The organism is Nocardia sp. CA-145437 (genome assembly GCF_050956485.1).
GTDB lineage: Bacteria > Actinomycetota > Actinomycetes > Mycobacteriales > Mycobacteriaceae > Nocardia.
Genome location: NZ_CP191204.1, coordinates 4,483,628 through 4,539,253 on the forward strand (window position 1 = coordinate 4,483,628; position 55,626 = coordinate 4,539,253).

Genomic DNA, 55,626 nt, shown 5'->3' on the forward strand with positions numbered 1-55,626 from the left:
TCTCGTTGTGGGGCTCGGGTTTCACCGCGTGCACGAAGTCGGGGAACTTGATGCCGTCCTGGATGAAGAAGACCGGGAAGTTATTGCCGACCAGATCGTAATTGCCCTCCGCGGTATAGAACTTCGTCGCGAAGCCGCGCACGTCGCGCACGGTGTCGGCGGATCCGCGCGATCCCGCGACCGTGGAGAACCGCACGAACACCGGCGTCTCCACGGCCGGATCGGTGAGGAACCGCGCCGTGGTGAACCGGCCCAGCCACCCGGTATGCGGCCGGAAGCGCCCGTAGGCCCCCGCACCGCGCGCGTGCACGACGCGTTCGGGAATCCGCTCGTGATCGAAGTGCGTGATCTTCTCGCGGGCGTGGAAGTCGGCCAGCAGGGCCGGGCCGCGATCGCCCACCTTCACCGTGTCGTCGGTGCCGTCCACCCGGACGCCCTGCTGCGTGGTCAGGTAGCCCCGGTCCCGCGCGACGCGATACGAATCCAGCTGGCGCTGCTTGTCGTTCCTCTCACTGTCCATGTGGCGACTCTCCTCCGCTCGATGGCCGGAAACCCGGATGTCTGCGTATCGCCCGCTTACCCGAGCCGGGCGCTTTCACACACCCGCCCGCGCCATGTCCGCGCCGGAGGCCGGTCAGACCTCGATGCGCTCGCCGAGGGTCACCGTGCGGTGGCGAGGCAGGCGGAAGTAGTCGGCCACGTCCGCGGAGAGGTGGCTGGTGGCGATGAACAGCCTGGTGCGCCAACGGGACATGGCGGGGTGGTCGGCGGCGCGTAGTTCGATCTCGGAGAGGAAGTAGGAGGCGTGGTCCAGGTCGAGTTCGCCTTCGGCCTCGTCGGTGTCGAGGGCGGCCAGGGCGGCGTGGACATCGGGGGTTTCCATATAGCCGACTCGGACGGTGACGTGGACGATGCCGTCGTCGCGGTAGCCGAGGTGGTCGACGCGGACGCGGTCGTCGGGTGCGATTCGGGGGACGGGTTCGGTTTCCACCGAAGCGATGACGGTGTGACGGTGGCGGACGCTGTTGTGTTCGACATTGGCGCGCAGGGCCAGCGGCACAGCGTCCTTGCCGCGGCTGAGGAAGACGGCGGTGCCGTCGACGATCGTCAACCGTGATGGGTCGTGCCACAGGTCGTCGACGAACTCGCGCAGGGAGCCTTCCAGGCGGTCGCGTTCGTCGGCCAGCACGCCGCGCCCGCGTTGGAAGGTCGTCATGACCACGAAGGCGGCCACGCCGATCAGCAGCGGCAGCCAGGCGCCGTGCAGGAGTTTGGTGAGGTTGGCGGCGACGAACAGCAGGTCCACCGTGAGCAAGGGCGTCCAGACCACCACGACGAGCCACAGCGGCAGTTGCCATTTCGCGTGGGCGAGGTAGCCGAGCAGCAGGGTGGTGATGGTGATCGTGCACGTGACCGCCATACCGAAGGCGAAGGCCAGGGCGGTCGAACTGCGGAAGGCCAGCACCAGGGTGAGCACCGCGACCAGCAGCAGCCAGTTGACCCACGGCACGTAGATCTGCCCGGGCGCCGAGGCCGAGGTGTGCGCGATGCGCAGTCTCGGCAGGTATCCGATCCGCGCGGCCTGGGACGCCACCGAATACGCGCCGGTGATCACCGCCTGCGACGCGATCACCGTCGCCGCGGTGGCGAGGGCGACCATGGGCAGCCGACCCCACTGCGGGACCAGCAGGAAGAACGGGCTCGCCACGTGGGCGCGGGTCCCGAGGATCAGGGCGGCCTGCCCGAAATAGCTGAGCACGCAGGCGGGCAGCACCAGCACAAGCCAAGCGGTGGTGATGGATCGGCGGCCGAAGTGCCCCAGATCCGCGTACAGCGCCTCCGCTCCGGTGACCGCCAGCACGATGGCGGCCAGCGCGAAGAACGCGACGGCGAAATGCCCGGCGAGGAAGCCGAGCGCGTAGCCCGGCCACAGCGCCTTCAGGATCGCCGGATGCCGGCAGATCCCGCCGATGCCGCACGCCGCGATCGCCAGGAACCAGATCACCATCACCGGCCCGAACAACCGGCCCACCGACTCGGTGCCGCGATGCTGAAAGATGAACAGCAGCACGATGATCAGCGCCGTGACCGGGACGACGGCCTTGGCCAGCGACGGTTCCACCACCTCGATCCCCTCCACCGCGGACAGCACCGAGATGGCGGGAGTGATCATGCTGTCGCCGAAGAACAGTGCCGCGCCGAAGATTCCGAGGGCCGCCAGTACCGCGGCGGGCCGGCGGCCGCGCGCGGCGAAGCGTCGCACCAGCGTGATCAGTGCCATGATCCCGCCCTCACCGTCGTTGTCGGCCCGCATGGCCAGCAGCACATAGGTGACGGTCACGATGATCAGCACCGACCAGAACACCAGCGACACGACCCCGTACACAGTGGCGGGTTCCACCGGCACGGGGTGCGGGTCCGAGGGATCGAACACGGTCCGCATCGTGTAGATCGGACTGGTCCCGATGTCGCCGAACACGACTCCCACCGCCCCGATCAGCAGACCCGGCCGGACCGCGTCCCGCAGCGAACCGCGTCCGCCCGACGCACCGGACTGCCCGGCCGACCCCGGGTCATCCGACACCGTCGAATCCTGGCGCTCGGACATCCCGTCACCCGGCCTGATCGTGGTCCGGATCGATCCCGATCGACAGGTTCGGTCCGCCGGTTCCGGGTACTGCGATCATGTCCCTACCCTCCTCGCCGAGTGCTGATGCCTTCGGCGTACCCGCTCAGAGAGCGGAGACACAGCATCGGAGCAGTGCCATGCCCAAGGAATGGACGAAGAAAGACGAACGTCAGTACGAGCACGTCCGCGACTCCGCCGAGGAGCGCGGCGAGAGCCCGGCCCGGGCTCGGGAGATCGGTGCCCGCACGGTCAACAAGAATCGTGCCCGGGCGGGCGAGACCAAGACCGCCAGCCGGACGTCCTTGCAGGGTAAGTCCCCGCAACAGCGTGGTGGTGAGCGTTCGGGCCGGCGCGGACCCAAGGGCCTGACCAAGGACCAGTTGTACAACGAGGCCAAGCAGCGAAACATCAAGGGCCGCTCGGGAATGTCGAAAGCGCAGCTCGCCCACGCTCTCGGCCGAGCCTGAACCGCCCCGGGCATCGGTTCGCCATGACTCCCCGGTCACGGCGGACCGTCGTCTGGTTCGAGATCCGCCCATTCCCGTTGCAGAGCCGGATGATTGGACGCTTCGAGCAGTAAGGCGTGGACGAACGCCTGCGGTAGATTGCCCCGTAACTGGCGTTGCGCGACATCGAATTCCTCGGCGAACAGGCCCGGTGTGCCGCAGGCGGCGCGGTTGCGTTCGAAGTAGCGGGCCGCGGTGACGGGCAGGGACAGATCGGCCGTCGCGATCGCCATCGCGAAGCCGCACAGCAGAAAGGCGCCCTCGTTGCCGCCGAGCGGGTTCTCGCCGTCGCGATACCGGTAAACGTAGTAGTCGCTGGACAATTCGCGCGCGATCGCGGACACCGTGGCCCGGACTCGCGGATCATCCAGCGGCACGGCGCCGCGGATGATCGGCAGGAGCAGCGCGGCATCCACTTCCGGATGCTGCGGCGACCGCTGCCAGCGGCCGGTGGGGTGCACACTCGTCTTCGCCACCCGCGAGACCAGCGCGTCCGCCAAGCCGGCGCAGATGGCGCTGTCGGCTCCGGTGTCCGGCAATCCGGCGACCGCCCGCAGCCCGGCGGCGCAGATCAGCCCCGAGTGCGCCCAGTGCTCGTCGTCGATCTCCCAGATCCCGGCGTCACGCCGATCATGATGTGCGGCAATGGCCTCCACCGCGACACCGACCGCTGACCGGCATTCGGCCGGCAGATGGTGGTGGCGGGCGGCGGCGGCGAACATCAGCAGCGCCTCACCGAAGATGTCGAGCTGGAACTGATCTCGCACGCGATTGCCGACGACCGCGGTGCCGCCGGGATAGCCGGGCAGGTCGACGTCCCGCTCACGCGGCACCGCCTCGCCTCGCAGGGTGTAGGCGGGCATCAACGACGGACCGTCGGCGAGCAGGCGTTCGGCGATGAAGCCGACCGCGGAATCGAGCAGGGGTAACGCGCCGGCCGCCGCGGCCGCGTGCCCGGCCAGGCACTGATCGCGGATCCAGACGTAGCGGTAGTCGTAGTTGGCTCCCTGTTCGTCCCGTTCGGGCAGCCCGGTGGTGGCCGCGGCGACCATGCCGCCGCTGGACCCGGTCATACCGCGCAGCACCGCGTACGCGTGGGACGCGTCGCGCGGCGCGGCATTCGCCCGCAGCCCGGGTACCTCCCGATTCCAGTTGAATTCCGTTGCCGTCCAGGAGAATTCTGGATCCGGCGGAGCATCGGGCAAACCGATGTCCGACAGTTCGAGGACCAGGTCCCGGTACTCGCCGGGTGGCACTCGCAGGAGCAGACGCCAACCCGGGCACTCCGGGTCTTCATCGAACACCGCGTCGGGCGCACCGCTCCACCGCAGCCGGAGTCGGCCGCACCGCGCCTCCCACGCACCCGCCGCGCGCCGGACATCGCGCAGCGGCGCCTTTCCGTAGTCGTGGACCGGGTTCAGTTCGACCAGGACCCGGGCTTCGTCGTGCAGCGCCCGCACCCGGCGCAGCACGACGACCCGATGCTCGTCTCCCGGAAAGGCCAGCGCGTCACGGCATTCGATCACCGTGGATCCGGTGACCCACCGGGAATTCCAGATCAGTGTCCGGGGGTCGTAGTAGCCGCCCCAGACGCAGCGCTCGTCGGGAGTCACCGAGTAGACGCTCGATCCCCCGATCAGCGTGTCGAAGACCGGCGCGCTGTCCCATTGCGGTGCGCACAGCCACGCGATGTCACCGCGCGGACCGATCAGCGCGCCCCGTTCGCCGTCGGCGACGAACGCGTACTCCCGCAATACGTGCGGCTGCTCGATCCGGGTCGGTTCCACTCGGTTCGATTACCACGCGGTCGCGGGAGTAACCGTCCGGTGACGACGCCCCTCCATGGGACGAAGGCACGGTCCCCGTTGAGCCGGACCCCTGCGATCGCGGGTTCAAGCGCTCCTGCCGCGATGCTCATGCCATGGATGCAATACCCAGATGGCCACGAAGAGGATGCCGGAAACAATTCCGGCGACGATTCCCGGCCAGGTACCGCCGACGGTGTCGAAAATGAGCACCGCCACCCCGGTCAACGCGACACCGAGCAAGCCCAGGCCCACGATCGCATAACGATGCGCGGCGGTCACCACATTCTCGAGCCGGTGCCGCCGGAACAGCATTCGATGCGCGGCGACCGGCGCGATCAGGCAGATGGTGGCGCCGATCGAGGCGGCCACCACCACGAGGTAGACCACCCGCATCACGCCGGACAGCATGGTGAATCGCGCCTGGAACGGCAGTGTCAGCAGGAAACCGGTCAGCAATTGCACGCCCGTCTGCACGACGCGCAATTCCTGCATCAGGCTGTTCCAATTGCGATCCAGCCGTTCGGTGGGGGTTTCGTGCCGGTCACTCATGGACTGGGTTGCGGCACATCGACATGGCAGTCGGCGATCTTCGGGTTCAGGCCGAGATAGTTGAGCGGACCCGCCACTATCGTGACCGCGATGGTTCCGGCGCTCGCGCAGTTGCTCGGCGCGCTGTCGTAATAGTGCCGTTGCCCGGCGGCCACGGCTCCGATGATCAGCCAGATCACGACCACCAGCAGCAACAGGCTGCTCGCGCCCGTGCGGCGGCGTCCACGCCACACCCGACGGTCATTCGTGAAAGTTCTCATTTCTCATCACCTTCTCCTGACGGGCGAATACCCCGACAATCGGCCGCCTAACGGGGCAATCGATGCCGTTCCGCGAGTGTGGGCGCACAGGGGAAATCCCCTGGCCTGTCGCGCTGCGAGCCAGGGGATTTCGGTGTGGTTACGTAGGAATCGGATCAGCGGTGCTGCTGCGCGCGCTGCCGCTGCTCCTCGGCCTCGGCCCGGGCGCGATCCTTCTCGGCCTGGGCCTCCCGCTTGGCGGCGTCGCGCTGGGCCTCGGCCTTGTCCTGCTGAGCCCGCCCCTCCTCGCGCAGCCCCTCATTGCCGAAGACCTTGCCCGCGGCTTCCTTGGCCGCGCCCTTGACACCCTCGACCACGCCTTCGGCGCCTTCCCGAGGACCGCTCTTCTCGTGCTCTGACATGGGATATACCTCCGTATATCGATTGCAGGGACATTCAGGACCTACCCGGGGCTTCGGACCCGAAACAGGTTGTCGGCCATTTTGTTTCGAGGCGGCGTCCCGCCGGTCAGTGCCGGGCCGGGCGCATCTCCTGGGCCTTGGTCTTCGCGCCCTGAACGATCAGGTGCCAGCCGCCGGGGTCGCCCCGCAGGATGGCTTCCGCGGTGGCCTTCAACTGCTCCCAGGTGGCGTGTGGGGGTATCGGCGGCACTTCCGGGTCGGTGCGGAAGTCGAGCAGCACCGGCCGGTCCGCGGACAATGCGGTGTCCCAGGCCGGGCCGACGTCCTCGGGACGGTCGACCGCGACGGCGGCCAAGCCCATGCAGCGGGCGACGTCCGCGTAGGAGATGTCCGGAAGTGTCTGCGATTCCTCGAATTTCGGTTCACCGCCCATGGCGCGCAGCTCCCAGGTGACCTGGTTGAGGTCGTTGTTGTGGAAGACGCACACGATCAGTCGCGGATCGGCCCAGCGATCCTGATACCGCTGGACGGTCATCAGTTCCGCGAGCCCGTTCATCTGCATCGCCCCATCACCGACCAGGGCGATGACCGGGCGATCAGGGCGGGCGAACTTGGCGCCGATCGCGTACGGCACCCCGGGCCCCATGGTCGCCAGCGTGCCCGACAGCGATCCGCGGATCTCACCGCGGAAGCGCAGGCAACGCGCGTACCAATTGGCCGCCGAACCGGAATCGGAGGTGAGGATGGCGTTCTCGGGCAGGCGCCGCGACAGCTCCCAGGCCACCCGCATCGGGTTGACCGGCTTCGCGTCGAGCATGGACTGGTTCTCGATCGTCTGCCACCAGCGGGCCACGCTCTCCTGGATGTCGATCGCCCAGGCCCGGTCCGGATTCGGCGCCAGCATCGGAATCAGTTCGGTCAGTGTGGCTTTCGCGTCGCCGACCAGGTTGACCTCGGTCGGATAGCGCATGCCGATCATGGTGCCGTCGATGTCGATCTGGACGGCGCGGGCCTGTCCGAAATCCGGAAGGAACTGGGTGTAGGGGAAATTCGAGCCCACGATCAGCAAGGTGTCGCAATCGCGCATCAGCTCATAGCTGGGCCGCGTGCCGAGCAGCCCGATCGAACCGGTCACGAACGGCAGCTCGTCGGAGAGCACGTCCTTGCCCAGCAGCGCCTTGGCCACGCCGGCGCCGGTCAGTTCGGCGATGCGGGTGAGTTCGGTCGCGCACCCGCGCGCGCCCTGTCCGGCCAGGATCGCGACTCTGGTTCCGGCATTGATGATTTCGGCCGCGCGCTCGATCTCCGCGCGAGGCGGAACCACCGTCGGCGCCGCCAGCGCGCCCGGGGAGCTGGAGGGCACCTGTTTGAATTCGTGCTCGGGCGCTTCGTATTTCTCCTCCTGCAGATCCGAGGGAATGATGACCGTGGTCGGCGCGCGCCGGGTGAGGGCGGTGCGGAAGGCGCGGTCCAGCGCGTTGGGCAGCTGGCTCGACACGTTCACCTCGACCAGATAGTCCGAGGCCACGTCCTTGAACAGGCTCTGCAGATCCACTTCCTGCTGGTAACTGCCGCCCATGGCGCTGCGCGCGGTCTGGCCGACGATCGCCACCACGGGCACATGGTCCAATTTCGCGTCGTACAGCCCGTTCAGCAGGTGGATCGCGCCGGGACCGGACGTCGCCGTGCACACCCCCACCGTGCCGCTGAACTTCGCGTACCCGGTCGCCTGGAAAGCGGCCATCTCCTCGTGCCGGGCCTGGATGAAGGCCGGGTCACCGTCGGCGCGACCGAAAGCCGCGATGAGGCCGTTGATGCCGTCGCCGGGATAGCCGAAAACCTGCTCGACACCCCATTCCCGCAACCGCTGCACGACGTGATCACTCACTTGCCGGGCCATGGTGTCTCCTGTCCCTGTGCCGGTTCTCCGCGAACAGCGCCCGAGTACCCGCGAACCCGCACCCCAATCGGCACGTGATCAGTCGGGCACAGCGGGTATTCGCGACAGCAGAACCGAAACCCGCAGGTGACCACCGGAGTGGAGGCACGCCGATGACGGCCGGATCCGATCGACAGCACCGAGCCCGACAACGCACCCGGCTGCCCCTGGAGGCGGTCGAAGCCGATCTGCGACGCGCCGTCGCCGGGGAGGTGCGCTTCGATCCGGGATCACGGGCGGCGTACTCCACCGACGCGTCCAACTACCGGGCGCTGCCGCTGGGCGTGGTCGTGCCCCGCACACCCGAGGATGCCGAAGCCGCGCTGGCGGTGTGCCGCGAACACGATATGCCCGTCCTGTCGCGGGGCGGCGGCACCAGTCTGGCGGGTCAATGCTGCAACGCGGCGGTCGTGCTGGATTGGAGCAAGTACTGCCACCGGGTCACCGAACTCGACGCGGAAGCGCGGACCGTGGTGGCCGAACCGGGCATCGCCCTCGACGCCCTGAACACCGAGCTGGGGCCCTATGACCTCATGGTGGGTCCGAAACCGGCGACCCACGTCAGCTGCACCATCGGCGGGATGATCGGCAACAACTCGTGCGGTTCCACCGCGCAGGCCTACGGGAAGATGGCCGATTCGGTGCGCAGGCTGGAAGTGCTCACCTATGACGGCACCCGCATGTGGGTCGGCCCCGGGATGGCCGGACTCACCGACCCGCTGCGCACCGGATTGCGCGATCTGACCGAACGCCACGCCGGCGACATCCGCCGCGCCTATCCGCGCATCCCCCGGCGGGTTTCGGGCTACAACCTCGACGCGCTGCTGCCGGAACACGGTTCCGATGCCGCCACACTGCTGGTGGGCAGTGAGAGCACCCTGGTGACAGTGCTGCGCGCCGAGCTCGACCTGGTCCCGGTCCCCGCCGCGACAGCGCTCGTGGTGCTGGGCTTCCCCGACGTGTTCGCCGCCGCCGACGCGGTGCCCGAGGTGCTGGAGCATCACCCGGCCGCACTGGAGGGATTGGACGAACGGCTCGTACGGCTCGAGCACAGCCGGCACCTCGCCGAGCAGGCGATCCGGCGGCTGCCGGACGGACACGCCTGGCTGATGGTGCAATTCGACGGCGACAGCCCCGACGAGGCCGACCGCGCGGCCCACCGGATGATCCGCGCGGTCACGCACCACGCCGGCGTGAGCGCCACCCTGGTCGACGAGCCCGAGCGGGAAGCCGAGCTGTGGGCGGCGCGCGAGGCCGGGCTCGGCGCCACCGCGTATCCGCCCGGCGGCCGTGAGACGCACGAGGGCTGGGAGGACGCGGCGGTGCCGCCCGAGCGGCTCGGCGATTATCTCCGCGACTTCGAGCGGCTGCTGAAGGTGTTCGACTACGAATCCAGCTCGCTCTACGGTCATTTCGGCCAGGGGTGCGTGCACACCCGCATCCCCTTCGATCTGCGCACCGCCGACGGCATCACCCGTTATCGCGAATTCGTCACGCGTAGCGCGCATCTGGTGACGGACTACGGCGGTTCGCTCTCGGGCGAGCACGGTGACGGGCAGTCACGCGCCGAACTGCTGCGCATCATGTTCGGCGACACCGTGGTCGAGGCGTTCGGCGAGCTGAAGCACCTGTTCGATCCATACAACCGGATGAACCCGGGAAAGATCGTCCAGCCACGACCGTTGGACGGCGATCTGCGCCAAGGCGTGAACTATCGGCCGTGGGAACCCGCGACGCACTTCGCCTTCCCCGACGATGGATTCCGATTCAGCCATGCCGCCAATCGCTGTGTCGGCGTGGGCAAATGCCGCGGCGAGAGCGGCGGCGTCATGTGCCCCAGCTACCGGGCCACCCGCGAGGAGCAGCATTCGACCCGCGGCCGGGCCCGTCTGCTGTTCGAGATGCTCGAGGGCGACGTCATCACCGAGGGCTGGCGCTCGACCGAGGTGCGCGACGCTCTCGATCTGTGCCTGGCCTGCAAGGGGTGTCGCAGCGACTGCCCGGTCGACGTGGACATGGCGACCTACAAGGCGGAGTTCCTGTCCCATCACTACCATCTCCGACCGCGTCCGATGGCCCACTACTCGATGGGATGGATTCCGCTGTGGGCCAGGCTGGCCGCGCCCGCCGCGCCGGTCGTCAACGCGCTGACCCACGCCCCCGGACTGCGTCGGGTGATCGCCCGCGTGGGCGGGGTGGATCCGCGACGGCAGCTCCCCCGCTTCGCCCGCACGCGGTTCACCGAGACGTTCACCGGCTCGGACGGTCTCGCCGCGGCTCCCCACGGCCGGGTGCTGCTGTGGCCGGACACCTTCACCAACAACTTCGAGCCCGGCATCGCGCAGGCCGCGGCGGAGGTGCTCGCCGCGGCGGGATTCCACGTCGAGATCCCGGACCGAACCGTGTGCTGCGGCCTGACCTGGATATCCACCGGCCAGCTGCCGACCGCCCGCCGCATTCTGCGGCGCACCCTGCGCATTCTGGAACCCGCACTGCGCGAGAGCGTTCCGGTCGTCGTACTCGAGCCCAGCTGCGCGGCGGTATTCCGTTCGGACCTGCCCGAGCTGCTGCACGGCGACGAGGACGCCCACCGCTTGGCCGGGCAGACCCGCACGCTGGCCGAACTGCTCGCCGAACGCGCCCCCGACTGGTCGCCCCCGCGGATCAGCGGTTCCGCCGTGGTGCAGCCGCACTGCCACCACCATGCGATTCTGCACTTCGACCGCGATCGGGAGCTGCTCACCGCCACCGGCGCCGAGGTCGATGTCCTCGATGCCGGATGCTGCGGTCTCGCAGGCAATTTCGGCTTCGAGCGGGGGCACTACGAAGTGTCCGTCGCCTGCGCCGAGGACGCGTTGCTGCCTGCCCTGCGGGCCCGTTCCGCCGATTCGCTCGTCGTCGCGGACGGGTTCAGTTGCCGTACGCAGATCCGCGATCTCCTGCCCGATGTGCGACCGCGACACGCGGCCGAGTTGCTCGCGGCCGCTATCCGCGTGTCGGAACGTGCTGCGCCGTAACGGATCTAGACTCCACCGGATCGACCGATCGAGAGCACCTTCCGCATCAGCCACGTCTGCGCGCTGCGCGGATGGGCGCGTTCGTCGAATTCGCCGTGTGCGCCGTAGTCGTGGCCGCCGGCCCGGTCCAATGGGGCACACAGATTGTCCGCCCGGTCCGCGGCCGGCGTATCGGTCTGCTGGCTGTCGAATCCGGTGCGGGCCAGATATCGGTCCAGCACCGTCGGAGCCAGCCGCTGGGCGACCAGCGTGCCCACCGCGGCGTGGTCGGCCACATCGACCGGAATCGCCAGGGCCCGCCCGCCCGCGTCGCGCACGTCCGCGGCGGCGGCGTCCAGACCGGCCTGCCCTCGCGCCAGCAGCGCGACCGACGCTCCTTGCGCGCCGAACCTGCGCGCGGCGGCCCGTCCGATTCCCGCACTGGCTCCGGTAACGACGACCACCTTCGGTTCCTTGTTCGCATGCGGCTTCATGTCGGGCGGATACCACCGCGCACCGCCCGCAACCGCCCCCACGCGACGGCCCCCGCGACCCGGTCCGGACGAACACGACGAGGCGGATAATGGGGTGATGGAGTCTTCGGCCGATCTTCCCGCGGAATCACTCGTCTGGGCTGCGGGGAAATATCCGGGCCCGCGGACGGGAAGCTTCCGTTTCTGGTTCGCCACCCGCCGCTGGGAATGGTCCCCTGAGCTGTACCGCATGCACGGCTACACGCCCGGCGAGGTCGAACCCACCACCGAACTCCTTCTCGCGCACAAACATCCCGACGATCGCGGCAAGGTCGCCGAGGCGATCACCCGCTCGGTCTCTTTGGGCGAGCCGTTCTCGAGCCGCCACCGGTTCATCGACACCCACGGGAACGAGCACCACGTGATGGTGGTCGCCGACCGCATCCTCGACGAAGGCCGCCCGGTCGGCACCTCGGGGTTCTACATCGACCTGGAGGGCACCCTGATCCACGCCCAGCACGAGGCCATCGAGCAGCAGATGCCCGGCGTGGTGGAGGCACGAGCCGTGATCGAGCAGGCCAAGGGCGTCCTCATGCGCATGTACCGCATCAACGACGAGCAGGCCTTCAAACTGCTGGTGTGGCGGTCCCAGGAGACCAACACCAAACTCCGCGCCCTGGCCGAACAGCTCCTGCGCGAACTGCCCAATATCCCGCCCGCGCAGCCCGGAACCGTGTCCGCGTTCGACCACATCCTGCTGACCGTGCACGAGCGCATCCCCGAGTGACCCCCGGCCTCGGGGTCGAATCGCGCTCACATCCCGTTGAATTCGACGATCGGCGGCGGATAGTCGGCGGCGAGGACGCCCGCCCGCCACGGGCGTTGGATCTCGGCGCCGGGCAGCTGGGCGAGTTCGGGCAGCCAGCGGCGGACGTAGTCGCCCTCGGGGTCGAATCGGTCGGCTTGGCGGAGGGGGTTGAGGACACGGCTGGAGCGGGTATCGGTGCCGGTGCCGGCCATCCACTGCCAGTTCAGCCGGTTGTTGGCGACGTCGCCGTCGACCAGCCAGCGTTCGAAGTGTTCGGCGCCGATGCGCCAGTCCACGCGGAGGGTCTTGACCAGGAAGCTGGCGGCGATCAATCGGGCCCGGCCCGGCATCCAGCCCTCGGCGAGCAGTTGCCGCATGCCCGCGTCGACCATGGGGTAGCCGGTCTGCCCGGCCTGCCAGGCCGCTACGCCACGCGGATCGGACCGCCAGGGCTCGGCCGGGGTGGTCTTGTAGTCAGCCACGGCGACGCGGGGTTCGTCGGCCAGGACCTGGTGGTAGAAGTCGCGCCAGGCGAGCTGACGGAGGAAGGCGAGGGCGCCCGGGTCGGCGGCGGGGGTGCGAGTCACGATCTCGGTGACGGACAGACAGCCGAAATGCAGGTAGGGAGACAGTCGCGAGGTGCCGTCGGCGGCGGGGATGTCCTTCTCGTCCTCGTAGCGGCGGACCGGGCCGGACAACCACTGCTCGAGCAGTTTTCGACCAGTCGTCTCGCCACCGACCGCCAGCTGCGGCGACCCGGGACCCGCGTCGAGATCGGCCGCGCCGGGGATCGCCTCGCTCTCCACCTCCGGGACCGTCACGGTGACCGGCGGCGGCACCGGGCGACGCACCGGCGTCTCCAGCCAACGGTTGAAATACGGCGTGAAGATCGCGTAATGCCCGCGCCCGGTATCCGGCCGGATCGCACCGGGATCCACGGCGGTGATCGAGCTGCCGTGCACTCGCAGCTCACCTCTGGCCGACGAAAGCTGTTCCCGCAGCGCGTCTTCCCGCCTCCGGCTGTACGGGGTGCCGTCCGCCGCGAGATGCACCGTGTCCGCCCCGACCTCGCGCGCGGCCCGTACCACCTCATCGACCACCCGTCCGTGCCGCACCACCAGCCGCCCGCCCCGCGCGCCCAGCTCGTCGTCGAGCTCGCTCAGCGCCGAGCACAGGAATCGCAGCCGGTTCGCCGCGTCCCCGACCCGGGCCAGCAGGTCGGTGTCCAGAACGAACAAGGGAACCACCGACTTGTCCTCGCGACACGCGGCCGCCAGCGCCGGATTGTCGTGGACCCGCAGATCCCTGGTGAACAACACGATCGACGTCGTCATGCCCGCGCCCCGCCTCCTGATCGATGGTTGCCTGATCGAAGCGACAGTACGGTCCGGCGGCCCGGCGCGCCCGCCCCGCAACGCAGGGCCGGTCGACGCGGATCATGATCAGCGTGCAGAATCGGACATATGCCTCACTCAAATCCGATCAGTGCCTGGAAATCGCTCCGCGACGGCAACGACCGCTTCGTGTCCGGCAGCCAGGTCCACCCCTCGCAGGGCGCCGGTCACCGCGAAGAGCTGGTGGCAGGCCAGCACCCCACCGCCATCCTGTTCGGCTGTGGTGACTCCCGGGTGGCCGCCGAGATCATTTTCGACCAGGGCCTCGGCGACATGTTCGTGGTCCGGACCGCGGGCCACGTCATCGACTCCTCGGTGCTGGGTTCCATCGAGTACGGCGTGCAGGTCCTCAACGTGCCGCTGATCGTGGTGCTCGGCCACGACAGCTGCGGCGCGGTGAAGGCCACCCTCGACGCGCTGGACGGCGGCGCGGTGCCCGGCGGGTTCATCCGCAGCCTCGTCGAGCGTGTCACCCCGTCGATCCTGCTGGGCCGCCGCGAGGGCCTGAACACCGTCGACGAGCTCGAGGCCCGCCACGTCGCCGAGACCGCGCGGGTTCTCATGGAGCGCTCGCAGATTATCTCGCAGGCCGTCGACGCGGGCCGCCTGGCCATCGCCGGCGTCACGTACCAGCTCAGCGACGGCCGCGCCCACCTCAACCAGGTCATCGGCAATATCGGCGAACAGCCCTGAGTTCGGCCGTGCGGAAATCGACAATTCCGCATTGAAATACCAACGGGTCCTGAGGCTTTCGCCGTGATCGCCGCAGGAAACAGGCGGTGCTGTTCCGCATTCGATTTCCGGATTAGCACCGCCTGTTTCTGCGTACACTCTCCCGCGATAGCCGACACCTATACAGCAGGGCTCAACAATGACAAAGCTCGACTGGACCACCACCGTGACAACCGGCCCCGGCGGCATCCGCACCGAGGAAGCCGGAACCCTCGACGGTGAGATCACCCTCCGCACCTTCTGGTCCGACACCGACAATCTCGCACTGGTCACGGTGCAACACCATGAAATCCGCGAGTGGTACACGGTGGCGGGCGGCCCCGTCCCCGCCGACTCCAAGGAACTCGCCGAGGCCGTCCACCAAGCCGCCGTGGCCGCCGCCCGCGAGGGCGACGACGCCACCGCCGGGTAGTAATTCCCCAGAGCGCCCAATCCACCACGGTTTTCGCTCACGCATCAATTCCCGCGGCGCAGTCGACGGGTTCGGAGGCGAAGACCTGGTGGATCAAGGTGGAACAGGATTGATTCAGATACATTCGCGCACCTGATCATTCGGCGTGTGTCGATCTGTTCACCCGTGGAACATCCTGTAGCTCCGGAACATTGGGTTCGGCGCTACGAGGCGCCTCCAGGATATGCCGGTCCTGGCAGAGGCCAGGTCGGTGATGTTCCAGGAGGATTCGTGGTGACGATGCGCGACGCACGCCGGTATCTGCCCAATACAGCGGCCACCATGGCGTTGATCGCGCTCGCGGTCGGCGGGGTCGCGATCACGGCGGATTCGCCGCAGAACGACCGGGCGGGCACTGTCGTGGCGTCGTCGAAGGTCTCCGATACCTCCGCCGAGGCGGACCCGGCCACCGAGATCGGGCCGGTCACCGAGCTCGCGGACGTGACCGAGACGCCCCAGGACGGGACCGTGCCGGACGACATGCCGGTGGCGGACACCCCCGACAGCGGGGACGTGCCCGGGACCGAGACGCCGAGCCCCGACACCACCGACCCCGCTACCAGCACGCCGACCGACACTCCGACCACGAGTCCGTCGTCGGGTCCGACCATCAATGTGAATGTGAGTGCGAGCCTGGGCATTTCGGCGCAGGTCTCCCCGCCGACCGACGTCGTCACGACGCTGACGCCCGGCCTCACCACAGTGACCGCGAGCCCGTCGCCGACCACCACGACCACAGACCCCGCGTCGCCGGTCCCCGTCGCGGCAACGACAGCCACCACGACCGTGCCGGTCCCCGGCGCAGCGACGACCACCACGACCACCCCCATCCCTGCCACCGCAGCGACGACCACCACCGCGACTCCGGTCCCTGCTACCGCAACGACAACAACGACCCCGGTTCCTGCGACGACGACCACCGCGGTCCCGCCCACCCCGACACCCGCCAAGGGGACGACCACCCCGACCACGGTCCGTGCGACCACCCCGTCCGGCAAGCCGACGACACCGCGCCGCACCCCGACGTCGACCACGGTCACCAAAACGACCGCGCCCAAGCCGGTTCCGTCCTCGGCCCGCCCGACGGTCGCGCAACCGCCGACCACGACGCACCGGCCGACGCCGACGACCACCACGGTGGCTCCCACCGCGCCCAAGCCCGTCCCGGCCAAGTAGCGCCGATGGCGATGACAGCGCGTCCGGCGCTGCTGGTGGCCGCGGCCGCCGCGATCCTCGCGGGCTGCGGCGTCTCCGACGGAACTTCCGATCCACTGCCGCCGCGCGCGACCGAGTCGATCCCGGCGATCCGCCTCGACGCGGCCGAGTCTCCGCTCGACCAGCTCCGCGAGTGGGCGCGTGCGCGGTCCGAAACGAGCGGCATCCCGATGCGAGCCCTGCAGGCGTACGGCTATGCGACGGTGGCCATGTCGAAAGCCCAGCCCGGTTGCCATCTCGGCTGGGTGACGCTGGCCGGTATCGCCCGCGTGGAAAGCGATCACGCCCGTTTCGGCGGCGCGACCATCACCACCGATGGATCGGTGCGCCCCCCGATCCGAGGGATCGCGTTGGACGGCACCGGGGGTAATGCGCGGATCATCGACCCCCATGCCACCACCCGAGCCGGTCATACGGTGTACGCGCGCGCGATGGGCCCGTTCCAGTTCATCCCCGACACCTGGAAACGCTGGGGCGTCCACGCGGCCGTCGGCTACAACACCCTCGCCCCCACGCTGAAGGCCGCCAAACCGGCTGCCACCGGCGACCTTTCGGGCAGCCCGGACAATATCGACGACGCGGCCCTCGCGGCCGGTCGATACCTGTGCGCGACGGGAGGCGATCTGGCCACGGCACACGGCTGGCGGCAGGCCATCCTGGCATACAACCACTCCGCCGTGTACGTCGATCAAGTGCGCAGCGCCGCGCTCGGCTACCAGAAGTAGCCGAGCGAGCGGAACAGAACCGTCAGCCGGCCTTGGCGGTGGTAGTGGTCCGGCTGGACGAGGACGGGGTCGTCGTGGGCATGTCGATCACGTCCGGCAAGCGACCACCGCCGAGGACGGGTACCGCGCTGGTCGGGGACGGCGGGACCAGTGGGGTGCTGCGGTGATCGCCGCATCCCGTGATCGCCGCCGCCACCATCGCTATCGCGGCCACCGTGATCAAGTGCTTGGGCACGAGTCAACCTTTCGAAGAGGGACGACCAATTCTGATGCACCCGCCTCGAGAATGTGGCGCGAAAGATCAACTTAGGCACACAAAGTCGGCCCCGGTGGCACAACGACGCCCGAATAGTTCCGTGAGTCCAGTTCTCCGACAGCAAATTCCGTAGCGAATCAGCAGCGAACGCCAGAGATGGTGAACCGTTCGATGTCGGCGACGTGCCCCCCGGTTGCCGCCACGATGGTGAGCGTGGCCGGACAGGCATCCGAAACGGACACCGTGGCGCTCCAGGACGATTCGGTACCGCCCGCGGGAATCGGAGCGGATCGACCGACGGGCTGATCCCGATCCGAGCGCAGGATCCGGACCCGAATGCTCTCGTCCACACCGGTAATGGTGCCGCCGACGGCCACCGGCGACGAGACCGTGCCGCCGTAGCGCGGCGTGGTCAGCTGGAAGGTGGTGTCGTCGGTGCCGACGACCTCCCACGGCGCGGTGTCACCGTGCCCCATCCGGACCAGATGTACGACGGCCGCTACGACAGGCACGCCGTTCGGATTGTCGAAACCGACGCTGACCCGCGACTGGTCCCTGTCGGTGGCCACCTTCACGATCTTGTCCAAGCTCGAGAACCCGAGGTAGTGCTGGGTGAAGGACTGCGCGGTGGCGGCGGGATCGAGATGCCAGGGTTGATGCCCGGACCCGGCGTCCCGCTGCCAGGCCGCGGCTTCGGCGCTGTCGCGGAAAGGCCACAGCGGTTGGTACGGGAACTCCGCGGCCGCGGGTGTCGTCGTGGCGGCCGGCCCCGAGGTCCCCGGTGCGGAACTGCCCGGAGGGGCGGTCGTGGACGCACCGCCCGGCGCGGCCGTCGTGGTGACGGCGGGCCCACCGCCGCTGGAACAGGCCACCAGCCCGGCCGCCGCCGGGATCACGACCATCGCGAGGACGGTCCGGCGGCGCTGCCCCCGGGAAGTTTTCCTGGTCATGTCCGCACCGGCCTCCCGCCGACAATGGGCCCTTGGTCGGATTAGCCGACAATGGGCCCTTGGTCGGATTAGCCGACAATGGGCCCTTGGTCGGATTATCGGACGAATCACCCATGATCGCCATCATCTCCACGACCCTGTCCGGAACCGAATACATCGCGATTGTCCGGGTAAGCGAGCGGTATGGAACCCCTGAGCGTCCGATCCGGTATCGAGTCGGACGGTGCCCCGGTTCCTCCGGTGCGACCGCCGGAACCGGTCCCACCGTTGGAGCCGGGGGAACCCATCCCCGAGCCCGAGCCGCCGGCACCCCTGCCCACGCCCGGCCCGCCGATCCCCCGCCCACCTGATCCGCATCCACCGCCCGTGCCGCCGGCGCCGATTCCTGATCCGCTGCCGCCATTGGCACGTTTCGGTCCCGCGCATCGGGTTACTCGACCGACTGCCGGCAGTCCGTCCGGCGCTCACGACAGCGGAAGGAAGACCTTATGCTGATGCTCACCCCCACTGCCGTCGAGGCGGTACGCGGAATCACGTCCGGGGAAGGCGCCCCGCGCGACGCCGGACTGCGGATCACCACGCCGGATGACGCCGAAAGCTTCCAGCTCGCGGTCGCGGAGGGGCCGTCCGAGGACGACGAGGTATTGACCGCGGAGGGCGCGCGGGTCTACATGGACCGGCGGTCCGCGGAGTTCTTCGACGACAAGATCCTCGACGCGGGCATGGACGCCACGGGCAATGCCACCTTCGTCGTCGGACCCCAGGCCGCCAACCGCTGATCGATCGCCATGTCCGGCAATCTGGCGCGCACACTGATCGCCTCGCATCTGGTGTCGGGTGCGATGACGCCGGGCACCGAGATCGCGATTCGGATCGATCAGACGCTGACCCAGGACGCCACCGGCACCGTGGTGATGCAGGAGCTCGAGGCCTTGGCCCTCGATCGCTCACGCACCGAGGTGAGCGTCCAGTACGTCGACCACAATCTGTTGCAGACCGACGAGAGGAACGCCGAGGACCACGAGTATCTCCGCACGGCCGCCCAGCGCTTCGGCCTGTGGTTCTCCAAGGCGGGAAACGGCGTCTCCCACCCCACCCATATGCAGCGTTTCGGGGTCCCGGGCAAGACGCTCGCCGGATCCGATTCGCACACGCCGGCGGCGGGCTCGCTGGGCATGCTCGCCATCGGTGTGGGCGGATTGGAAGTGGCGCTGGCCATCTCGGGTCAGCCGCTGCACCTGCGGATGCCCAAGATCTGGGGCATTCGTCTCGAAGGCGAACTGCCGCAGTGGTGTTCGGCCAAGGACGTGATCCTGGAAATGCTGCGCCGCCACGGCGTCAGCGGCGGGATCGAGCGCATCATCGAATATCACGGGCCGGGCCTGGCGGGACTGTCCGCGATGGATCGGCATGTGATCGCGAACATGGGCGCCGAACTCGGCGCCACCACCACGGTTTTCCCGAGCGACGAGGCCGTCCACGCGTTCCTGCGCGCGGAGGGCCGCGAGGACGACTGGGTCGAGCTGGCCGCCGACGCCGACGCCGAGTACGACATCGAGGAGACCATCGACCTGTCCACGTTGGAACCCCTCATCGCGAAACCGTCGTCGCCGGGCGCGGTGGTACCGGTGCGCGAGGTGGCGGGCACCGAGATCGCGCAGGCGGTGATCGGGTCCAGCGCCAATCCCGGACTGCGCGATTTCGCCATGGCGGCGGCCATGGTGGCCGGACGGCAGACCGTTCCGCAGGTGAGTTTCGACGTGAACCCCACGTCGCGGGAGATCCTCACGGATCTGACCCGGATGGGTGCGGTCACCGACCTGGTCGAGGCGGGTGCGCGCATCCACCAGGCCGGGTGCCTGGGCTGCATCGGCATGGGCCAGGCCCCCGCCGTCGGCCGCAATTCGCTGCGGACCATGCCGCGCAACTTCCCGGGCCGCTCGGGCACCAGGGAGGACTCGGTCTGGCTGTGCTCGCCGGAGACGGCGGCCGCGTCCGCGCTGACCGGCGTGATCACCGATCCGCGGGAGTGGGCGCGCACGGTCGGCATGGACTACCCGAAACTCGAACTGCCCGTGCGGGCCTCGGTCAATACGGCGATGCTGGTTCCCCCGCTCGAGCCGGAGCGGGCACGGCTGGTGCGGCCGGTGAAGGGGCCCAATATCTCCAGCCTGCCCGAGCTGACGCCGCTGCCGGATCGGATCGTCGGGCCGGTGCTGTTGAAACTCGGCGACGATATCTCCACCGACGCGATCTCCCCCGCCGGAGCCCGCGCCCTGCCCTACCGATCCAATATCCCCAAGCTGGCGATGTTCGCCTTCACCCCGATCGACGAGACCTATCCCGAACGGGCGCAGCGGGTTTCCGATACCGGACACTTCGTCGTCGCGGGCGAGAACTACGGTCAGGGGTCCTCGCGCGAGCACGCGGCGATCACGCCCCGCTACCTCGGTCTGCGGGTGGTCATCGCCAAATCCTTCGCCCGCATCCATTGGCAGAACCTGGCCAACTTCGGCGTTCTGGCCCTCGAATTCGAGGACCCCGCCGACTACGACCGCACCGACCGCGATGACGTGCTGGCACTGCTCGATCCACACGCCATCGTCCGCGACACCACGCTCGAGGTGCTCGACATGAGCAAGGAATCCACTTTCACCGTGCGACACCGGCTTTCGCCACGTCAGGTGCGAGACGTCCTGGCCGGCGGCCTCATCCCCCGGCTGGTCGCGGGCGGCCTGGCGTTTGAGGACGAGGACGCCGGGAACAGCGACGACATCAGCGCCTGCTGAGACAGCCTTCCGGAAAGGAATCACCATGCTGCGACGTATTGCCCACCCCCTGCTGGCGACCGCTTTCGTCGCCGACGGAATCGACACGCTCACCCACCCCGATCCCCGGATCAAGACCGCGTCCGAGGCGGTGCGGCAGGGCGAGCAGCGGTTGCCGGCCAAGCTCGCGGCCTATCTGCCCGACGATCCGGCCACACTGGTCCGGATCAACGCGGCGGTCCGGGTCGGCGGCGGCGCACTGCTGGCCCTGGGCAAGTTGCCCCGGTTGTCCACCGCCGTGCTCGCCGCGACCGTGATCCCGTCGGCCCTGACCGAACCGGGGTTCTGGACCGAGGTGGACCCCGAACGGCGTTCGGCCCGACGCAACGCGCTGCTCAAGGACGTGAGCCTGCTCGGCGGGTTGCTCATCGCCTCGACCGACCGGCAGGGCAAGCCCTCACTCGGCTGGCGTGGCCGCCGGGCCCTGGCGAAGCTGCAGGCCGACGACTCCGCCACCACCAGGCTCGCCGACGCCGCGAAGGTCCACGGACCCGAACTCGCCGCGGCGGTCCGAACCCGCGGTGAACACCTGGCGGAGACCGCCCGCGAACGCGGTCCCGAACTGGCCGCCGCCCTGCACGACCGCGGCGAGCGACTGGCCGATATCGCCCAGCACCGCGGCGCACAGCTCGCGGACTCCGCTCGCGAACACGGACCCGAACTCGTTGCGGCACTGCACGACCGCGGCGAGCGACTGGCCGATGTCGTACAGCATCGCGGCGAGCGACTGGCCGAGGCGGCCCAGCAGCGCGGCGCTCAACTGACCGATTCGGCCAGGGAGCTCGGCGCACAATGGAGCGACGTCGCCGCCGACCGCGGCGGCCACCTTCTCGACACCGCCCGCGATCAGGGCGGTCACCTCGCCGCCAGAGCCAAGCGGCGCGGTGAGCGGCTCGCGGACGCGGCCCGCACCGCCGCCGACCGGGCACACTGACAGCGACCGGGCGCACTGAAAGGAACCCGCCGTCATGGCATCTCAGCATTCACCCGCCCGCTGGCTGGGCGTGGCCGTGACGGCGGCCGCGCTCGCCGTGGGCTGCTCGAACAGCACCGAGCCCGGCGTGCCGGGAACCGGTTCACCGCATCAGGACTCCGGGTCGCCGACCATCTCCGCCAACGCCGCCAAGCAGCTGTGCGACATGATCCGACCCGAGGTCGAGAAGTGGCGCGCGGAAGGCCCCACCGAGGCGCGGCTGAAATTCAATGCCACCGTGCAGGATTGGGCGTTGCGCAATAATGGCGTGAACATCGCCGTGATGCGCAATCGCTCGGTCATCGACCAGACCACCACCGCCGCGTGCCCGGATGTGCGGGACGCGGCGGTGCAGGCGATCCGGATGCCGGATCTGGCCTCGGGTCTGGCGGGATTCTGATCAGATGGCGAGCGCCTCGGCGTTAGATGGCGAGTGCCTCGGCGCGTAGCCGGCCGAGGGTCTTCGTCAGGATGCGCGACACCTGCATCTGCGAGACCCCCAGCCGTTGCGCGATCTGGTACTGGGTCATCGAGTCGAAGAAGCGCATGGTCAGCACTCGCCGCTCCCGCTCGGGCAGTTCCGCGATGAGCGGGCCGACGGCGAGGTACTGGTCGACGTATTCGTAACCGGTCTCCTCGGCCCCCAGCGCGTCCAGCATGGCCAGCGGAGTGTTCTCCCCGTCATCGGGGCAGGCGGCCTCCAGGGAGGAGCTCTGGTAGGCGTTGGCGGCCAGCAAGGCCTGGGTCAGTTCGGACTGGTCCACCTTCAGTTCGGCGGCCAGTTCGCGCGCCTTGGGCATGCGGCCCAGGCGCTGGGCGAGGGTTTCGACGGCGGCGCCCAGGCGGATCTGGGTCTCCTTGACCCGGCGCGGTACGCGCACGGCCCAGGTGCTGTCCCGGAAATAGCGTCTGACCTCACCCATGATGGTGGGCACCGCGAAGGACAGGAATCGCGACCCGCGCTCGACGTCGAACCGGTCGATGGATTGCACCAGTCCGAGCCGGGCCACCTGCACCAAATCCTCGAACGCCTCTCCGCGACCGGAGAACTTGCGCGCGATGTGGTCGGCCAGTGGCAGGCACCGATCGATCGCCTCTTCGCGCAATGCCTTTCGCTCGGGAGCATCGTTTTCCACGGCGACGGCAAGCTGTTTCAACAGTGGCTCGATATCGTCATAGCTGTCACCCGTCATCGGAATCACCCCGTATTCGGCTGAACTGCATAACAATGGTGTACCCAAACCTAGTGCCGGGGGAACATCTTTTCGCGGCATTCACCACAACCGCCCCCGATCGTCCAGGTCAGAGACGTATTGCCACAGAACGAATCTCGGAAACGGGCGCATTACGCCAGTTTTTCAGCACGTTTGACGGCCGGATCTCGGGGAACTGCGGGACTATCACAACCACCTCCGCAAAGGAATAACCATGATCATCCTGGGCCTCGTATTGCTGATCCTGGGAATTATCTTCGGACTCTCGATCCTCACCACCATCGGGATCATCCTGATAGTGGTCGGCGCGATCGCCTGGCTGCTCGGCGCGGCCGGACGCCCGATCGGCGGACGCGCCCATTACTGGTAATCCCTCGGTGAACTCCACTGCATCAGCATGCATTTCATCCGACACATCACCGTGAGCCCAGCGGATTCGTCCGCTGGGCCATTGTCGTACCCGATGACCGGCCTCGCGCGACGGTTCCAGCGCGTGGGCAGCGTCGACCGCGCCCTCACCGCCGCGGTCGCCCGCCTGCCCGCCTCACCGCTGGATTCGGGCCTGCTGCGGCTGACCCGCACCGCGGATTTCGGCGCCCTCTGGCTGGTCATCGCACTCGCGCTGGGAACCCGCGGCGGCGAGCACCGGCGGGCCGCGATCCGCGGCGTCGCCGCCCTCACCGCCACGGAGGCGATCGTGAACGGTGGTCTCAAGCCGATCATCGCGCGCCGCCGACCGGCCGCCGACCTGCTGCCGCCGCGTCGGCGATCGGTCCCGCGGCCCGCCTCGTCGTCGTTCCCTTCGGGCCACAGCGCCGCGGCAGCTGCCTTCGCCACGGCGGTCGCGGTCGAAAGTCCTCGAGCCGCAGCGGGTCTCATCCCGCTGGCGGGGCTCGTCGCCTACTCACGGGTGCACACCGGCGTGCACTGGGGCAGTGATGCGCTCGCGGGCGCGCTGATCGGTTCGGCCGTCGCCCTGGCCACCCGGCACTGGTGGCCGGCCCCGGTTCAGGCCATCGCCCGCGAGCGGCATCAGGGCACGCCCGCGCTGCCCGCCGGGGACGGCCTGCTGGTGCTGGTCAACCCGGTCGCGGGTGATCCTGCTGTCGATCCCTGCGAGGAGCTCGCGACACTGTTGCCGGCGGCCACCCTGGTCCGCATCGATCAGGGCGATGATCCCGCCCGGCGACTGGAACTGGCGTTCCGCGCCTGTACTCCGCGGCCGACGGCACTGGGTGTCGCGGGCGGTGACGGCACCCTCGCCGCGGCGGCCACGGTCGCCCTGCGGCGCGGTCTGCCACTGGCGGTGTTTCCGACGGGCACGCGCAATCATTTCGCCCGCGATCTGGGTGTCCGCGACACGGCCGAGGCGGCCGCGGCCGTCGAATCCGGCGATGCCGTCGACATCGATATCGCGCGCGTCCGCTTCGACGACGAGGACGGACAGCGCACCCGCCACGTGCTCAACGTCGCGAGTGTGGGCGCCTACCCGGAGATGGTGCGGCTGCGGCGGAAATGGCGGTCGCAATGGGGGCGGCGGCTCGCCTTCGCGGCCGCGTCGGTGGCCGCGGTACGCCGGGCCCGGCCCCTCACGGTGGAGGTCGACGGCGACCGCCGCCGGGTGTGGGTCCTGTTCTTCGGCAACGGTTCCTATCATCCGCGGCGTTCCACTCCGGCCGTTCGCGACCATCTCGCCGCGGGGCTGCTCGACATCCGATGGCTCCGTGCCGACCGGCCGTGGTCCCGTGTCCGGATCGTGCTGGCGGCCGGGCTCGCCGCCGTGGGACGCACCCGTCTCTACGGCGAATGCCGCCGCCCCGAGCTGACCGTCCGGCTCGCCTCGCGCGAACCCCTCGCCGCCGACGGCGAGGTGATCGGCACGGCCACCCGGATTCACATGACGGTGGCGCGGCGCCTCACGGTGTATCGCCTCATACCGTCTGCGCGCCCCGGAACCGGGTGAATTCCACGACCACCGGGTATCCGCGCTGCACGACATCGAATTCGTCGGTATCCACCGTGATCGAATCGGTCAGGGATTCCACGAAATGCCAGCCGAAACTGTGCTCGATCAGGCCGCCGCCGCTGTCGATCACCGATGTCACGCGAATCCGGACGCACAGTCGGTCGAACCGGAATTCGCAGTCCAGTACGGCCCCGGGCGCCGCGGCGCCGATCAGCGTGGTGGCCACCTGATCCAGTGCGACGCGCATATCGATAGCGACGTCGATGGTGAAATCGGCTGTGAGCAGGATGGTCTCGGCGATCGCGCGCAGCATTTCCAGGTGCCCGGCATCCGCGCGCACCCGCACGCCCACATCGCCCGACAACGGCGGTGATTCCCGGATCACACTGTCGGTGCGTATGCGCGCCTTGCCATCACCTTGTGGCGGTTCCAACATCACTCACCACCCATTCACCCCCCGTAGCGATCTTTCTCGCTGTCATCGTTCGCTTACCCGATGATGCCGGAGGGAAACCGCCAAGAGTCACAGGATGGACAAGAATATTCGAGCCGATCGTTCCCTGACGATCAGGATCGACGACGACGATCAGGATTGACGGCGCGGGAGCACCCGCGCCAGGAAGGCCTGGGCCTCGGGATCGCCGAGCTTCAGGATGGTGAAGTGGGTGGCCGGGGCCTGGAGCACGAGTTGACTGTCGGTACCGGCCGATTGGAGCTGCTGCTGCAACAGCACGGTGGTCGGGACCGGCTGCACGGTGTCGGATCCGCCCTGCAGCAGGACCACCGGAGCGCGATATCCCGCGGCGGGCACCGACAAGTAGTCGCGCAGCGCCGAAATCACCGGGTCGGGCAGGGATGTGGTGAACAGCTCGCCGACGGACCTGCCCGCGACGGCCGCTTCCAGCGCACTCACGCAATCGTTTCCGGCCCGGGCGATGGCGAGGACCTCGTGGCCGTGCGGCGACAGGTAGTCGGTGACGCCGAGATCGGGGCGGGCGTGGTCGAGGCCCGCGAGGATCATGACGAGCCGGGCGTGCAGGCCGTCGAGTCCGGGGAGCACGGGCACGCCCGGGCGGCTCAGCAGGGCGATGATGTCCTCGACATTGCTGGTCGGCGCGTAGGCGAGGGTGCCGCGCAGGTCGAGTTCCGGCGCGTAGCCCGTGGCCATCCCCGCCGCGGCGAGCACCGACTGCCCGCCGATGGAATGCCCGGCCAGCACGAAGGATTCGGAGAGCCCGGCGTCCACGGCGTGGCCCGCGCGCACGATGTCGAGGACCGCGTGGCCCGCCGCCCGCCCGGCCAGATATTCGTAGACGCCGTCCGCGCCCAGGCCGATGTAGTCGCTCGCGGCCACCACGTAGCCGTGCGCCAGATACGTTGACAGCTGCGGTGTCTCGTCGAATTTGTCCGCCATGCCGCCGTTGATGGTGGGCGCGCAGCCGACCGTCATGCCGCTGGTCCCGTGCGCCCACGACACCACCGGCCGGCCGCCCGCCGGGGTCGCGCCGTCGGGCACGTAGATCGTGCCGCCGCTCACCTCCGGCTCGCCGTTCTGGCCAGTCGTCCGGTACGTGATGCGATACCCGCTCGCCGCGCCGGGAATCAGCTCGCCGGCGTTCAGGGGCCGTGACGACACCACCGCGCCCGGCGCTGCTCCGGTATCCGGTTGCGCCACAGCCGAACCGGTCGCAGTGGCCGAGGACAGGGCAGCGATCGCCGCCAGGATCAGGTATCGCACGGGAAGCTCCTCCGGGACGAGTCGCCGACGCTCGCCGACGACTTTGCGAACACGTTCCGAAAGTAGCATCCGCAGGTCACGCTGTCGAGAGCGGAACAGGGCATGATGGCAGACATGCCCCGACCGACCGCCCCCTCCGGCCGCACCGGCCGCCCGCCCGTCACGTCCCGCACGGAGATCCTGACCGCGGCCCGCCGGTTGATCGACCGCGACGGCTGGGAGCGGCTCACCATTCGCGGCCTGGCCGCCGAGGCCGGAATCGGCGCGACCACGGTCTACCGTCACGTCCAGGACAAGGAGGACCTGCTGGTCATGCTGCTCAACCACTACGCCGACCAGACCGAACGCCCGGAGCTGCCCCCCGATCCACGCGACCGGATCGTCGCGGCCGCCACCGCCATGCACGACCTGCTGGCGAGCTGGCCCTGGGCCGCGGAAGTCCTCACCGTGGACGGTTTCGTCGGGCTGCTCGACGAATCCGCGCTGTGGACCGTCGAATCCATCCTCGCCGCCGCCGAATCCAGCGGCCGCACTCCCGAGCAGGCCGCCTACATCTTCCGCTCGATCTGGTACTACACCGTCGGCGAGATCCTGGTCCGCACCCACTCCCAGCGCCGCGGCAGTCCCGCCGCTTCCGGCCGAACCGCCTTCGGCGATCTCGACCCCGCCCGCGTTCCGCACCTGGCCGCGATCGGCGAACGCTGGCCCGCCCTCGCCGCCCGTGACACCTACGGCCAGGGCCTGCGAGCCTGCGTCGACGGCCTGCTGGCCCAGACCGGTCCCGCCGAATCGTGATGCCGCACGACCGGTTCCGGCCCCGATCCCCCGCCGCGGGTGACCGCTAGAGTGCGGGCATGCCGGAAAAGATCATCCGTAACACCTTCACCGTCCCCGCCTCTCCCGAGGCCGTCTACGACCACCTGATCCGGCCCGAGAACTACATCGGTCTCTCCCCGCTGGTCGTCGCCGTCGAGGACGTCCAGGAGGGTTCCTACCTCGCCGTCGAACGCTTCCGCTTCCTGGGCCTGAAGCACGACAACCGCATTCGCGTCGCCCTGCTCGGCACCCCCGGCAGCGCGGTCTGGGGCGAGGTCGACAGCCCCGGCGGCGTCCGCATGGGCTACCGCTTCGACCTCACCCCGACCGCCGAGGGCACCCGCGTCGACGACGAGCTGCGCCTGCGAACCCCGTTGGGCCTCATGGCCTTCGCCTCCGGCCAGGCCCGCAAGGTCCAGCTGGCCCGCGCGGGCATCCTCGCCGACCGCCTCTCGACCGTCTAGGGCTTGAAACCGACGCCGCCGGCGATGCAGTGGCGGACCGAGCTCAGCGGCGTGAGCTGCGGGCCGTCGGGCCACCATTCGTCGCACAGGACGAGGCCGGGTTCGATCATGGTGAGATTGCCGAACAGGGCCTGGATCTCGTCGCGGGTGCGGAAGCGGCCCGACCCCATGGGGCTGTGCACGAACTTCTCCTCCATCTTGCGCGCCAGGTCGCTGTATTCGGCTGTCTCCGGGTCGAGGAAGTGGGCGATGGCCACATACGATCCGGAGGGCAGCACGTCGAGGTAGCTGCGCATGACGGCGGCGACATCGTCGGCGGCGTAGTGATGGAGGGTGCCGATCTGGAACAGCGCGATCGGACGGCTGAAGTCCAGTTCCTCACGGACTTCGGGATGTTTGACCACCTCGAACGGCCGGAAGATGTCGGCCTCGACGATGGTGGTGCGCGGATTGCCCGCCAGCAGGGCGCGCGCGTGCGCCAGCACCATGGGGTCGTTGTCCACGTAGACCACCGAAGACCCCGGGTCCACGCGCTGCACGACCTGGTGGGTGTTCTCGGCGGTGGGCAGGCCCGAACCGAGGTCCAGATACTGGTCGATGCCCGCTTCCTTGGCCAGGAAGCGGCAGACGCGGATCAGGAAATCCCGGTTCGCCCAGGCCAATTCGGCGACCCCGGGCGCGACCGCGCGCACTTGGTCCAGGACCGCGCGGTCTACTTCGAAATTGTCCTTGCCGTTCAATGCGGCGTCGTAGACGCGGGCGATGCTGGCGCGCGTGGTGTCCACCCCAACCGGCGCCGCACTCGGGTAACTCTGCACTGACTCGGACATCTCACGCTCCCCTGACAATCGATTCGCTCCGGCCCCGGTCCACAGCAAGTCTGTCGCATACGCGATGATTTGGGACCGGATCGCCGGGTCCGCGCCGAATCGGTAGGGTGCGGCCGTGGATACAGCGGAATTCGTTCAGCGCGGCAGCACCATCGTGGACCGGTTGTCCACGACGCAGACCCCGCCGCCGTGGCAGCTGGTGGTGGGCACCGGCGTGGTGGCGCTGATACTGGTGGCCTTCCGCCCGACGTGGCGCATTCTGCGCAATGCGGTCACCATCGCCCACGAGGGCGGGCACGCGTTCACCGCACTGCTGACCGGCCGCCGCCTCAACGGCATCCGATTGCATTCCGACACTTCGGGACTCACCGTGTCGAGCGGCAAACCCTATGGGCTCGGCATGATCCTGACCATGGCGGCCGGGTATCCCGCGCCGGCACTGCTGGGGCTGGCCTACGCCGCGCTGCTGGGCGCGCACCGCATCACCCTGATGCTGTGGCTGACCATCGCGCTGCTGCTGGTGCTGCTGCTCAAGATCCGCAACTGGTACGGCCTGCTGTCGCTGCTGGTGACCGGCGGCGTGGTGTTCGCGGTGTCCTGGTTCGGCAGTGACACCACCCAGGCGGCGCTGGCGTACGCGGCGTCCTGGTTCCTGCTGCTGGCCGCGGTGCGCCCGGTGATCGAGTTGCAGCGCAATCGCGCGCACGAGCCGAACTCCGACGCCGACCAACTGGCTCACCTGACCAGGATCCCGGGCCTGCTGTGGGTGCTGGCCTTCGGCGCGATTGCGCTGTGCTCGCTGGTCCTCGGGGCGCGCCTGCTGCTGGCCGACGTGTCGGGGGTGTGTGTGCCGCCGCTCACGCACAGCACCTGCGCGGCGTCAACGGCCGGGTGAGCATTCTCCCACCTCAGGGCGAGAGTGGTATCGCTGCAAGGATTCTGACCAACGGGGACTACCATTCGGTTTGCACCGTCCGGGTGATCGGAAACACCGGATTTGCCCGGATTTCGGCCCGCTCGCACCACCGGCGGGCGTTCGACCGTTGCGGCTAGGAGGGTTTGGGGATGGACAGACCGGAGTGGGCACCGGAAGGCGTGGACATGAACCGGCCCAGCCCGGCGCGCATGTACGACGCGCTGCTGGGCGGCTCGCACAACTTCGAGGTCGATCGACAGGCCGCGGAGGCGGGTAAAGCGCTGGTCCCGGACCTGCCGCGACTGGCCTTGAGCAATCGGGCGTTCCTGCGCCGCGCGGTGCGGTTCCTGGTGGACCAGGGCGTGCGGCAGTTCCTCGACATCGGGTCGGGCATCCCGACCGCGGGCAATGTGCACGAGGTGGCGCAGGCGATCGACCCGGAGTGCCGGGTGCTCTACGCCGATATCGACCCCGTGGCCGTAGCGCACGCGCGCGCCATCCTGAAGGGCAATGACCGGACCGCCGCGATCGAGGCCGATCTGCGCGAGCCCGACGCGCTGCTGGCCCAGGCCCGCGCGACCGGCGTCATCGATTTCGACCAACCGGTCGGTGTCCTGCTTATCGCGGTCCTGCACCTGATGAGCGACGACTACACCCCCGTCGACAAGGTCGACGCCCTCTACGACGCGGTGCCGGCCGGTAGCTACCTGGCCCTGTCGCACCTCACCTCGGCCACTCGCCCCGACGACGCCGCCAAACTGGTGGAGAACTCGCGCGACGTCAGCAAGATCGGCCTGCAGTTCCGGACCCGCGAGCAAATCGCGGCCCTGTTCGGCAAGTGGGAGCCGATCGAGCCCGGTGTGGTGGAATTGCCGTTGTGGCGGCCGGAATCCGACCGTGACCAGCACGAGGCGCCGGGCCGGTCGCTCGGTCTGGCGGGTGTGGGCCACAAGGCCTGAGCAGGGGCACGAGGCAGGGGCAGGGGGTAGGCGGTGGGAGCACACGAGCTGGCGGTCCGATGGGCCGACGCTCTCGAGGGCGCGGTGGCGCCGACGATCACCCGGTCGCAGGTCGAGCAGTTGCTCGACGGTTTCGGCGACCGGCTGATCGCGGCGGTACGCGGCACCGAGGACATGTCGGTGGCCCGGGAGGCCGCCCGCGCCCTGGTGGGCGCCAACTATCGGGATCCATTGACCGTGCACCGGTCGGTCCTGGTGCTGTGCAAGGACCTGGTGACCGACGCCTGCCCGGACCCCGGCTGCGCGGACTACTGGCCGGTGCGCGATCGAGCGATCGAGCTGGCCGCCGAGTTCGCGGCCGAGTTCACCGCCGGACTACGCAGTGTGGCGTTGTCGGAACAGGAGACGACCCTCACCGCGGCGCTGACCGCCGCGCGCGAGGCCGACGCCCGCAGGCAGCTGTCCGAAGCCCGCTTCCAGGCCATCTTCGAGGGCGCGTCGGTCGGCATCGGCACGGTCGACATCACCACCGGGCAGGTGGTCGACGTCAACAACGCCATGGCCGAGACCCTGGGCGTCCCGGCCGGGCAGATGCCGGGCCGCTCGGTTTCCGACATACTGGGCCCGATCAATATCGGCGAGGCGTTCGGTCTGTTCCAGCGTTTACTGTCCGGCGAGATCGACCGCTTCCGCTTCGAGACCGAACACACCAAACCCGACGGTTCGCACACCATCATCGACCTGTCCATGACGGTGGTCCGCGACAGCGATGGCAAGCCGCGCTTCCTGGTCGGCGTCACCGTGGACGTCACCGACCGCAAGGAACTGGCCGACCGGCTCTGGTACGACGCCCACCACGACTCGCTGACCGGCCTGCCCAACCGGCTGTTGTTCTTCGACCGGCTCGCGGCCGCCACCGGCCAGGTGGGCGTCTGCTACCTGGACCTGGACGGCTTCAAGGAGGTCAACGACCGCCGCGGCCACACCGCGGGCGATCAGGTGCTGTGCGAGGTGGCCCAGCGGCTGCGCCAGGCCGTGCCGCCGCACGGGGTGGCGGCCCGGCTGGGCGGCGACGAGTTCATCGTGCTGGTCGAAAGCTGCTCGGGCCCGGAGGAATTGGACTCGGTGTCCGGGGACCTGCTGGCCGCGCTCGCCGACCCGTTCGATGTGGCGGGACTGTCGGTACGGGTGGGCGCGAGTATCGGAACCGCGCTGGTGGACACCGACTCCACCGCCATCGACGAACTCATGCACGCCGTGGACACCGCCATGTACCGCGACAAGGCGCTGCGACACGGGCGCTAGATCACGAACGGCACCAGGGCCTTTCGCTCGGCCGGGTAGTCGGAGAACTTCTCGCGGTACCAGGTGTGGGTGGCGAAGGCGCGCGGCACCAGGTTGCCGAAGGTGATCAGGAAGATGACCACGCCCGGCAGCGCCCAGGTGAGGATGGCGAATCCGGCCCAGGCGATGAGCTCGCCGAGATAGGTGGGGCTGGTGACGAATCGGAAGCCCAGACCGAACGGAATCTTGTACTCCGTTGCGCCCGGATTGTTCTTGTCGCGAAGATTCCGCACGATCCACTCGGAGCTGGTGAGCAGGGCGAAACCGCTGAGGTAGATGATCGATCCGATGATGAAGCGCGGGTCGGTCAGCCACCCGGTGCCGTACCGGCCGAAGTAGTCGTGGCTGAACAGCGCGCCGTTGAGGTAGCCGTGCATGGCGGTGACGAACATGCCCATGCCGAGCACCGAAATGTTGAAACTGCTGGTCTTGCCGGGCACTTGGCGAATCGACAGGGGGAAGAACCAGCCCCGGTTGGCGTAGTGGAGAATCCAGATGGCCGCCAGCACCAGGGAAGTCGGCTCGAAACGGTGCGGCCCGCTCAGGTACGCGACCGCGAAGACCACGGTGGCCGGAATCTCCATCAACCACCAGCCGAGTTTCGGGTTCAGGTTCAGTCCGAGCTTGGCGGTGGCGAACCGACCGTACGGGCTCTGCTGGAACAGGCCCCCGATCAGGACGAAGGCAGCGAAACCGAACGCGATCGTCAGCACGGTGTCGTAGACGGTATTGCCGGTGTACCAGTTCATTCGTGGCCCTTCAGGTGAAAAACTAGAACAGGTTCTACCACAGCCCGAGCTCGACCGGTACCCACCGGCGGGCACGGACGGTGCCCGGCGGGTAGGTTGGCTGGAACCCCGGAGGGAGGCAAGGTGGGTTCGCAGGGATGGGATGTGCTGATTCAGTGGATGCCGTATTTTCTCGAGGAGGACGAGGACGCGGACGAATCGGGACTCGGGTGGAATCCCCGTTTCATTCAGGTCCGTGACGAACTCACCGGCCGCCGAGCGCATTTCGCACAGCAGGGCACCGAGATCGAGGTGCTGGTCGCGGTCCCCGACGACGCCGACGACGCCGACCGGTTACTGCGCGTGATCGGCGAGCAGTCCGACGGCACCTGGGATCCGGTCCCGGTACCGTCCGAATCCGATGCCACCGCACCGGATCCGCAGTGGCGGGCCATGCAACGCGTGCACCAGCAGCCCCGCCTGGCGCGGGAGTGGAGCACCGGCTGGCAGCGCGGGGAATCGGTCGACCACCGCCGCGGCGTCGCCGAGTCCGTGGTCACCGTGCTGCGCGACGGGCTCGGGATGGACGGCGGCCGGCTGCGCTTCGCCACCTGGAGCATGGACGCGCCCGGCACCGGCAGCTACGGCCTGCCCGCCGACCGGCCCAGCGAACGCGGCAAGCCCGTGGTGTGCACGGACTGGGACGATTTCGAGGCACGGCTGGCCTGGGCGCTGACCACCCTGCCCTGGGACGGCGTCATCAACCTCAGCACCCCGCACCCCGGCCCGGACCCGTGCTTCGTCCAATTCCTGCACGGCAGGCAGCTTTTCAACGAGGCCAGCGGCTGGGACGTGGCCGGACTCGGGGCGAGCGAGTTCGACCGGCGCATGCGCGAGCTGGGCTGGAGTTTCGCCCCGCACAGCGTGCCGGGCGGGGCGGCGCTCATCTGGGAGGGGCCGCTGGCCAAAGCCGGATTCAATCCGAGCCTGTGCGGCGCGCCGCGGCGGACGGTGAAGACCTTCACCGAGGTGTTCACCGTCGGACATCCACAGGATCTGGTGTTCCGGGCCTTCCGCAACGGCCGCCGCCGGGATCCTGAATTGCGTTATCTGGATATCGAACTCGGGATTCCGCGCGACGTGCGGTGAACGGTCAGAGGCGGCTGAGGCGGATCGGCAGTCCGTCCGCGGGAGTGGGGCCGGTACTGGGCACGAGGGGCACCTCGTAGCCGTCCGGCACACTCCACCGGTAGTTCAGCAGCATGCGGTGCATGGTCGCCTTGACCGTCATGCTGCCGAAGTACTTGCCGATGCACTTGTGCGCGCCGCCGCCGAACGGCGGCCAGGCGAAGCGGTGCGACTTGTCCTCCGCGCGCCCGGGATCGAAGCGTTCGGGATCGAAGACGTCCGGATCGTGCCAGTACTCGGCATTGCGCATCATGGAGTACGGGCCGACCATGATCAGCGCGCCCTTGGGGATGAAGTATCCCGCGATCTCGGTGTCCTCCAGGGCTTCTCGCACCATCTGCCCGACCGGGGCGTACATGCGCAGGGTCTCGCGGAAGGCCATCTCCAGCGCGGGTAACCGGTCCAGGTCGGCATAGTCGAGCGTGGGCTTGCCCAACGCCCGCGATTCCTCGCGCAACCGTTCCTGCCACCGCGGGTTCCGGCCCAGCTCGTAGGCCAGCATCGAGATGGCCAGGGTGCTGGTGTCGTGGGCGGCCATCATCACGAAGATCATGTGGTCCACGATGTCGGCGTCGGAGAAGGATTCGCCGTCCTCGGTCTCGGCATGGCAGAGCACGCTGAACAGGTCCTCGCCGGCACCGGCCCGCTTGGCGGGCAGCTCACGCCGGAAGTAGTCCTCGAGCAGCTTGCGCCCGCGCAGGCCCCGGCTCCACACCCCGCCCGGCATGTTCGTGCGAATGATGGCCTGGCCACCGTGCACGGCGTCCTCGAAGGCACGGGAGAGCCGCGTGCCCTCGGGGCCGAGTTCCGCACCCGCGAAGACCACGGTCGCCTGTTCCAGCAACAGCCGCTTGACGTGGTCGTACAACCGGAAATCCGGTGCGGGCCGCCAGGAGTCGACGCCCCGCACGACGCGCGGGGTGGTGAGCCCGAGGTAGCCGATCAGACGCGGGCGGGTGAAGGCCTGCTGCAGGATGCGGCGGTGATAGGCGTGCTCCTCGAAGTCACGCAACAGGATTCCGCCGCGGAAGAACGGGCCGATCACGAATTCGTAGCCGCGTTGCGCGGACAGCACTCGCCTGCGGTCGAGCAGGACCTCCTCGGTGGCGGCCGGGCTGACGACGCCGACCACCTGCCGCCCGAACACGCCCATCCATTGCACCGGGCCGTACCGGCGCATGCGGTCCCGGCTGAAGTTCAGCGGATCGGCGAGGGTGCTGAGCAGATGGCCGATGCCGGGCGGACCGTAATCCCCCATCACCGGCTTCAGCCCACTGCCGGGCGGCGGGGGCGCGAGCGCCTGCGGCACGGTGGGGTACCGCTGCAGCAATCCGGCGGCCCGGCACTGTATTCGATGATTCACCACGGCTTTTCGTACAGCCATGCCTCCACGGTAGCGGAAACGTTAGTTTCCGTAAACGGTCGTTTCCCGATTTCTGTGCCAAGCTGACAAGGTGACGCGAGCTGCCAATGGGACCTATCGCGGCACCACCACCGACGAGCGGCGCGAACAGCGCCGGCGACGGCTGCTGGACGCGGCCCTCGACATCGTCGGCACGCAGGGGCTGGCCGCACTCACGGTGCGCGGGGTGTGCGAACAGGCGAAGGTGGGGCCGCGCTTCTTCTACGAATCCTTCACCGATCTCGACGCGCTGGCCACCGCACTGCTCGACGAGGTGCAGGGCGAGGCCCTGGAACAGGCGCGCACCGCCATGACCGACACCCCCGGCGACCCGGAGGCCAAACTGCGCGCCGGGGTGGCGGCGCTGATCGTCGGCGTCACCGACGACCCGCGCCGCGCCAATATCGCCTTCGCCCAGGCCTACGGGTCCGAACTGCTCATGCGCCGCCGCTTCGAAGGCATGCGGCAGGTGGCCGAGCTGCTCATCGAGCAGACCCGCGTGCTGCTCGACATTCCCGAAGGCGACGACACCGCACTGACCGCCCTGGCGCAGCTCATCACCGGTGGCGCGGCGGAGCTGATCCTGGTGTGGCTCGACGGCGGCCTGAAGGTCGAGCGACCGGTGCTGATCGGCATCGTCGCGGATTACGTTGTGGCCATGGTGGATCGGCTGCCCGGCATGCGGTCCCGCCTCCCCGAGACGTCAGCGCCGGACTGAGGGCCGCGCGATCAGTTGTCAGGTTCCGGAACGACCGATTCCGCTGTCCACTATCTCCTCGACCACGATCTTCGCCGTCTCCATGCAGGCGGTGATGCCGCCGTTGGCGTACTCCTTGACCGCGTCGCCGACATTCCAGAGATTGGCGATCGGGGTGTCGTGGGGTAGGTCGTATCCGGCGACGGCCCGCTGGGGCGGCCAGTCGTCGCGGGTGACGGCGATGGACAGGATGCGCGCCCGCTCGAAGCCCGGGATCTCCTCGCGCAGATCCTGGAGCACGAGCGCGGTCTCGGCCTCGGCGTCGAAGTTGCCGACCGAGGGTTTGGGCACGCCACCACCGACGTAGAGATGCCAGCCCTCGGGCGCCATCTCCGGGCAGGTGGCGGTGAAGTTGGCGACGTAGCACAGCCGCCGGGTGCGGGCGAAGCTGAGCAGCCCGGGCGCGTCGATCAGTGGTTCGCGGCTGGCGAAGTTGACCGAGATCATGGCGCAGGGCAGGTCGCGCTGGAGCACGCGGCCCACATAGTCCGACGGGAAGTGCTCCGGGCCGACCAGATCCATGGTGGCCGACGGCCCGATGTCACTGACCGCGAAAGCGCAAGCGATGTCCGAGATCTCGCCGTCGTGGCTGATCCGCGCCCCGGTGATCCGATCGCCCTCGACGTGCAGTTGCCGCACCTCGCTGCCGAGCCGGACCTCTCCCCCATTGCGCTCCACCACCTCGGCGAGGGCCTTCCAGAGACCGATGGTGCCCTGGGGACAGAAGCCGAACTTCTTGAACGCCGCCTTCCGCGTGAAGTAGGTGAGGAACACCCGCGCGGGCAGCTCCTCGGAGCCGACCGCGAAGATGGACCCGCACATATTGCGGAAGATTCCTTGCACCGCATCGTTTTTGGTGTAGCGGCGCACCCAGTCGGCGGTGGACAGCTCCCGGTCCGGCGACTCCCCCTCCGCGCGGGCGGACCCGCCGAGCAGCTGGGCGCCGTGCCGGGTGAGCTGGGAGATGAGCAGTCCCCAGCCGCCGCTGGAGACGTCCACGTCGCGGCCGTTGATCCGGTACAGGATCGGCGGATCCGCCGGGCGCACTTCGAATTTCGCCCCGACCTCCTCGAAGGTCTGTTCGGTGATGCCGCCGAGTTCGATGACGACAGCGCCGGTGTTGATGGTGAATCCGTCGAGCTCGGCGGTGGAAGCCCGCCCGCCGACTCGGTCGAGACGTTCGGCCACCAGGGTTCGATAGCCCCGGTGCGAGAGCCGGGCGGCCGCGCACAGCCCGCCCGCTCCGGCTCCGACAACCAGTGCGTCCCACGCGTTCTCGCTCATGGCGAGGCTCCTCAGAGCAGGCTCAGCCCGCTGGGTTCACCCCGGGCTGAGCGTCGGACATATCAGTAATACGGCTCCAATTCTCCCGCACCTGATCCACGCTCGGGACCTCACTGAAGAACACGGGCTTGTTCGCGAACAACTGGGCGCGTTGCACCGAGCCGCCGCCGACCACCAGCACCATGCCGGAGTCGGTGCAGTCCTCGCCCATCAGGTGCGCGACGATCGGGGCGACCTGGGCGGGCGGCAGCTTCTCGAGCATGGCCTCCGAGGCGATGTCGGCGGTCATGCGGGTGGCGGCCATGGGCGCCACGGCATTGACGGTGATGTCGTACTTGCGGCCCTCGATGGCGAGGGTGTTCATCATGCCGACCAGGCCCATCTTGGCGGCGCCGTAGTTGGCCTGACCGAAGTTTCCGTACAGGCCGGAGGTGGAGGTGGCCATGACGACGCGGCCGAAGCCCTGTTCGCGGAAGTGCGGCCAGGCGGCGTGGGTGACATAGAAGGACCCGAACAGGTGCACGCGCTGCACGGCTTCGAAGGCCTCGGGGGTCATCTTCACGAAGCTCATGTCGCGCAGGATGCCCGCGTTGTTCACGATGCCGTGCACCGCGCCGAAGGTGTCGATCGCGGTCTGCACCAGCGCCTTCGCGCCCTCTTCGGTGGCGACGCTGTCGTAGTTGGCGACCGCGGTGCCGCCGGCGGCGCGGATCTCCTCGACCACGGCGTCGGCCATATTGTGCCCGGATCCCGAGCCGTCGCGCGCGCCGCCGAGGTCGTTGACCACGACCTGAGCGCCCTCGCGGGCGAGCAGCAGCGCGTACTCGCGACCCAGACCGCCACCGGCTCCGGTGACAATGATGACGCGATCGGTTACACCAGGCATGAATTCTCCTTGCCGTATCTAATAGCTTTTCAGAAGTTAGCAGCAGGGATGCGCCGTCCCTGTGCTACCCGCCACACTCGTCGGGCAACTGGACAATCGATAAGTTGGAGTGGTGATGCCGCACCTGTACCGCCTCCATCCCGAACTCGAGGCGACCCTGCCGCACCTGGGACTCGGCACGGCCCCGACCCCGGTCCGGCGACTGGACGCCCTCGACACCGCCTGTTCCGGCGGCGCGGAGATCTGGCTCAAGGACGACAGCGTGTTCGGCGACGGCGGCTGGGGCGGCAACAAGGTCCGCAAACTGGAATGGCTGCTGCCCGACGCGCTGAGGCAGCGCCGCACCACCATCGTCACCGTGGGCGGACTGGGCACCAACTGGGGGCTGGCCACCGCGCTCTACGGACGCGAGCACGGGCTGAAAACCGTTCTGGCACTGATCGATCAGCCCGAGGACGACCATGTGCGCGCCCAGCTGGCGCGGCTGCGGGCCTCGGGAGCGGAGCTGCACTTCACCCACTCCAAGGTGCGGACCATCCTGAGCGCGCCGTATCTGCTGGCCCGGAATTTCACCGGGATCCGGCCGCCGTATTTCCTTCCGGCGGGCGGGTCGTCGGCGGTGGGCGCGCTCGGATACGTCGAGGCGGCACTGGAATTGGCCGAGCAGGTGCGAGCCGGGGAACTGCCCGAACCGAGTCACATCGTGATCCCGGTCGGTTCGGGTGGGACGGCGGCGGGGCTGTCGCTGGGACTGCGGCTGGCGGGGCTGAAGACCCATGTGGTGGGTGTGGTCGTCAACGACACACTGCGGCTCGACGAGCCGACGCTCACCGCGCTGGCCGGACGATGCGCGAAGCTGCTGCGCTCCCGCGGCGCGCGCATCCCCGAGAACATCTCCCCCGCAGGCAATCTGGATATCGTCACCGAGTATCTGGGCCCCGGTTACGGCTATCCGATGCCGGAAGCCGCTACCGCGCAGGCGCTCTCGGCCGATCGGGAGCACATGACGCTCGAGCCGGTCTACACCGCCAAGGCCATGGCCGCACTGCTGGACATGAACGCGCACGGCCGGTTCGGCGACGGTCCGGTGGTGTATCTCAACACCAACGGACCGCGCTGACACCGTATTTCGCGTCCGTCATGCGGTGGCCAGCTTGGCGGCCAGGAAGTCCTCCCAGGTGCGCTGCCCCACGGCGTGCCCGGGGGTCAGGTTCGCACCCGTCGCGTACACCCGGGCCGCCTTGCCGGGGGCCTTCACGGTGAACACCGGGCGGCGACGGCCGGTCGCCGCCAGGTAGCTGCGCTCGAGTTCCTTCATGGTGTAGATGCGCGGGCCGCCGATCTCGGCGACCAGTCCGGCGGGCTCGCCCTGCACCAGTTCCACCAATCGCGCTGCCACCTCACCGGTTTCGATGGGCTGGAAGCGGAAGTCGAACGCGGGCACCACCGGCATCTTGCCCATGGCCGACACCATGGTGAAGAGCAGGTCGTGGAACTGGGTGGCGCGCAGCGTGGTCCACGGCAGGCCCGAGTTCTCCACCACCAGTTCGGCGTCGCGCTTCGAGGCCATGTAGCCCATCACCTGCCGGTCGATGGCGCTCTCCACGGGGACCCGCTCCGCGCCCACCACCGAGATGTAGACCAGGTGCGGGAACGCCCCCGCGGCATTGATGGCGTCGACCAGGACGCGGGCCTTGTCGCCGTCGCCCTTGGTGGTGCCCGCCAGGTGCAACACGGTGTCCACGCCCGCGACCGCCTCGGCGATGCCCGCGCCGGTCTCCAGGTCGCCGGCCACGAACTCGATACCGTCCTTCGCCTCGCGCGCGCTGCGGCTGAGCACCCGCACGCCCAGCCCGGCCTGCCGCAGCAGCGGAGTGACCAGGCTGCCCAGGGTGCCCGTGCCGCCGGTGACCAGAACCGTCTTCGCCATGATGACCATCTCCTTCGTCTCGTGCCGCCGCTGTGGTGGCGTCCTGCCTTGATGACGACGCGGGGCCCGCGGGTGTGACACGACGTGACCGGCGGCACAACGCGGGCGGGTCGTAGGCTGACGCCATGCCCGATTCCGGTTCCCCGCAGCGGTTCGAGCGACTGCTGGAGCTGGTCTCCGGCCGCCGTGTCGCGGTGCTGACCGGCGCGGGCATCTCCACCGACAGCGGCATCCCCGATTACCGCAGCCCCGGCGCGCCGCCGCGGACCCCGATGACCTATCAGCAGTTCGTCGGCGATCCGGTGTTCCGCCAACGGTATTGGGCCCGCAACCACGTCGGCTGGCGGCGCATGGACGCGGCCAGGCCGAACCCCTCGCATCACGCGCTGGCACGCCTCGAACGCGCGGGCATCGTGACCGGGCTGCTCACTCAGAACGTGGATCTGCTGCACACCAAGGCGGGGCAGCGCCGGGTGATCGACCTGCACGGCGTCTACGCCCGCGTCCGGTGTCTTTCCTGCCAGGCCCTGACCTCCCGCATGACCCTGGCCGACCGACTCGAGGCCGCCAATCCCGGCTTCGCCGAATCGGTTCCGCTCGACGGTCTCGAGGTCGCCCCCGATGCCGACGCCGTGGTGGCCGATACCGCGTCCTTCCGCATGGTCGACTGCCTGACCTGCGGCGGGCTCCTCAAGCCCGACATCGTCTACTTCGGCGAATCCGTGCCCAAGCCGCGCGTGGCCGCCTCGTTCGAGTTGGTGGACGACGCCGATGCCCTGCTGGTCGTCGGCTCCTCGCTCACGGTCATGTCGGGCCTGCGGTTCGCCCGCCGCGCCGCCAAGTCCGGTCGCCCGGTCATCATCCTCAATCGCGGCCGCACCCGCGCCGACGATCTAGCGGCCCTGACCCTGGACACCGGTTGCGCCCCGGTTCTGAGCGCCCTCGCCGACGCACTCGCGCCGGACCGAATCGTTCACCGTCGAGAAGCATTCGCACAGCACTGACCGTCCGCATCGATGGTGGCGCAGCCGATAGAAGGCGACGCACAGCGCATGTCGCGGCAACCGTCCTCGCTGCCGGTCGGCGCTCGAGCAGGGCTCGGTGCTGAGCTAGTTCCGCACCTCGAGCCGTCGCACCAGGCTGACCAAGGCCGCCCGCAGTGCGTCCGGGTCATCGGTGTCCGGGCCCAGGATCATGCGGACCACCTGCGGGGCCGCGAACCACCAGGCGGCCAGGGCCGCGACCGCGTACAGCAGGTAGCCGGGGGCCACCTCGTCGGCGAGGGTCCCGTCCTGCTGGGCGCCGGCCAGCGCGGCCACCTTCTCCGCGTAGTGGGAGGCCCGCGCCGATTCGGCGGGCAGGCGGCCCTCCTGCGGCTGCAAGCCCTCCCAGTACATGAGTCGCAGGAACTGCGGGTGGGTGTGGTGGAAGTCGAACACGTGGCCGGCGTACTCGGCCAGGTCCCCGGCCGTGTCGGCGGTCAGCGGGCTGGCCGCGGCGAGTTGCTCGAGCTGATCGGTGAGGACCGCTTCGAACAGGCCCCGTTTGTCGCCGAAGTACTGGTAGATGCGTTCCTTGTTGATGCCCGCGCGGGTCGCGATGGCATTGACCCGGGCGCCGTCGGGTCCGCGTTCGGCGAACTCGTGGACGGCCGCCTCGAGCAGCAGTCGTCTGGTTCTCTCGGTATCCCACGCCATGGGGTCCATCCAACCATCTCCAACCGGACGGTTGCGGTTGGGCTCACGGCTGTGGCAAACTCCAACCATTCAGTTGCAACCGTTTGGTTGCGGATGGTCGAGGCGAAGCAGGAGGTGGCGTCGTGCCCGAGTTGCGCTCACGCACGGTCACACACGGTCGGAACATGGCGGGGGCCCGCGCGCTCATGCGGGCCAGCGGAGTCCCGTCGGCCGATATCGGCCGCAAGCCGGTGATCGCGATCGCGAACAGCTTCACCGAGTTCGTGCCCGGCCACACCCATCTCCAGCCGGTCGGGCGGATGGTGTCCGAGGCGGTGCGCGCCGCGGGCGGCATCCCACGCGAGTTCAACACCATCGCCGTCGATGACGGAATCGCCATGGGGCACAGCGGAATGCTGTACTCGCTGCCGTCGCGAGACCTGATCGCGGACTCGATCGAATACATGGTGAACGCGCACTGCGCCGACGCGCTGGTGTGCATCTCCAACTGCGACAAGATCACCCCGGGCATGCTGATGGCCGCGCTGCGGCTGAACATCCCGACGGTGTTCGTCTCCGGCGGACCCATGGAGGGCGGCAACGCGGTGCTGGTCGACGGCACCGTGCGCAGCCGCCTGGACCTCATCACCACCATGGCCGACGCCGTCTCCCCCGACGTGTCCGACGCCGACCTCGCGCTCATCGAGGAGAACGCCTGCCCCACCTGCGGATCCTGCGCGGGCATGTTCACCGCCAACTCGATGAACTGCCTCACCGAGGCACTGGGCCTGGCCCTGCCCGGCAACGGCACCACCCTGGCCACCCACACCGCCCGCGCCGAGCTGTACCGCGACGCCGGGCGCACGGTGATGGAGCTGACCCGCCGCTACTACGACGAGGACGACGCGGGGGTCCTGCCCCGGAACATCGCCTCCCGCAACGCCTTCGACAACGCCATGGCCCTGGATCTGGCCATGGGCGGATCCACCAATACCGTCCTGCACCTGCTGGCGGCCGCGCACGAGGCCGGGCTGGACTACACGCTCACCGACATCGAGAAAATGTCGTTGCAGGTGCCGTGCCTGTGCAAGGTGGCGCCCAACGGTGAGTACCTGATGGAGGACGTGCACCGCGCGGGCGGCATCCCGGCGCTGCTGGGCGAGCTCGACCGGGCGGGGCTGCTGCACCGCGATGTGCGTGCGGTGCACGCGGATTCACTCGGCGCGTGGCTGAACGACTGGGACGTGCGAGGAGGCCGGCCCTCCGCGGCGGCGCTCGAACTGTTCCACGCCGCGCCGGGCGGCAAGCGGTCCGCCACCGCGTTCTCCCAGTCCGAGCGGTGGCATTCCCTCGACGTGGACGCGGCCCAGGGGTGCATTCACGATGTGGCGCACGCCTTCTCCCGCGACGGCGGGCTGGCGGTGTTGCGCGGCAACCTGTCCCCCGACGGCGCGGTGGTGAAGTCGGCGGGCGTGGCCGCGCACATGCACACCTTCACCGGTCCGGCCCTGGTGGTGGAGTCGCAGGAGGACGCCGTCGAGGCGATCCTGTCCGGCCGCATCAAGTCCGGCGATGTGCTCGTCATCCGCTACGAGGGTCCCAGCGGCGGGCCGGGCATGCAGGAGATGCTGTATCCGACGTCGTACCTGAAGGGCCTGGGCCTGGCCGGGGAATGCGCGCTGATCACCGACGGCCGCTTCTCGGGCGGTTCCTCGGGCTGCTCGATCGGGCACATCTCCCCCGAGGCGGCGGCGGGCGGCCCGCTGGCGCTGGTGCGCGACGGCGACTCGATCACGATCGACATCCCGTCCCGGACCCTCACCATGGACGTGCCCGACGCCGAACTGGCCAGGCGGCGGACGGAAGTGGAGGCGAACGGCGGCTACCGGCCGCGGCACCGCGAACGGCAGGTCTCCCCCGCGCTCAAAACCTATGCGCTGCTGGCCACCTCGGCGGACCGGGGAGCGGTGCGCGACACCACGCTGCTCCCCGGCTGAGGCCTCAGTGCGGCAGTGTCGCCAGCTCGCGCTGGACGGCCACGTCGTGCTCGGCGGCCTCCTCCGCGGCTTTCTTGGGGCTCCAGTGTCCGGCCATGACGAACACGAACGGGATGAAGCAGATCTGGGCGATCAGGCAGATCCACCACCAGGTCTTCCACTGCTTCGGTGAATCCTTCTGCGCCTGCTGCACTTCCTTGCCGTGCTCGGACAGGTAGGCCAGGTCGTCGGCGGGGATCGCGCTCACGGCCTTGAGTTTCGCGCTCGCGGCGGTCAACGCCGGGCCGGTCTGGGAGGCCACGGCCAGCTGATCGACGGGCACCTTCCCGGCCGCCGCGATCCGGGCTCCGGCCTGATCCGGCGGGATCCCGAACTTCTGGGCGACCTGCCCGACCGCGGTGGCCTGGGCCGCCTTGTCATTGGGGTCGGTCAGGAGTTTGACCAGCACCTTCTGATCGATGGCCTGCAGGGTGGCCAGTTCCTCGGGGTACTTGGCGTTGAGCTCGACCGTGGTCTTGATGTCGGCCGGGGAATCCCCGGTCAGCTTCACCAGCGCGGCGACCTGCGCTCCGACGTCGTTCGGATTCTTGGCGAGGGCGGTGAGCGTGTCCTCGCCGACGGTCTGAATGGTCGCGATCTCCTCGTGGTACTTGGCGTTGATGGTCTGCAACCGCGGCCCGTAGTTGACCAGCGTGCCCGCCGCGGTCACCACCAGCAGCAGCCCCAGCAGCACGAACGTCACCACCGTGCGCAGCACGCCGCCCCACACCGCGAGCCCGACCGCCGTGGCCGCCGGGTTCCGCTTCTCCACGGTCTCGGTGAAGCTCGCCATCCAGGTCGAGTAGGCGATGCCGGTGCCGACCGCGGTGAAACTCATGACGATCGCGAAGGTGTAGTAGTCGGTGCCGGGCTGGTCGGTGTAGCTGAGGAACACGTAGGTCCCGATGATGCTGATGATCGCGCCGAACACCATGAACGGTTTGCGGACCTTCATCTTGTCCGACACGATGCCGGTGATCACCAGCGAGAAGGCGCTGGCGATCCAATACCAGTTGCCCAGCGCGTTGGCCTGGGCGGCGGTGAACCCGAAATTGGTCGCCATGTACACCGGCAGGAACGACACGATGGTGTAGAAGAACGCCAGGAAGATCGAGATGGCCAGCGCCGAGCCGACGATGTCGAGGTGCATCATCTGCTTCCACTGATTGCGTTCCAGCGCCTCGACGTCCAACCCGCGCGCCCGCGCCTCGATCAGCGCCTTGTCCCGCAGCGACACCATGATCTGATCCCGCAGCCGGGGGCTGAGCTCGCGCAGCCCGACCAGGCCGACGAGGGAGATCACCAGACAGATGACACCCGCGAGCCGGTAGTGGTACTGCCAATCCGGGTGCGCGTCGAGGGTGTGCGTGGAGATCTCGGTGGTGACGAGCGCGCCCAGCACCGGTCCCAGGGTCCAGAAGCCCATGGCCGAGGCGCGGTCCAACTGCGGGGAGAAGTCGCGGACCAGCGCGGGCGTCGCGACCAGCACCGCGCCCTCGACGATGCTGATGATGCAGTAGATGGCCAGGAAGGATTCCTTGGTCGTGCACTGCGGCTGCGCGAACAGGGTCAGCAGCGAGGTGACGACGGTGCCGTAGGCGACGATATTGGCGCGGCCCCAGCGGTCCAGGACGCCGGTCACCACCGAGGCCACGGCGCCGAAGGCCGCGCCGATGATGAAGATCCCGACGAAATAGCGGAAGGTCAGGTGGAAATCGGCGATCAGCTGGTTGCCGACGGCTCCCGACACGAACAGCTGGTAGTACAGCGCGACGGACACCACGACGACGAGGAAGAGATACCAGGACCGAGCGGGCGTTTCCGGATAGTGCGGGAGCTTGCGCCGCCAGAGTCCGGTGACCAGCGTCGGCGGGGGGAATTCCGCGGCCGGAGGCACTGCGGTCGGTGTACTGCTCATGTTCGAGACGCCTTTCTCTCCACGGCGTTTCGCGCAGCCACAGGCCCTTGGTTCGCGGCACGAGCAACCGGGTGACAACAGGGTAGCGGCCATGAGTGACTCAGATCACTGTTATCGGACTCAGTGGCCGCACACGCGCGTGGCGCCCGTTCACCAATTATTGGCCGAGACAACAGCATCTGGCCGTCGGGGCATCGCGGGCCGGTCATCGGCGCTGGTCACCGTAATGCGGCTTGTATCACCGCATGAATTCGAGGATTCGATGTCGAACACCACCGTCGCGCGCGGCCGCCTGGTCGCCGCGTTCGCGGGCGCACTGATGGCCCTGACCAGTGCCGTCGCGGTCGCCGCTCCCGGGGAGCCGGGCGAGCGGCCCTCCTTCTGCGACCACGACCAGCGGTCCACCCCCGGCGCGGCCTACCTGTGCGCCAAGACCAACGATCTGGTCGACGTCCGTATCGGTGATGTGCTGCCGACCCAGCCGTCGCTGGGCTACGACGAGGTGTTCTACAAGCTGGGCCGCTACACGCTCGGCAAGGACGCGGTGAACAAGAAGTTCGACGACTGGTGCGAGGCCAACGGCCAGGTCGCCGCCGCCACCGTGAGCCCGGCCGCGCAGTTGAAGGATTCGTCCTCGTTCACCTGCAAGGTGGCGATCGGCTCCGAGACCGCCGACTCCATCGCGCCGATGAAGACCGTGGTGATCGGTCCCCAGGGCCGGCTGTACCTCACCGACGGCCACCACACCCTGACCTCGTTCTTCGAGACCCCGGACGGCGGCGCGGACACCCACGTACGGCTGCGCGTGCTCGGCAACCTGAGCACCCTGCCCGACGGCAAGTTCTGGGACGCCATGAAGGCCAACGGCTGGACCTGGCTCGAGGACGTGAACGGCAACGCCATCAAGGAGCACCAGCTCCCGAAGTCGGTGGGCCTGGCCAACTTCGCCGATGACAAGTACCGCTCCATGATGTACTTCGCCCGCGACATCGGCTTCCACGAGGGCACCCTGCCCTTCGAGGAGTTCTACTGGGGCGCGTGGATGCGCGACAACAAGGTCGGCGGCGACTGGAACCGCAACGATTTCCCCGCCTACCTGGCCGCGCTGAAGACCGTCACCCAGGCGCAGGTCGCGCTCGGCCCGAACACCGTCGTCGCCGAGGGCAAGACCGCCTCACAGCTGGATGTGCTCCCGGCCTGGAACGGCGGCAGCCCCGAGGACAAGGGCGAGTTCGGCAAGATCTCCAAGCCGTACTCCGACGCCAAACCCGGCAAGCTCGGCTACGCGATCGAGTACCGCCTGCGCACCGGCCGCTGATCACCGGACAGCGACGACAAACACCTCGGGATCGCCGGACGCGATCCCGAGGTCTTTTCGTTCGATCAGGGGTAGGCCTGAACGATCTCGACGCCCACCAAGGCGTTGAACGAGTCGCAGCTGGCCCACGACTGGTTCTGCCCGTACTGCATGGGCCCGTACTTCCAATAGGTGAACGGAACGGGCCAGGCGACACAGGTGAGCTTCACCTGATGCCAGGTCGGCAACTCGCAATTGGACATTCCGCCGGTGTTGAAGATGTTGTACAGGTGGCAATTCGCCTGCCACACCGGCACATCGTCGGCCTGGGCCGTTCCACCACCGGCGAGCACCATGCCCGCGGCTGCGGTGGCGACGACGGCACTGGCAGCAAGCCGCTTCGCAGATAGCATTCCGACCTCCTGAATTGGTGTTGTCCTCGAGCAAATCGCATTCTGGTGCCACTTGTTACGAAAAACAAAACAATTGATTACTTCGGAGGATCGTCCTTTATTCGGAATTGCACTGTTCGATCAGGGAATCGGAGGCGGACGGTCCGGGACCAGCAGGGTCGCAATGGCAGTGCCGATGGGGATCGCGTTGTTCTTGTCGGCGTTCGCGGTGGCGCCGAGGGTGGCGTAGACGACGACCGTGGTGGCGGTCCTGGTGTCGTAGAACGCGACTCCGTTGTAGCCGCCGTAGGACGGGTTCATGAACAGCCAGTCGCCCATGTGCGGGACACCGAACGCGAAGTACTTCTGGGCGGTGAGCGGACCGAGTCCGGCAGTCGAGGGGGCCATCATCTGCTGAAACCGGTCCGCGGGGAGCAGTTCTCCCTTACCCAGAGCGCGGACCCAGCGGCCGACGTCGGTGACGGTGGAGTTCATATTGCCGCTGTGCAGGAATGCGGTCGGATTCCAGAAGGTGGCGTCCTCGAAGATCTTTCGCTCATCGGTGTAGCCGTGCAGGATCGGCTCGTCCACCTGGGCGGTGAGCATCACCCTGCTCTTCCTCATACCGAGCGGATCCAAGACGTAGTCGGATATCAGCTCGCCCAAGGGTTTTCCCGACGCCTGCTGCAGGACCTCGCCGAGCACGACCAGATCGCTGTGAGCGTAGGCGAAACTCGTTCCCGGGTCGAACAGCGGCGGGCGGGCATTGGCCAGGTCGAACAGTTCTCGAGCAGTCCAGGTGCGAAACGGGTTGTCGCCGAATCGTTTCAGGAATTCCGGATCGGTGACATAGTCGGAGATTCCGGAGGTGCTGTTCGCGAGCATCCTCGGAGTAATGCGTTCGGCCCGTGGGAAATTCGGCAGCCATCGGGCAATGGGCTCGTCCAGCTTCAGCGTGCCGTTCCCGTCGAGTCGCCAGAGCACGGTCGACAGCATCGGCTCCATCGGCTGACCCACCCGCAGCTGCATATCGCTGGTCGCGGGAACACCGAGCGGCGAGTCCCCCACAGCGCCGACGACCACTTCCTCGCCGTCGCGCCAGGCCCCGAACACCGCCGCGGTGAGATCGAACTCGCCGAGCTTCGCGCGAACGATATCGGCGATCTGCTCGGCTTCCCTCGAAGGCGGAGCCGGACTGCCGGAGCCCGAGCCTCGATCCGACCCGCACCCACCGACGATCAAGCTCAGCACGACCATCAGCCCCGCACCTGCGCGCCATCGAGCGGACACACTCATCACCGGGTCCCTTCGCCGAAGAAGACGGGCGGAGCAGCGTTGATCAGAATCTACGCCGGTAGCCGACCCCTAGCCACGACCCGATCCATAACCCGCGCGGCGCGGTCGCGGGCTCGAATCACGGCCCCGAAAACCCGGGGCGTGCGGCCTGCCGACGATCGGTGAACAGTGCTATTCGCAAATGATCATCCCGCTCTCATCAGCGTTGCCGAATCGAGAAACCCCGCATCATGCGTACCTCAGTCCGCACCCTCGCCGCGGCCGGAATCACCGCCACCGCCTCCGCTCTGACCGTGCTCTCCACCGGACCGGCCGCCCACGCCGACGTCACCGGCACGGGAATGACCGTGCAGGGCAGCAACTTCCAGGTCGGCCAGACCTACAACGTCGTCATCCCGGTCTCCGACTGCGTGGGCGCCGGCCTCTCCGACACTTCCAACGGCGTGACCGTCCGCTCCGACTGGAAGGGCAAGTCGAGCATCGCGGGCCAGCCCTGCATGGGCACCACCTCCACCTGGACCTTCCAGTGGACCCCCCTCACCCCCGGCACCCATGTCCTCGGCTATGGCTACGGCAACAGCAACGTGAGCCTCCCCCCGTACACCAATATGGCCTCCGCGACCGTCCAGGTCAGCGGCTCCGGCAGTACCGACCCCCAGGCCTGCGACACCGCCTGCACGACGGTCCACGGCACGCCCGAGGTCGGCTGCACCCTCACCGTGACCATGACCAACATCCCGGCGTCCCTGGCCGCCTCGTCGGGCTCGGCCATTTTGCAAAGCCTCAGCTCGGGCGTCCCCGCCCGGAACGCCTGGTTCGACGACAACAAGACCGCCACCGGCACCACGACGATCAACGGCAACTCCGTCACCATGACGTGGACCCCCACCACCGCCGGCTACCACCACCTCACCGGCCAATACGACACCGGCTACCAGGCGCCCATCATCAGCGACCCGATCAACCTGCCCGGCTACGCGGGCGATATCTGGCTCCAGGTAGCCGCGGCCGGAACCCAGCCCTGCGCCTGACCAGCCCAGCCGAGGTGCTGCGGATCGAGTACTGAGCGGGCGCGGGTACTGCGTTCGCAGTACACCGGACGGCCGTCACCGGGACGATGCCGACTACAGAGGCGTCGAACGAGCATGGTCGCATGGCGAAATTCCTGTACCGGGTCGGCCGGTTCGCGTTCGAGAAGCGGCGGCTGGTCGTGCTGCTGTGGGTGGGACTGATGGCCGCGCTGGTGGTGGGAGCCGCCAGCGCGCCGCCGGCGCCACCGGATACGTTCTCGATTCCGGGGACCGAGTCCCAGCAGGCGTTCGATCTGCTGGGCGAACGGTTCCCGGGCACCAAATCCGATGGGGCGCAGGCGCGGATCGTGTTCGTCGCGCCCGAGGGGCAGCAGATCGGTTCCGAGGCCAACAAGGCGGTGGTGGAGCGGATCGTCGCCGACGTCTCGGGCGGCGCGCAGGTGAAGGGCGTGCTCGACCCGTTCCAGACGGGCGGGGTCAGCAAGAGCGGCACCACCGCCTACGCGACCGTGAGCTACGGCGACACCAGCGACAACCTCACCGATGCGACGAAGACGGCGCTGACCGACGCGGTGGACACCGGTGAGGCCGCCGGGGTCACCGTGGAGATCGGCGGGTCCGCGCTCCAGGCGAAGCCGGAGATGGCCGGGGCGACCGAGGCCATCGGCATCGCCATCGCGGCCATCGTGCTGATGATCACCTTCGGCGCGTTCGCGGCGGCGGGCTTGCCGCTGATCACCGCGCTGGTCGGGATCGGCGTCGGGATCGCCGCCATCGTGGCCATCGGGATGTCCACCACGACAACGACTCTGGCGATGATGCTCGGGCTCGCGGTCGGCATCGACTACGCGCTGTTCATCGTGTCCCGCTACCGCACCGAACGCGCCGAAGGACACAGCGCGACGGAGGCCGCGGGACGGGCCGTCGGAACCGCTGGATCCGCGGTGGTTTTCGCCGGGCTCACCGTGGTGATCGCGCTCGCCGGACTGGCCGTGGTCGGGATTCCGGCCCTCACCAAGATGGGGCTGGCCGCGGCCGGCACCGTCGCCGTCGCCGTGACGATCGCGTTGACGCTGCTGCCCGCACTGCTGGGCTTCTTCCAGAACGCGGTGCTGCCCAAGGCTTTCCGCAAGCGGCAGCAGGATCGGGACAGCCTGCCCGCAGAGTCGGTGCCGGAGGACAAGCCCGGTATGGGCACGCGCTGGGCGCGGTTCGTCGTCCGCCGTCCGGTGGCCGTGCTGGTGATCGGGCTGGTCGGCATGGGTGCGCTCGCGCTGCCGATGACGAGCCTGGAACTCGGTATGCCGGGTGAGGAATCGCAGCCGACCTCGACAACGCAGCGCCGCGCCTACGATGCGCTCGCCGAGGGCTTCGGGCCCGGCTTCAACGGGCCGCTCACCGTCGCACTGGATGTCAAGGGCGTCAGCGACCCGCAGGCCGCGGTGGAACGGGCGACCAGCGCGCTGGCCGCGACCGAGGGCGTCGTGTCGGTGTCTCCCGCGATGTTCAATCAGGCCGGTGACGCCGCCATGATCACCGTGGTGCCCGCCACCGGTCCCTCGACCACCGCGACCAAGGACCTCGTGCACACCCTGCGCGGCGAGGCCGGCGGTCTGCACGCGGCGACCGGCGCGACCATGCTCGTCACGGGTGCGACCGCGATGAATATCGATGTCTCGCAGAAGATGTCCGACGCCCTGCTCCCGTATCTCGCCGTGGTGGTCGGGCTCGCGATCCTGCTGCTGATGATCGTGTTCCGTTCGATCGCCGTGCCGATCAAGGCGGCCTTGGGCTTCCTGCTGTCGGTGGGCGCGGCCTTCGGTGTGATCGTCGCGGTCTTCCAGTGGGGTTGGCTGGCCGATCTGATCGGAGTGCACCAGACCGGTCCGGTGATGAGCATGATGCCGATCTTCCTGGTCGGCGTGGTGTTCGGGCTCGCCATGGATTACGAGGTCTTCCTCGTCACCCGGATGCGGGAGGCCTTCGCGCACGGCGAGAGCGCCCGCGACGCCATCGTCACCGGATTCCGGCACAGCGGCCGGGTGGTGGTGGCCGCGGCCGCCATCATGATCGCGGTGTTCGCCGGATTCATCGGCGGTGGGGAACCGATGATCAAGATGATGGGTCTCGGGCTCGCCGCGGCGGTGTTCTTCGACGCCTTCATCGTCCGGATGACCCTGGTTCCGGCGGTGCTCGCGCTGCTCGGCGACAAGGCGTGGTGGCTTCCGGCGTGGCTGGCCAAGATCCTGCCGAACGTGGACGTGGAGGGTGAGAGCCTGAACCGGCCGGTGGCCGTCGAGCCGGAGCGGGAACTCGAATCCGCGCGCGCCTGAGCCGCGGGCCGGATCGACGACCGGTAGGCCGTCCGGAGCGGGCGGCCTACCGGTCGGTTCGGGACCTGCCGAATACTGTTCTCGACGACGAGAAGGAGCGCCGATGACCGCCGAATGGTCGCAATGGCCGCGCCGGCACAGCCGGGTGGTCGATGTGGTGGTGGCCATCCTGCTGTGCGCGCTGGCGACCTACGCGAGCCGGTTCATCGATCACGGCAACGGGCAGGGGCCGGTGGCGGTCCGGCCGATTTCGCCCGGGGTGTTCGCGCTGTCGGCGGCGGCCTCGATCGCCTTGTTGTGGCGCAGGGCGTATCCGCGCGCGGTACTGGCGATCACGACAGCCTGCGGTATCGCGATCGGCGCCTTGGGTTTCGAGGTCTCGGTGTTCACGGCGGGTGCTGCGTTCGTCGCCATGTACTCGCTGGGCTTGTGGTATCCCGATGCCCGCATCGCCAAGCTCGGCCCGGTGGTCGCGGGCGCCGCGCTGTTGATCACCTCGCTGGTGCACGACTTCAATCCGCTGCTGACCGGCGGACGCATCACGCTGGTCGCCGGTGACCTGCTGGCCGGCGCGTTCGCCGAGGCCGGGCGCAACCGGCGCAACTATCTGGCGGCCCTGCACGCACGCGCCGAACTGGCCGAACGGACGCGGGAGGAGGAGGCGCGGCAGCGCGTCGGCGAGGAGCGGGTCCGGATCGCGCGGGAATTGCACGACATCGTCGCCCACCACATGGCGTTGGCGCACGCGCAAGCCTCCACTGCCGCATACCTGCTGCGCAGCCAACCCGATCAGGCGCAGGAGATGCTCGACGAGCTGGCCGGCACCACCTCCGCGGCGCTGCGCGAACTCAAAGCCACGGTGGGCCTGCTGCGGGAGGACGATTCCGATGCCCCGCTCGAACCGACACCCGGGCTGGCTCAACTGTCGGAACTGCTCACGTCTTTCGAGCGGACCGGCTTGACGCTGTCGTTGTCGATCACCGGTGTGCCGCGCCCGCTCTCACCGGGCGCGGATCTGACGGCGTACCGGATCATCCAAGAGGCGCTCACCAATGTCACCAAGCACGCGAGCACCGCGACCGCGACCGTGCGACTGGACTACTCGCGCCTGCTGCTGACCATCAGCATCAGCGACGACGGCGGCGACGCGCCGGAAACTGTTCGCGGTGAACAGGATTCGGCCGACCGGGAATCGAACGCGCAGGGTTACGGTCTGATCGGCATGAACGAGCGCGCCGTCTCGGTCGGCGGCCACCTGCGCGCCGGCCGCAAGCCCGGCGGCGGTTTCGAAGTCACCACCGAACTGCCTCTCGAACCACCGAAGACCCCCGACGACGAGGACACGACGCCATGACCATCCGGGTACTGCTCGCCGACGATCAAGCCCTGCTGGCAGGCACCTTCCGCTTGCTGATCGATTCGGCCGAGGACATGGAAGTCGTCGGCATCGCCGGAAACGGCCGGGAGGCGGTCGAACTCGCGCAAGCCACCACCCCCGACGTCGTGGTCATGGACATCCGTATGCCCGGCACCGACGGCCTCGCCGCCACCCAGGAGATCTGCGCCGATCCCGCTCTGCGCGACACCCGGGTCATGATCCTCACCACCTTCGAACTCGACGAGTACGTGGCGCAGGCCCTCCGCGCCGGAGCGAGCGGCTTCCTCGGCAAGGACGTGGGCCCCGAGGAACTCCTCCGCTCCATCCGCGCGGTAGCCGCCGGCGACGCCCTCCTCTCCCCCACCGCGACTCGCACCCTGATCGCCCGCTACCTCTCCCGCCCCGAAAGCCGTATCACCGCAGCCGATTCCCTCGACGTCCTCACCGCCCGCGAACGCGAGGTCGTCGCCATGGTCGCCGAAGGCCTCTCCAACGAGGAAATCGCCGAGAAGATGTACGTCAGCCCCCTGACCATCCGCACCCACGTCCAACGCGCCATGTCGAAACTCGGCGTCCAGAACCGAGCCCAACTCGTCGTCCTCGCCTTCCAATCCGGCCTGGTCCGAGTCGAACCACCCCGCCCCTGAAACCGCCACCACGCCAGCGGGTCAGGAAACCGCGATCGCGGTGATCACATGCACCGCACAGGCGAACACCGGCCCGGCAACCATGACGATGAAATGCCACATGAGACACCGTCTGAGAGCTGTTTCGCCGCAGAACGGTTCCGCTGTCGGCAATCCGGCAGCGGAACCCGGTGAAACCGCGAGGTTGCTACTTCACGCCGTTCTTGATGGCGGTGTCCTGCTTCTCAGCGATCGCGATCGCTACTTCGGCCGGGACGTGTTCACCGGTCTTGCTGTTGAATTCGATGATCGCGAAGGCTCCGCCCTCGGCGAACACCACGACGGTGGATCCACCCGGGCCATTCATGATGCCGCCGTCGACACCGATGTCGATAGGCGTGAAGGCCGCACCCGACTTCTGCGCCACATCATTCTTCGCCGCCGCGGCAGCGGCCGCGGCGTTCTCGCGCACAATGACCGCGGTGCTGATCTTCTCGGTCCCCGCACCGTTGCCGTAGACACCGGTGATGCCGTTCGGCTCCGCCTTGGAGGTCTTCAACGTCCAGTCGGAGTCGATATCGCTGGGCTTGATGAGCAGCTTCGCGTAATCGCTCGCGACAGGCGACGAGGCCGCAGTGGTCGGCGCGACCGAGGTCCCCGTCGACGATGACTCCTGATCCGCGCTGCACCCAGCGATTCCCACGGACAGCACCACTGCGGCACCGAACACCACAGCCTTCGATTTCTTCATCGGCAGATGATGGCAGAGGCGCAAATCCCCCGCAAACGCAGTACCGCTCATTCGACTCGCGGTCGCCTTCTCGCGCGGGCAGGGCGCGGTGGTCCGCGACCCCGCAAAGCCCTCGGTGATTCTGATGGCACCCGCGTGTGATCGAAGTGCCTCCGTCGCAACGCAGCCGACTTCGACGAACCCTCGGATTTCCGCACACCATCAGAAGCACCGTTCCGCGTCCTTCCCGGGGTCACACGCCGACCGTGCCGAGAGTTGCTCCTGGACGACACGGAACGGTGTGGACTCTGGGGTCGGAGACGATGTCGAGTGACATGGGTCAGCCCGCGTCGACTCGGCTGTGGACGTAGCCGTCGAGGTCGATGATCATGACCCGTTCGTCGTACTGGTTGGTGAGTTCGCCCTGGACGCGGACTTTCGCTCGCCCTTCCCGCGCCGGAACGACATCGGTGATCGTGACCCGGCCCGTGAGGGTGTCCCCGGGGCGGACCGGTGTCGGCAGTGTCATGCCCCGGATATCGCGCCCGGCGACGACGGCCCATCGCGAGTAGGCGCCGGCCACGGCGAGGCGTTGGAA

The 55,626-nt window shown here is 68.6% G+C and carries 54 protein-coding genes (2 of these 54 only partly in view); 28 read left to right on the forward strand and 26 right to left on the reverse strand.

What is annotated here, in order from left to right; all coding sequences use genetic code 11:
• Positions 1-520: the beginning of a catalase gene (locus ACQPYY_RS20890; protein ID WP_433590653.1), read on the reverse strand. Its footprint begins 1,577 nt before the window's first position; the window shows 520 of its 2,097 coding nt (coding positions 1-520); the start codon lies at positions 518-520; its stop codon lies beyond the left edge, outside the window.
• A gap of 114 nt (positions 521-634) precedes the next feature.
• Complete coding sequence (locus tag ACQPYY_RS20895; protein WP_433590654.1) at positions 635-2,608, reverse strand: potassium transporter Kup; 1,974 nt, start codon at positions 2,606-2,608, stop codon at positions 635-637.
• A gap of 158 nt (positions 2,609-2,766) precedes the next feature.
• Here ACQPYY_RS20895 and ACQPYY_RS20900 point away from each other — a divergent pair, with 158 nt between their 5' ends.
• The gene (locus tag ACQPYY_RS20900) at positions 2,767-3,096 is read left to right on the forward strand and encodes a plasmid stabilization protein (RefSeq protein ID WP_433590655.1); all 330 of its coding nucleotides are present in this window, start codon (positions 2,767-2,769) and stop codon (positions 3,094-3,096) included.
• A gap of 35 nt (positions 3,097-3,131) precedes the next feature.
• Here the strand turns inward: ACQPYY_RS20900 and ACQPYY_RS20905 are convergent, their stop codons facing one another.
• The 5 genes from ACQPYY_RS20905 to ACQPYY_RS20925 all read right to left on the reverse strand — a co-directional run bounded on the left by ACQPYY_RS20905 (position 3,132) and on the right by ACQPYY_RS20925 (position 8,053).
• On the reverse strand, positions 3,132-4,922 hold the full coding sequence (locus ACQPYY_RS20905; protein WP_433590656.1) for a glycoside hydrolase family 15 protein: 1,791 nt from the start codon (positions 4,920-4,922) through the stop codon (positions 3,132-3,134).
• A 105-nt stretch (positions 4,923-5,027) separates the two neighbouring features.
• Complete coding sequence (locus ACQPYY_RS20910; RefSeq protein ID WP_433590657.1) at positions 5,028-5,492, reverse strand: DUF6328 family protein; 465 nt, start codon at positions 5,490-5,492, stop codon at positions 5,028-5,030.
• The gene (locus ACQPYY_RS20915) at positions 5,489-5,752 is read right to left on the reverse strand and encodes a hypothetical protein (protein WP_379104319.1); all 264 of its coding nucleotides are present in this window, start codon (positions 5,750-5,752) and stop codon (positions 5,489-5,491) included. The genes ACQPYY_RS20910 and ACQPYY_RS20915 overlap by 4 nt, the downstream gene beginning before the upstream one ends.
• A 155-nt stretch (positions 5,753-5,907) precedes the next feature.
• Positions 5,908-6,153, reverse strand: a complete 246-nt coding sequence (mbp1, locus tag ACQPYY_RS20920) for a microaggregate-binding protein 1 (protein WP_357277725.1) — start codon at positions 6,151-6,153, stop codon at positions 5,908-5,910.
• 106 nt (positions 6,154-6,259) lie between these two features.
• Entirely contained in the window at positions 6,260-8,053 is a 1,794-nt protein-coding gene (locus ACQPYY_RS20925; RefSeq protein WP_433590658.1) for a thiamine pyrophosphate-requiring protein, read from the reverse strand.
• A 152-nt stretch (positions 8,054-8,205) separates the two neighbouring features.
• Between ACQPYY_RS20925 and ACQPYY_RS20930 the strand changes: the two genes are divergently transcribed.
• On the forward strand, positions 8,206-11,109 hold the full coding sequence (locus ACQPYY_RS20930) for an FAD-binding and (Fe-S)-binding domain-containing protein (RefSeq protein WP_433590659.1): 2,904 nt from the start codon (positions 8,206-8,208) through the stop codon (positions 11,107-11,109).
• A gap of 5 nt (positions 11,110-11,114) precedes the next feature.
• Here the strand turns inward: ACQPYY_RS20930 and ACQPYY_RS20935 are convergent, their stop codons facing one another.
• Positions 11,115-11,582, reverse strand: a complete 468-nt coding sequence (locus ACQPYY_RS20935; protein WP_433590660.1) for an SDR family NAD(P)-dependent oxidoreductase — start codon at positions 11,580-11,582, stop codon at positions 11,115-11,117.
• Positions 11,583-11,679: 97 nt separating this feature from the next.
• Between ACQPYY_RS20935 and ACQPYY_RS20940 the strand changes: the two genes are divergently transcribed.
• Positions 11,680-12,348 (forward strand): PAS and ANTAR domain-containing protein, encoded by a 669-nt coding sequence (locus tag ACQPYY_RS20940; RefSeq protein ID WP_433590661.1) that lies wholly within the window; start codon positions 11,680-11,682, stop codon positions 12,346-12,348.
• Between the two features lie 26 nt (positions 12,349-12,374).
• Here the strand turns inward: ACQPYY_RS20940 and ACQPYY_RS20945 are convergent, their stop codons facing one another.
• Positions 12,375-13,703, reverse strand: coding sequence for a cryptochrome/photolyase family protein (locus ACQPYY_RS20945; RefSeq protein WP_433590662.1), 1,329 nt, complete (start codon positions 13,701-13,703; stop codon positions 12,375-12,377).
• A 129-nt stretch (positions 13,704-13,832) separates the two neighbouring features.
• Here ACQPYY_RS20945 and ACQPYY_RS20950 point away from each other — a divergent pair, with 129 nt between their 5' ends.
• The 4 genes from ACQPYY_RS20950 (at position 13,833) to ACQPYY_RS20965 (ending at position 16,886) form a co-directional block, all read left to right on the forward strand.
• Positions 13,833-14,456 (forward strand): carbonic anhydrase, encoded by a 624-nt coding sequence (locus ACQPYY_RS20950; RefSeq protein ID WP_433590663.1) that lies wholly within the window; start codon positions 13,833-13,835, stop codon positions 14,454-14,456.
• Between the two features lie 178 nt (positions 14,457-14,634).
• Positions 14,635-14,907, forward strand: coding sequence for a hypothetical protein (locus ACQPYY_RS20955; protein ID WP_379104337.1), 273 nt, complete (start codon positions 14,635-14,637; stop codon positions 14,905-14,907).
• Positions 14,908-15,180: 273 nt separating this feature from the next.
• The gene (locus ACQPYY_RS20960) at positions 15,181-16,122 is read left to right on the forward strand and encodes a hypothetical protein (RefSeq protein WP_433590664.1); all 942 of its coding nucleotides are present in this window, start codon (positions 15,181-15,183) and stop codon (positions 16,120-16,122) included.
• Between the two features lie 5 nt (positions 16,123-16,127).
• Positions 16,128-16,886 carry a lytic transglycosylase domain-containing protein gene (locus ACQPYY_RS20965; RefSeq protein ID WP_433590665.1) on the forward strand — a complete coding sequence of 253 codons (759 nt, stop codon included), beginning with the start codon at positions 16,128-16,130 and terminating at the stop codon, positions 16,884-16,886.
• 22 nt (positions 16,887-16,908) lie between these two features.
• On the opposite strand, the gene ACQPYY_RS20970 is transcribed toward ACQPYY_RS20965, so the two are convergent.
• On the reverse strand, positions 16,909-17,121 hold the full coding sequence (locus ACQPYY_RS20970; protein WP_433590666.1) for a hypothetical protein: 213 nt from the start codon (positions 17,119-17,121) through the stop codon (positions 16,909-16,911).
• Positions 17,122-17,279: 158 nt separating this feature from the next.
• A complete protein-coding gene (locus ACQPYY_RS20975; RefSeq protein WP_433590667.1) occupies positions 17,280-18,092 on the reverse strand; it encodes a hypothetical protein in 813 nt (270 codons plus the stop codon).
• A gap of 488 nt (positions 18,093-18,580) precedes the next feature.
• On the opposite strand from ACQPYY_RS20975, the gene ACQPYY_RS20980 reads away from it, so the two are divergent.
• Genes ACQPYY_RS20980 through ACQPYY_RS20995 form a run of 4 tightly spaced genes read left to right on the forward strand, consistent with a single transcriptional unit; the run spans position 18,581 to position 22,293 of the window.
• Positions 18,581-18,871 carry a hypothetical protein gene (locus ACQPYY_RS20980; RefSeq protein ID WP_433590668.1) on the forward strand — a complete coding sequence of 97 codons (291 nt, stop codon included), beginning with the start codon at positions 18,581-18,583 and terminating at the stop codon, positions 18,869-18,871.
• A 9-nt stretch (positions 18,872-18,880) separates the two neighbouring features.
• Positions 18,881-20,881, forward strand: coding sequence for an aconitate hydratase (locus ACQPYY_RS20985; RefSeq protein ID WP_433590669.1), 2,001 nt, complete (start codon positions 18,881-18,883; stop codon positions 20,879-20,881).
• Positions 20,882-20,906: 25 nt separating this feature from the next.
• Complete coding sequence (locus ACQPYY_RS20990) at positions 20,907-21,854, forward strand: DoxX family protein (RefSeq protein WP_433590670.1); 948 nt, start codon at positions 20,907-20,909, stop codon at positions 21,852-21,854.
• A gap of 34 nt (positions 21,855-21,888) precedes the next feature.
• The gene (locus tag ACQPYY_RS20995; RefSeq protein ID WP_433590671.1) at positions 21,889-22,293 is read left to right on the forward strand and encodes a hypothetical protein; all 405 of its coding nucleotides are present in this window, start codon (positions 21,889-21,891) and stop codon (positions 22,291-22,293) included.
• Positions 22,294-22,315: 22 nt separating this feature from the next.
• On the opposite strand, the gene ACQPYY_RS21000 is transcribed toward ACQPYY_RS20995, so the two are convergent.
• Positions 22,316-23,086: an RNA polymerase sigma factor SigF gene (locus ACQPYY_RS21000; RefSeq protein ID WP_379104357.1), complete on the reverse strand. Its 771-nt coding sequence runs from the start codon at positions 23,084-23,086 to the stop codon at positions 22,316-22,318.
• Positions 23,087-23,321: 235 nt separating this feature from the next.
• Here ACQPYY_RS21000 and ACQPYY_RS21005 point away from each other — a divergent pair, with 235 nt between their 5' ends.
• Entirely contained in the window at positions 23,322-23,477 is a 156-nt protein-coding gene (locus ACQPYY_RS21005; RefSeq protein WP_379104360.1) for a hypothetical protein, read from the forward strand.
• A 93-nt stretch (positions 23,478-23,570) separates the two neighbouring features.
• Complete coding sequence (locus ACQPYY_RS21010) at positions 23,571-25,070, forward strand: bifunctional phosphatase PAP2/diacylglycerol kinase family protein (RefSeq protein ID WP_433590672.1); 1,500 nt, start codon at positions 23,571-23,573, stop codon at positions 25,068-25,070.
• Here the strand turns inward: ACQPYY_RS21010 and ACQPYY_RS21015 are convergent.
• Positions 25,039-25,509, reverse strand: coding sequence for an anti-sigma factor (locus ACQPYY_RS21015; protein WP_379104364.1), 471 nt, complete (start codon positions 25,507-25,509; stop codon positions 25,039-25,041). The genes ACQPYY_RS21010 and ACQPYY_RS21015 overlap by 32 nt on opposite strands.
• A 150-nt stretch (positions 25,510-25,659) precedes the next feature.
• Complete coding sequence (locus ACQPYY_RS21020; RefSeq protein ID WP_433590673.1) at positions 25,660-26,811, reverse strand: lipase family protein; 1,152 nt, start codon at positions 26,809-26,811, stop codon at positions 25,660-25,662.
• Between the two features lie 114 nt (positions 26,812-26,925).
• On the opposite strand from ACQPYY_RS21020, the gene ACQPYY_RS21025 reads away from it, so the two are divergent.
• Together ACQPYY_RS21025 and ACQPYY_RS21030 are read left to right on the forward strand one after the other, a co-directional pair.
• On the forward strand, positions 26,926-27,606 hold the full coding sequence (locus ACQPYY_RS21025) for a TetR/AcrR family transcriptional regulator (RefSeq protein WP_433590674.1): 681 nt from the start codon (positions 26,926-26,928) through the stop codon (positions 27,604-27,606).
• Between the two features lie 59 nt (positions 27,607-27,665).
• Positions 27,666-28,091, forward strand: a complete 426-nt coding sequence (locus tag ACQPYY_RS21030) for an SRPBCC family protein (protein ID WP_433590675.1) — start codon at positions 27,666-27,668, stop codon at positions 28,089-28,091.
• On the opposite strand, the gene ACQPYY_RS21035 is transcribed toward ACQPYY_RS21030, so the two are convergent.
• A complete protein-coding gene (locus ACQPYY_RS21035) occupies positions 28,088-28,921 on the reverse strand; it encodes an SAM-dependent methyltransferase (RefSeq protein ID WP_433590676.1) in 834 nt (277 codons plus the stop codon). The genes ACQPYY_RS21030 and ACQPYY_RS21035 overlap by 4 nt on opposite strands.
• Positions 28,922-29,036: 115 nt before the next feature.
• On the opposite strand from ACQPYY_RS21035, the gene ACQPYY_RS21040 reads away from it, so the two are divergent.
• From ACQPYY_RS21040 to ACQPYY_RS21050, 3 genes are all read left to right on the forward strand, one after another.
• Positions 29,037-29,816: a M50 family metallopeptidase gene (locus ACQPYY_RS21040; RefSeq protein ID WP_357084602.1), complete on the forward strand. Its 780-nt coding sequence runs from the start codon at positions 29,037-29,039 to the stop codon at positions 29,814-29,816.
• 170 nt (positions 29,817-29,986) lie between these two features.
• On the forward strand, positions 29,987-30,796 hold the full coding sequence (locus ACQPYY_RS21045; RefSeq protein WP_379104376.1) for an SAM-dependent methyltransferase: 810 nt from the start codon (positions 29,987-29,989) through the stop codon (positions 30,794-30,796).
• A 33-nt stretch (positions 30,797-30,829) separates the two neighbouring features.
• Positions 30,830-32,101 (forward strand): diguanylate cyclase domain-containing protein, encoded by a 1,272-nt coding sequence (locus ACQPYY_RS21050; RefSeq protein ID WP_379104378.1) that lies wholly within the window; start codon positions 30,830-30,832, stop codon positions 32,099-32,101.
• On the opposite strand, the gene ACQPYY_RS21055 is transcribed toward ACQPYY_RS21050, so the two are convergent.
• Positions 32,098-32,889, reverse strand: a complete 792-nt coding sequence (locus ACQPYY_RS21055) for a 3-oxo-5-alpha-steroid 4-dehydrogenase (protein ID WP_379104380.1) — start codon at positions 32,887-32,889, stop codon at positions 32,098-32,100. The two genes, ACQPYY_RS21050 and ACQPYY_RS21055, sit on opposite strands and share 4 nt — an antisense overlap.
• Before the next feature lie 123 nt (positions 32,890-33,012).
• On the opposite strand from ACQPYY_RS21055, the gene ACQPYY_RS21060 reads away from it, so the two are divergent.
• Entirely contained in the window at positions 33,013-34,017 is a 1,005-nt protein-coding gene (locus ACQPYY_RS21060; RefSeq protein WP_433590677.1) for a TY-Chap domain-containing protein, read from the forward strand.
• A 4-nt stretch (positions 34,018-34,021) separates the two neighbouring features.
• Here the strand turns inward: ACQPYY_RS21060 and ACQPYY_RS21065 are convergent, their stop codons facing one another.
• Entirely contained in the window at positions 34,022-35,440 is a 1,419-nt protein-coding gene (locus ACQPYY_RS21065; RefSeq protein WP_379104384.1) for a cytochrome P450, read from the reverse strand.
• 70 nt (positions 35,441-35,510) lie between these two features.
• On the opposite strand from ACQPYY_RS21065, the gene ACQPYY_RS21070 reads away from it, so the two are divergent.
• Positions 35,511-36,176, forward strand: coding sequence for a TetR/AcrR family transcriptional regulator (locus tag ACQPYY_RS21070; RefSeq protein WP_379104386.1), 666 nt, complete (start codon positions 35,511-35,513; stop codon positions 36,174-36,176).
• An 18-nt stretch (positions 36,177-36,194) separates the two neighbouring features.
• Here the strand turns inward: ACQPYY_RS21070 and ACQPYY_RS21075 are convergent, their stop codons facing one another.
• Together ACQPYY_RS21075 and ACQPYY_RS21080 are read right to left on the reverse strand one after the other, a co-directional pair.
• Entirely contained in the window at positions 36,195-37,499 is a 1,305-nt protein-coding gene (locus tag ACQPYY_RS21075; protein ID WP_433590678.1) for a phytoene desaturase family protein, read from the reverse strand.
• Positions 37,500-37,521: 22 nt separating this feature from the next.
• Complete coding sequence (locus ACQPYY_RS21080; protein ID WP_379104390.1) at positions 37,522-38,385, reverse strand: SDR family oxidoreductase; 864 nt, start codon at positions 38,383-38,385, stop codon at positions 37,522-37,524.
• Between the two features lie 115 nt (positions 38,386-38,500).
• On the opposite strand from ACQPYY_RS21080, the gene ACQPYY_RS21085 reads away from it, so the two are divergent.
• On the forward strand, positions 38,501-39,505 hold the full coding sequence (locus ACQPYY_RS21085) for a 1-aminocyclopropane-1-carboxylate deaminase/D-cysteine desulfhydrase (RefSeq protein WP_433590679.1): 1,005 nt from the start codon (positions 38,501-38,503) through the stop codon (positions 39,503-39,505).
• An 18-nt stretch (positions 39,506-39,523) separates the two neighbouring features.
• Here the strand turns inward: ACQPYY_RS21085 and ACQPYY_RS21090 are convergent, their stop codons facing one another.
• Complete coding sequence (locus tag ACQPYY_RS21090; RefSeq protein ID WP_433590680.1) at positions 39,524-40,315, reverse strand: SDR family oxidoreductase; 792 nt, start codon at positions 40,313-40,315, stop codon at positions 39,524-39,526.
• A gap of 125 nt (positions 40,316-40,440) precedes the next feature.
• Here ACQPYY_RS21090 and ACQPYY_RS21095 point away from each other — a divergent pair, with 125 nt between their 5' ends.
• Positions 40,441-41,319 carry an NAD-dependent protein deacetylase gene (locus tag ACQPYY_RS21095; protein WP_433590681.1) on the forward strand — a complete coding sequence of 293 codons (879 nt, stop codon included), beginning with the start codon at positions 40,441-40,443 and terminating at the stop codon, positions 41,317-41,319.
• A 105-nt stretch (positions 41,320-41,424) separates the two neighbouring features.
• On the opposite strand, the gene ACQPYY_RS21100 is transcribed toward ACQPYY_RS21095, so the two are convergent.
• A complete protein-coding gene (locus ACQPYY_RS21100; RefSeq protein WP_433590682.1) occupies positions 41,425-42,012 on the reverse strand; it encodes a TetR family transcriptional regulator in 588 nt (195 codons plus the stop codon).
• 122 nt (positions 42,013-42,134) lie between these two features.
• Between ACQPYY_RS21100 and ilvD the strand changes: the two genes are divergently transcribed.
• Positions 42,135-43,988, forward strand: coding sequence for a dihydroxy-acid dehydratase (ilvD, locus tag ACQPYY_RS21105; protein ID WP_433590683.1), 1,854 nt, complete (start codon positions 42,135-42,137; stop codon positions 43,986-43,988).
• 4 nt (positions 43,989-43,992) lie between these two features.
• On the opposite strand, the gene ACQPYY_RS21110 is transcribed toward ilvD, so the two are convergent.
• On the reverse strand, positions 43,993-45,945 hold the full coding sequence (locus tag ACQPYY_RS21110; protein ID WP_433590684.1) for an MFS transporter: 1,953 nt from the start codon (positions 45,943-45,945) through the stop codon (positions 43,993-43,995).
• A 262-nt stretch (positions 45,946-46,207) separates the two neighbouring features.
• Between ACQPYY_RS21110 and ACQPYY_RS21115 the strand changes: the two genes are divergently transcribed.
• Positions 46,208-47,263: a ParB/Srx family N-terminal domain-containing protein gene (locus ACQPYY_RS21115; RefSeq protein ID WP_433590685.1), complete on the forward strand. Its 1,056-nt coding sequence runs from the start codon at positions 46,208-46,210 to the stop codon at positions 47,261-47,263.
• Between the two features lie 65 nt (positions 47,264-47,328).
• Here the strand turns inward: ACQPYY_RS21115 and ACQPYY_RS21120 are convergent, their stop codons facing one another.
• Positions 47,329-47,655, reverse strand: coding sequence for a hypothetical protein (locus ACQPYY_RS21120; RefSeq protein WP_379104407.1), 327 nt, complete (start codon positions 47,653-47,655; stop codon positions 47,329-47,331).
• A 120-nt stretch (positions 47,656-47,775) separates the two neighbouring features.
• Entirely contained in the window at positions 47,776-48,891 is a 1,116-nt protein-coding gene (locus ACQPYY_RS21125) for a serine hydrolase domain-containing protein (protein ID WP_433590686.1), read from the reverse strand.
• Positions 48,892-49,160: 269 nt separating this feature from the next.
• Here ACQPYY_RS21125 and ACQPYY_RS21130 point away from each other — a divergent pair, with 269 nt between their 5' ends.
• From ACQPYY_RS21130 to ACQPYY_RS21145, 4 genes are all read left to right on the forward strand, one after another.
• A complete protein-coding gene (locus tag ACQPYY_RS21130; RefSeq protein WP_433590687.1) occupies positions 49,161-49,961 on the forward strand; it encodes a hypothetical protein in 801 nt (266 codons plus the stop codon).
• Positions 49,962-50,083: 122 nt separating this feature from the next.
• Complete coding sequence (locus ACQPYY_RS21135) at positions 50,084-52,294, forward strand: MMPL family transporter (protein WP_433590688.1); 2,211 nt, start codon at positions 50,084-50,086, stop codon at positions 52,292-52,294.
• Between the two features lie 103 nt (positions 52,295-52,397).
• Positions 52,398-53,648 carry a sensor histidine kinase gene (locus ACQPYY_RS21140; protein WP_433590689.1) on the forward strand — a complete coding sequence of 417 codons (1,251 nt, stop codon included), beginning with the start codon at positions 52,398-52,400 and terminating at the stop codon, positions 53,646-53,648.
• A complete protein-coding gene (locus ACQPYY_RS21145; protein WP_433590690.1) occupies positions 53,645-54,319 on the forward strand; it encodes a response regulator transcription factor in 675 nt (224 codons plus the stop codon). Before ACQPYY_RS21140 ends, ACQPYY_RS21145 begins: the two co-directional genes overlap by 4 nt.
• Before the next feature lie 187 nt (positions 54,320-54,506).
• Here the strand turns inward: ACQPYY_RS21145 and ACQPYY_RS21150 are convergent, their stop codons facing one another.
• Positions 54,507-55,100: a hypothetical protein gene (locus tag ACQPYY_RS21150; protein WP_433590691.1), complete on the reverse strand. Its 594-nt coding sequence runs from the start codon at positions 55,098-55,100 to the stop codon at positions 54,507-54,509.
• Between the two features lie 268 nt (positions 55,101-55,368).
• Positions 55,369-55,626, reverse strand: the 3' portion of a protein-coding gene (locus tag ACQPYY_RS21155) for a MaoC/PaaZ C-terminal domain-containing protein (protein ID WP_433590692.1). The gene runs 189 nt beyond the window's last position; only the last 258 of its 447 coding nucleotides appear in the window; the start codon falls outside the window, past its right edge; its stop codon occupies positions 55,369-55,371.

What these genes read in the sequence shown, in the direction of transcription:
- ACQPYY_RS21145 (WP_433590690.1), top strand. Translation starts at nt 53,645, where the DNA reads ATGACCATCCGGGTACTGCTCGCCGACGATCAAGCCCTGCTGGCAGGC.
- ACQPYY_RS21095 (WP_433590681.1), top strand. Translation starts at nt 40,441, where the DNA reads ATGCCCGATTCCGGTTCCCCGCAGCGGTTCGAGCGACTGCTGGAGCTG.
- ACQPYY_RS20900 (WP_433590655.1), top strand. Translation starts at nt 2,767, where the DNA reads ATGCCCAAGGAATGGACGAAGAAAGACGAACGTCAGTACGAGCACGTC.
- ACQPYY_RS21150 (WP_433590691.1), bottom strand. Translation starts at nt 55,100, where the DNA reads ATGAGCGGTACTGCGTTTGCGGGGGATTTGCGCCTCTGCCATCATCTG.
- ACQPYY_RS21030 (WP_433590675.1), top strand. Translation starts at nt 27,666, where the DNA reads ATGCCGGAAAAGATCATCCGTAACACCTTCACCGTCCCCGCCTCTCCC.
- ACQPYY_RS21090 (WP_433590680.1), bottom strand. Translation starts at nt 40,315, where the DNA reads ATGGCGAAGACGGTTCTGGTCACCGGCGGCACGGGCACCCTGGGCAGC.
- ACQPYY_RS20950 (WP_433590663.1), top strand. Translation starts at nt 13,833, where the DNA reads ATGCCTCACTCAAATCCGATCAGTGCCTGGAAATCGCTCCGCGACGGC.
- ACQPYY_RS21130 (WP_433590687.1), top strand. Translation starts at nt 49,161, where the DNA reads ATGCGTACCTCAGTCCGCACCCTCGCCGCGGCCGGAATCACCGCCACC.
- ACQPYY_RS21080 (WP_379104390.1), bottom strand. Translation starts at nt 38,385, where the DNA reads ATGCCTGGTGTAACCGATCGCGTCATCATTGTCACCGGAGCCGGTGGC.
- ACQPYY_RS21065 (WP_379104384.1), bottom strand. Translation starts at nt 35,440, where the DNA reads ATGGCTGTACGAAAAGCCGTGGTGAATCATCGAATACAGTGCCGGGCC.
- ACQPYY_RS21085 (WP_433590679.1), top strand. Translation starts at nt 38,501, where the DNA reads ATGCCGCACCTGTACCGCCTCCATCCCGAACTCGAGGCGACCCTGCCG.
- ACQPYY_RS21110 (WP_433590684.1), bottom strand. Translation starts at nt 45,945, where the DNA reads ATGAGCAGTACACCGACCGCAGTGCCTCCGGCCGCGGAATTCCCCCCG.
- ACQPYY_RS20980 (WP_433590668.1), top strand. Translation starts at nt 18,581, where the DNA reads ATGCTGATGCTCACCCCCACTGCCGTCGAGGCGGTACGCGGAATCACG.
- ACQPYY_RS21045 (WP_379104376.1), top strand. Translation starts at nt 29,987, where the DNA reads ATGGACAGACCGGAGTGGGCACCGGAAGGCGTGGACATGAACCGGCCC.
- ACQPYY_RS21055 (WP_379104380.1), bottom strand. Translation starts at nt 32,889, where the DNA reads ATGAACTGGTACACCGGCAATACCGTCTACGACACCGTGCTGACGATC.
- ACQPYY_RS20995 (WP_433590671.1), top strand. Translation starts at nt 21,889, where the DNA reads ATGGCATCTCAGCATTCACCCGCCCGCTGGCTGGGCGTGGCCGTGACG.
- ACQPYY_RS20955 (WP_379104337.1), top strand. Translation starts at nt 14,635, where the DNA reads ATGACAAAGCTCGACTGGACCACCACCGTGACAACCGGCCCCGGCGGC.
- ACQPYY_RS20910 (WP_433590657.1), bottom strand. Translation starts at nt 5,492, where the DNA reads ATGAGTGACCGGCACGAAACCCCCACCGAACGGCTGGATCGCAATTGG.
- ACQPYY_RS21010 (WP_433590672.1), top strand. Translation starts at nt 23,571, where the DNA reads ATGACCGGCCTCGCGCGACGGTTCCAGCGCGTGGGCAGCGTCGACCGC.
- ACQPYY_RS20915 (WP_379104319.1), bottom strand. Translation starts at nt 5,752, where the DNA reads ATGAGAACTTTCACGAATGACCGTCGGGTGTGGCGTGGACGCCGCCGC.
- ACQPYY_RS21140 (WP_433590689.1), top strand. Translation starts at nt 52,398, where the DNA reads ATGACCGCCGAATGGTCGCAATGGCCGCGCCGGCACAGCCGGGTGGTC.
- ACQPYY_RS20965 (WP_433590665.1), top strand. Translation starts at nt 16,128, where the DNA reads ATGGCGATGACAGCGCGTCCGGCGCTGCTGGTGGCCGCGGCCGCCGCG.
- ACQPYY_RS21135 (WP_433590688.1), top strand. Translation starts at nt 50,084, where the DNA reads ATGGCGAAATTCCTGTACCGGGTCGGCCGGTTCGCGTTCGAGAAGCGG.
- ACQPYY_RS20930 (WP_433590659.1), top strand. Translation starts at nt 8,206, where the DNA reads ATGACGGCCGGATCCGATCGACAGCACCGAGCCCGACAACGCACCCGG.
- ACQPYY_RS21015 (WP_379104364.1), bottom strand. Translation starts at nt 25,509, where the DNA reads ATGTTGGAACCGCCACAAGGTGATGGCAAGGCGCGCATACGCACCGAC.
- ACQPYY_RS20925 (WP_433590658.1), bottom strand. Translation starts at nt 8,053, where the DNA reads ATGGCCCGGCAAGTGAGTGATCACGTCGTGCAGCGGTTGCGGGAATGG.
- ACQPYY_RS21035 (WP_433590676.1), bottom strand. Translation starts at nt 28,921, where the DNA reads ATGTCCGAGTCAGTGCAGAGTTACCCGAGTGCGGCGCCGGTTGGGGTG.
- ACQPYY_RS21025 (WP_433590674.1), top strand. Translation starts at nt 26,926, where the DNA reads ATGCCCCGACCGACCGCCCCCTCCGGCCGCACCGGCCGCCCGCCCGTC.
- ACQPYY_RS21000 (WP_379104357.1), bottom strand. Translation starts at nt 23,086, where the DNA reads ATGACGGGTGACAGCTATGACGATATCGAGCCACTGTTGAAACAGCTT.
- ACQPYY_RS20990 (WP_433590670.1), top strand. Translation starts at nt 20,907, where the DNA reads ATGCTGCGACGTATTGCCCACCCCCTGCTGGCGACCGCTTTCGTCGCC.
- ACQPYY_RS20985 (WP_433590669.1), top strand. Translation starts at nt 18,881, where the DNA reads ATGTCCGGCAATCTGGCGCGCACACTGATCGCCTCGCATCTGGTGTCG.
- ACQPYY_RS21100 (WP_433590682.1), bottom strand. Translation starts at nt 42,012, where the DNA reads ATGGCGTGGGATACCGAGAGAACCAGACGACTGCTGCTCGAGGCGGCC.
- ACQPYY_RS21075 (WP_433590678.1), bottom strand. Translation starts at nt 37,499, where the DNA reads ATGAGCGAGAACGCGTGGGACGCACTGGTTGTCGGAGCCGGAGCGGGC.
- ACQPYY_RS20935 (WP_433590660.1), bottom strand. Translation starts at nt 11,582, where the DNA reads ATGAAGCCGCATGCGAACAAGGAACCGAAGGTGGTCGTCGTTACCGGA.
- mbp1 (WP_357277725.1), bottom strand. Translation starts at nt 6,153, where the DNA reads ATGTCAGAGCACGAGAAGAGCGGTCCTCGGGAAGGCGCCGAAGGCGTG.
- ACQPYY_RS20940 (WP_433590661.1), top strand. Translation starts at nt 11,680, where the DNA reads ATGGAGTCTTCGGCCGATCTTCCCGCGGAATCACTCGTCTGGGCTGCG.
- ACQPYY_RS20945 (WP_433590662.1), bottom strand. Translation starts at nt 13,703, where the DNA reads ATGACGACGTCGATCGTGTTGTTCACCAGGGATCTGCGGGTCCACGAC.
- ACQPYY_RS20975 (WP_433590667.1), bottom strand. Translation starts at nt 18,092, where the DNA reads ATGACCAGGAAAACTTCCCGGGGGCAGCGCCGCCGGACCGTCCTCGCG.
- ACQPYY_RS21115 (WP_433590685.1), top strand. Translation starts at nt 46,208, where the DNA reads ATGTCGAACACCACCGTCGCGCGCGGCCGCCTGGTCGCCGCGTTCGCG.
- ACQPYY_RS21125 (WP_433590686.1), bottom strand. Translation starts at nt 48,891, where the DNA reads ATGGTCGTGCTGAGCTTGATCGTCGGTGGGTGCGGGTCGGATCGAGGC.
- ACQPYY_RS20895 (WP_433590654.1), bottom strand. Translation starts at nt 2,608, where the DNA reads ATGTCCGAGCGCCAGGATTCGACGGTGTCGGATGACCCGGGGTCGGCC.
- ACQPYY_RS21120 (WP_379104407.1), bottom strand. Translation starts at nt 47,655, where the DNA reads ATGCTATCTGCGAAGCGGCTTGCTGCCAGTGCCGTCGTCGCCACCGCA.
- ACQPYY_RS21005 (WP_379104360.1), top strand. Translation starts at nt 23,322, where the DNA reads ATGATCATCCTGGGCCTCGTATTGCTGATCCTGGGAATTATCTTCGGA.